The sequence below is a fragment of the Mesorhizobium loti CJ3sym genome, assembly GCF_000472785.1.
Classification (GTDB): Bacteria; Pseudomonadota; Alphaproteobacteria; order Rhizobiales; family Rhizobiaceae; genus Mesorhizobium; species Mesorhizobium loti_E.
Genome location: NZ_AXAL01000002.1, coordinates 336,883 through 391,742, shown reverse-complemented (window position 1 = coordinate 391,742; position 54,860 = coordinate 336,883). Strand labels below are relative to the sequence as shown.

The 54,860-nt window shown below is 62.0% G+C and carries 57 protein-coding genes, 2 tRNA genes, 1 other RNA gene and 1 pseudogene (2 of these 61 only partly in view); 21 read left to right on the top strand and 40 right to left on the bottom strand.

Going from position 1 to position 54,860, the window contains the following annotated elements; translation table 11 throughout:
• Window positions 1-174: the 5' portion of a potassium transporter Kup gene (locus A3A9_RS0106490; RefSeq protein ID WP_027058052.1), read on the bottom strand. The gene continues 1,740 nt to the left of window position 1, outside the view; only the first 174 of its 1,914 coding nucleotides appear in the window; the start codon lies at window positions 172-174; its stop codon lies beyond the left edge, outside the window.
• Window positions 175-273: 99 nt separating this feature from the next.
• Window positions 274-1,014 (bottom strand): pyridoxine 5'-phosphate synthase, encoded by a 741-nt coding sequence (locus A3A9_RS0106485; RefSeq protein WP_027058051.1) that lies wholly within the window; start codon window positions 1,012-1,014, stop codon window positions 274-276.
• A gap of 154 nt (window positions 1,015-1,168) precedes the next feature.
• Between A3A9_RS0106485 and A3A9_RS0106480 the strand changes: the two genes are divergently transcribed.
• Window positions 1,169-1,573, top strand: a complete 405-nt coding sequence (locus A3A9_RS0106480; protein ID WP_027058050.1) for an STAS/SEC14 domain-containing protein — start codon at window positions 1,169-1,171, stop codon at window positions 1,571-1,573.
• 23 nt (window positions 1,574-1,596) lie between these two features.
• Here A3A9_RS0106480 and A3A9_RS0106475 read toward each other — a convergent pair whose 3' ends face one another.
• From A3A9_RS0106475 to A3A9_RS0106425, 11 genes are all read right to left on the bottom strand, one after another.
• Window positions 1,597-2,724, bottom strand: a complete 1,128-nt coding sequence (locus A3A9_RS0106475; protein ID WP_027058049.1) for an ATP-dependent DNA helicase — start codon at window positions 2,722-2,724, stop codon at window positions 1,597-1,599.
• A 152-nt stretch (window positions 2,725-2,876) separates the two neighbouring features.
• Window positions 2,877-3,806 carry an EamA family transporter gene (locus tag A3A9_RS0106470; RefSeq protein ID WP_027058048.1) on the bottom strand — a complete coding sequence of 310 codons (930 nt, stop codon included), beginning with the start codon at window positions 3,804-3,806 and terminating at the stop codon, window positions 2,877-2,879.
• Window positions 3,807-3,893: 87 nt separating this feature from the next.
• Window positions 3,894-4,265 (bottom strand): nitrile hydratase accessory protein, encoded by a 372-nt coding sequence (locus A3A9_RS0106465; RefSeq protein WP_027058047.1) that lies wholly within the window; start codon window positions 4,263-4,265, stop codon window positions 3,894-3,896.
• Window positions 4,252-4,911: a nitrile hydratase subunit beta gene (nthB, locus tag A3A9_RS0106460; protein WP_027058046.1), complete on the bottom strand. Its 660-nt coding sequence runs from the start codon at window positions 4,909-4,911 to the stop codon at window positions 4,252-4,254. Before nthB ends, A3A9_RS0106465 begins: the two co-directional genes overlap by 14 nt.
• Window positions 4,908-5,531: a nitrile hydratase subunit alpha gene (nthA, locus tag A3A9_RS0106455; RefSeq protein ID WP_027058045.1), complete on the bottom strand. Its 624-nt coding sequence runs from the start codon at window positions 5,529-5,531 to the stop codon at window positions 4,908-4,910. The genes nthB and nthA overlap by 4 nt, the downstream gene beginning before the upstream one ends.
• 79 nt (window positions 5,532-5,610) lie before the next feature.
• A complete protein-coding gene (locus A3A9_RS0106450) occupies window positions 5,611-8,775 on the bottom strand; it encodes an efflux RND transporter permease subunit (protein ID WP_027058044.1) in 3,165 nt (1,054 codons plus the stop codon).
• Entirely contained in the window at window positions 8,772-10,034 is a 1,263-nt protein-coding gene (locus A3A9_RS0106445) for an efflux RND transporter periplasmic adaptor subunit (protein WP_027058043.1), read from the bottom strand. The genes A3A9_RS0106450 and A3A9_RS0106445 overlap by 4 nt, the downstream gene beginning before the upstream one ends.
• Window positions 10,035-10,255: 221 nt before the next feature.
• Window positions 10,256-10,726 (bottom strand): nucleoside deaminase, encoded by a 471-nt coding sequence (locus A3A9_RS0106440; protein WP_027058042.1) that lies wholly within the window; start codon window positions 10,724-10,726, stop codon window positions 10,256-10,258.
• Between the two features lie 116 nt (window positions 10,727-10,842).
• Window positions 10,843-11,439 (bottom strand): LysE family translocator, encoded by a 597-nt coding sequence (locus A3A9_RS0106435; RefSeq protein ID WP_027058041.1) that lies wholly within the window; start codon window positions 11,437-11,439, stop codon window positions 10,843-10,845.
• A 110-nt stretch (window positions 11,440-11,549) separates the two neighbouring features.
• Window positions 11,550-12,122: an acetolactate synthase small subunit gene (ilvN, locus tag A3A9_RS0106430; protein ID WP_027044849.1), complete on the bottom strand. Its 573-nt coding sequence runs from the start codon at window positions 12,120-12,122 to the stop codon at window positions 11,550-11,552.
• 82 nt (window positions 12,123-12,204) lie between these two features.
• Window positions 12,205-13,986 carry an acetolactate synthase 3 large subunit gene (locus tag A3A9_RS0106425; protein ID WP_027058040.1) on the bottom strand — a complete coding sequence of 594 codons (1,782 nt, stop codon included), beginning with the start codon at window positions 13,984-13,986 and terminating at the stop codon, window positions 12,205-12,207.
• 497 nt (window positions 13,987-14,483) lie between these two features.
• Here A3A9_RS0106425 and A3A9_RS0106420 point away from each other — a divergent pair, with 497 nt between their 5' ends.
• Complete coding sequence (locus tag A3A9_RS0106420) at window positions 14,484-16,286, top strand: NAD(P)/FAD-dependent oxidoreductase (protein ID WP_027058039.1); 1,803 nt, start codon at window positions 14,484-14,486, stop codon at window positions 16,284-16,286.
• Window positions 16,287-16,562: 276 nt separating this feature from the next.
• Here the strand turns inward: A3A9_RS0106420 and tmpB are convergent, their stop codons facing one another.
• Window positions 16,563-17,147, bottom strand: coding sequence for a (R)-1-hydroxy-2-trimethylaminoethylphosphonate oxygenase (gene tmpB, locus A3A9_RS0106415; protein ID WP_027058038.1), 585 nt, complete (start codon window positions 17,145-17,147; stop codon window positions 16,563-16,565).
• Window positions 17,144-18,295 (bottom strand): 2-trimethylaminoethylphosphonate dioxygenase, encoded by a 1,152-nt coding sequence (gene tmpA, locus A3A9_RS0106410; RefSeq protein WP_027058037.1) that lies wholly within the window; start codon window positions 18,293-18,295, stop codon window positions 17,144-17,146. Before tmpA ends, tmpB begins: the two co-directional genes overlap by 4 nt.
• Before the next feature lie 119 nt (window positions 18,296-18,414).
• On the opposite strand from tmpA, the gene A3A9_RS0106405 reads away from it, so the two are divergent.
• Window positions 18,415-19,296 carry a LysR family transcriptional regulator gene (locus A3A9_RS0106405; RefSeq protein ID WP_027058036.1) on the top strand — a complete coding sequence of 294 codons (882 nt, stop codon included), beginning with the start codon at window positions 18,415-18,417 and terminating at the stop codon, window positions 19,294-19,296.
• Between the two features lie 10 nt (window positions 19,297-19,306).
• Here A3A9_RS0106405 and A3A9_RS0106400 read toward each other — a convergent pair whose 3' ends face one another.
• The 3 genes and pseudogenes from A3A9_RS0106400 to A3A9_RS0106390 form a co-directional block, all read right to left on the bottom strand.
• Window positions 19,307-19,837, bottom strand: a complete 531-nt coding sequence (locus A3A9_RS0106400) for a GNAT family N-acetyltransferase (RefSeq protein WP_027058035.1) — start codon at window positions 19,835-19,837, stop codon at window positions 19,307-19,309.
• 52 nt (window positions 19,838-19,889) lie between these two features.
• Window positions 19,890-20,197, bottom strand: a pseudogene (locus A3A9_RS41090) (hypothetical protein).
• 4 nt (window positions 20,198-20,201) lie between these two features.
• Window positions 20,202-20,765, bottom strand: a complete 564-nt coding sequence (locus A3A9_RS0106390; protein WP_027058034.1) for a helix-turn-helix domain-containing protein — start codon at window positions 20,763-20,765, stop codon at window positions 20,202-20,204.
• Between the two features lie 154 nt (window positions 20,766-20,919).
• Between A3A9_RS0106390 and A3A9_RS0106385 the strand changes: the two genes are divergently transcribed.
• Both A3A9_RS0106385 and A3A9_RS0106380 read left to right on the top strand, forming a co-directional pair.
• A complete protein-coding gene (locus tag A3A9_RS0106385) occupies window positions 20,920-22,755 on the top strand; it encodes an ATP-binding protein (RefSeq protein ID WP_027058033.1) in 1,836 nt (611 codons plus the stop codon).
• Window positions 22,756-22,991: 236 nt separating this feature from the next.
• Complete coding sequence (locus A3A9_RS0106380; RefSeq protein WP_027058032.1) at window positions 22,992-23,420, top strand: hypothetical protein; 429 nt, start codon at window positions 22,992-22,994, stop codon at window positions 23,418-23,420.
• A 191-nt stretch (window positions 23,421-23,611) separates the two neighbouring features.
• On the opposite strand, the gene A3A9_RS0106375 is transcribed toward A3A9_RS0106380, so the two are convergent.
• The 4 genes from A3A9_RS0106375 to A3A9_RS0106360 form a co-directional block, all read right to left on the bottom strand.
• Window positions 23,612-23,687, bottom strand: a tRNA-Thr gene (locus tag A3A9_RS0106375).
• Window positions 23,688-23,733: 46 nt separating this feature from the next.
• On the bottom strand, window positions 23,734-24,117 hold the full coding sequence (locus tag A3A9_RS42380) for a hypothetical protein (RefSeq protein WP_027058031.1): 384 nt from the start codon (window positions 24,115-24,117) through the stop codon (window positions 23,734-23,736).
• Between the two features lie 47 nt (window positions 24,118-24,164).
• Window positions 24,165-24,253, bottom strand: a tRNA-Ser gene (locus A3A9_RS0106365).
• A 45-nt stretch (window positions 24,254-24,298) separates the two neighbouring features.
• Entirely contained in the window at window positions 24,299-25,261 is a 963-nt protein-coding gene (locus A3A9_RS0106360) for an IS1595 family transposase (protein WP_027058030.1), read from the bottom strand.
• 101 nt (window positions 25,262-25,362) lie between these two features.
• On the opposite strand from A3A9_RS0106360, the gene A3A9_RS0106355 reads away from it, so the two are divergent.
• From A3A9_RS0106355 to A3A9_RS0106345, 3 genes are all read left to right on the top strand, one after another.
• Window positions 25,363-25,602, top strand: coding sequence for a DUF6471 domain-containing protein (locus tag A3A9_RS0106355; protein ID WP_027058029.1), 240 nt, complete (start codon window positions 25,363-25,365; stop codon window positions 25,600-25,602).
• Between the two features lie 167 nt (window positions 25,603-25,769).
• A complete protein-coding gene (locus A3A9_RS0106350) occupies window positions 25,770-26,273 on the top strand; it encodes a hypothetical protein (protein WP_152536072.1) in 504 nt (167 codons plus the stop codon).
• A 30-nt stretch (window positions 26,274-26,303) separates the two neighbouring features.
• Window positions 26,304-26,978 (top strand): hypothetical protein, encoded by a 675-nt coding sequence (locus A3A9_RS0106345; protein WP_027058027.1) that lies wholly within the window; start codon window positions 26,304-26,306, stop codon window positions 26,976-26,978.
• 66 nt (window positions 26,979-27,044) lie between these two features.
• Here A3A9_RS0106345 and A3A9_RS43870 read toward each other — a convergent pair whose 3' ends face one another.
• From A3A9_RS43870 to miaA, 3 genes are all read right to left on the bottom strand, one after another.
• Complete coding sequence (locus tag A3A9_RS43870; protein WP_152536071.1) at window positions 27,045-27,947, bottom strand: hypothetical protein; 903 nt, start codon at window positions 27,945-27,947, stop codon at window positions 27,045-27,047.
• Between the two features lie 109 nt (window positions 27,948-28,056).
• Complete coding sequence (locus A3A9_RS0106335; protein ID WP_027058025.1) at window positions 28,057-28,848, bottom strand: GGDEF domain-containing protein; 792 nt, start codon at window positions 28,846-28,848, stop codon at window positions 28,057-28,059.
• A gap of 104 nt (window positions 28,849-28,952) precedes the next feature.
• Window positions 28,953-29,918 carry a tRNA (adenosine(37)-N6)-dimethylallyltransferase MiaA gene (gene miaA / locus A3A9_RS0106330; protein WP_027058024.1) on the bottom strand — a complete coding sequence of 322 codons (966 nt, stop codon included), beginning with the start codon at window positions 29,916-29,918 and terminating at the stop codon, window positions 28,953-28,955.
• Between miaA and serB the strand changes: the two genes are divergently transcribed.
• Together serB and A3A9_RS0106320 are read left to right on the top strand one after the other, a co-directional pair.
• On the top strand, window positions 29,908-30,795 hold the full coding sequence (gene serB / locus A3A9_RS0106325) for a phosphoserine phosphatase SerB (RefSeq protein ID WP_027058023.1): 888 nt from the start codon (window positions 29,908-29,910) through the stop codon (window positions 30,793-30,795). The genes miaA and serB overlap by 11 nt on opposite strands.
• On the top strand, window positions 30,792-31,364 hold the full coding sequence (locus A3A9_RS0106320; protein ID WP_027058022.1) for a GNAT family N-acetyltransferase: 573 nt from the start codon (window positions 30,792-30,794) through the stop codon (window positions 31,362-31,364). The genes serB and A3A9_RS0106320 overlap by 4 nt, the downstream gene beginning before the upstream one ends.
• A gap of 34 nt (window positions 31,365-31,398) precedes the next feature.
• On the opposite strand, the gene A3A9_RS0106315 is transcribed toward A3A9_RS0106320, so the two are convergent.
• The 6 genes from A3A9_RS0106315 to A3A9_RS0106290 all read right to left on the bottom strand — a co-directional run bounded on the left by A3A9_RS0106315 (window position 31,399) and on the right by A3A9_RS0106290 (window position 37,035).
• Complete coding sequence (locus A3A9_RS0106315; RefSeq protein WP_027058021.1) at window positions 31,399-32,913, bottom strand: DegQ family serine endoprotease; 1,515 nt, start codon at window positions 32,911-32,913, stop codon at window positions 31,399-31,401.
• A 145-nt stretch (window positions 32,914-33,058) separates the two neighbouring features.
• Window positions 33,059-33,247, bottom strand: coding sequence for a DUF2065 domain-containing protein (locus tag A3A9_RS0106310; protein ID WP_027058020.1), 189 nt, complete (start codon window positions 33,245-33,247; stop codon window positions 33,059-33,061).
• A 3-nt stretch (window positions 33,248-33,250) separates the two neighbouring features.
• Window positions 33,251-34,222 carry a protease modulator HflC gene (gene hflC, locus A3A9_RS0106305; protein WP_027058019.1) on the bottom strand — a complete coding sequence of 324 codons (972 nt, stop codon included), beginning with the start codon at window positions 34,220-34,222 and terminating at the stop codon, window positions 33,251-33,253.
• On the bottom strand, window positions 34,222-35,340 hold the full coding sequence (gene hflK / locus A3A9_RS0106300; RefSeq protein ID WP_027058018.1) for an FtsH protease activity modulator HflK: 1,119 nt from the start codon (window positions 35,338-35,340) through the stop codon (window positions 34,222-34,224). The genes hflC and hflK overlap by 1 nt, the downstream gene beginning before the upstream one ends.
• A 169-nt stretch (window positions 35,341-35,509) precedes the next feature.
• Window positions 35,510-36,028 (bottom strand): dihydrofolate reductase, encoded by a 519-nt coding sequence (locus A3A9_RS0106295; RefSeq protein ID WP_027058017.1) that lies wholly within the window; start codon window positions 36,026-36,028, stop codon window positions 35,510-35,512.
• Entirely contained in the window at window positions 36,028-37,035 is a 1,008-nt protein-coding gene (locus tag A3A9_RS0106290; RefSeq protein WP_027058016.1) for a DUF4424 domain-containing protein, read from the bottom strand. The genes A3A9_RS0106295 and A3A9_RS0106290 overlap by 1 nt, the downstream gene beginning before the upstream one ends.
• A 163-nt stretch (window positions 37,036-37,198) precedes the next feature.
• Between A3A9_RS0106290 and cobF the strand changes: the two genes are divergently transcribed.
• On the top strand, window positions 37,199-37,969 hold the full coding sequence (gene cobF, locus A3A9_RS0106285; RefSeq protein WP_027058015.1) for a precorrin-6A synthase (deacetylating): 771 nt from the start codon (window positions 37,199-37,201) through the stop codon (window positions 37,967-37,969).
• Between the two features lie 11 nt (window positions 37,970-37,980).
• On the opposite strand, the gene A3A9_RS0106280 is transcribed toward cobF, so the two are convergent.
• The 4 genes from A3A9_RS0106280 to modA all read right to left on the bottom strand — a co-directional run bounded on the left by A3A9_RS0106280 (window position 37,981) and on the right by modA (window position 41,037).
• Window positions 37,981-38,322 carry a winged helix-turn-helix domain-containing protein gene (locus A3A9_RS0106280; RefSeq protein ID WP_027058014.1) on the bottom strand — a complete coding sequence of 114 codons (342 nt, stop codon included), beginning with the start codon at window positions 38,320-38,322 and terminating at the stop codon, window positions 37,981-37,983.
• 81 nt (window positions 38,323-38,403) lie between these two features.
• Entirely contained in the window at window positions 38,404-39,516 is a 1,113-nt protein-coding gene (gene modC, locus A3A9_RS0106275) for a molybdenum ABC transporter ATP-binding protein (RefSeq protein WP_027058013.1), read from the bottom strand.
• Window positions 39,513-40,217: a molybdate ABC transporter permease subunit gene (gene modB / locus A3A9_RS0106270; RefSeq protein WP_027058012.1), complete on the bottom strand. Its 705-nt coding sequence runs from the start codon at window positions 40,215-40,217 to the stop codon at window positions 39,513-39,515. The genes modC and modB overlap by 4 nt, the downstream gene beginning before the upstream one ends.
• 25 nt (window positions 40,218-40,242) lie before the next feature.
• Entirely contained in the window at window positions 40,243-41,037 is a 795-nt protein-coding gene (gene modA / locus A3A9_RS0106265) for a molybdate ABC transporter substrate-binding protein (RefSeq protein ID WP_027058011.1), read from the bottom strand.
• Between the two features lie 170 nt (window positions 41,038-41,207).
• Here modA and A3A9_RS0106260 point away from each other — a divergent pair, with 170 nt between their 5' ends.
• On the top strand, window positions 41,208-41,417 hold the full coding sequence (locus A3A9_RS0106260) for a TOBE domain-containing protein (protein ID WP_027058010.1): 210 nt from the start codon (window positions 41,208-41,210) through the stop codon (window positions 41,415-41,417).
• Between the two features lie 11 nt (window positions 41,418-41,428).
• On the opposite strand, the gene A3A9_RS0106255 is transcribed toward A3A9_RS0106260, so the two are convergent.
• Complete coding sequence (locus A3A9_RS0106255; protein WP_027058009.1) at window positions 41,429-42,223, bottom strand: thymidylate synthase; 795 nt, start codon at window positions 42,221-42,223, stop codon at window positions 41,429-41,431.
• A 230-nt stretch (window positions 42,224-42,453) separates the two neighbouring features.
• Complete coding sequence (locus A3A9_RS0106250) at window positions 42,454-42,765, bottom strand: DUF2853 family protein (RefSeq protein ID WP_027029651.1); 312 nt, start codon at window positions 42,763-42,765, stop codon at window positions 42,454-42,456.
• 169 nt (window positions 42,766-42,934) lie between these two features.
• Between A3A9_RS0106250 and ssrA the strand changes: the two genes are divergently transcribed.
• Window positions 42,935-43,294: a transfer-messenger RNA gene (gene ssrA, locus A3A9_RS42150) on the top strand.
• Between the two features lie 200 nt (window positions 43,295-43,494).
• Here the strand turns inward: ssrA and A3A9_RS0106240 are convergent.
• A complete protein-coding gene (locus A3A9_RS0106240) occupies window positions 43,495-44,697 on the bottom strand; it encodes a multidrug effflux MFS transporter (protein WP_027058008.1) in 1,203 nt (400 codons plus the stop codon).
• Window positions 44,698-44,889: 192 nt separating this feature from the next.
• Here A3A9_RS0106240 and A3A9_RS0106235 point away from each other — a divergent pair, with 192 nt between their 5' ends.
• From A3A9_RS0106235 to A3A9_RS0106220, 4 genes are all read left to right on the top strand, one after another.
• A complete protein-coding gene (locus tag A3A9_RS0106235) occupies window positions 44,890-45,579 on the top strand; it encodes a TetR/AcrR family transcriptional regulator (protein WP_027058007.1) in 690 nt (229 codons plus the stop codon).
• A gap of 167 nt (window positions 45,580-45,746) precedes the next feature.
• Window positions 45,747-46,286: an SspB family protein gene (locus A3A9_RS0106230; protein ID WP_027058006.1), complete on the top strand. Its 540-nt coding sequence runs from the start codon at window positions 45,747-45,749 to the stop codon at window positions 46,284-46,286.
• A gap of 17 nt (window positions 46,287-46,303) precedes the next feature.
• Window positions 46,304-46,498 (top strand): DUF4169 family protein, encoded by a 195-nt coding sequence (locus A3A9_RS0106225; protein WP_027058005.1) that lies wholly within the window; start codon window positions 46,304-46,306, stop codon window positions 46,496-46,498.
• 10 nt (window positions 46,499-46,508) lie between these two features.
• On the top strand, window positions 46,509-46,733 hold the full coding sequence (locus tag A3A9_RS0106220; protein WP_027058004.1) for a ribbon-helix-helix domain-containing protein: 225 nt from the start codon (window positions 46,509-46,511) through the stop codon (window positions 46,731-46,733).
• Here A3A9_RS0106220 and A3A9_RS0106215 read toward each other — a convergent pair.
• A complete protein-coding gene (locus tag A3A9_RS0106215) occupies window positions 46,730-48,532 on the bottom strand; it encodes a chloride channel protein (RefSeq protein ID WP_051370786.1) in 1,803 nt (600 codons plus the stop codon). The genes A3A9_RS0106220 and A3A9_RS0106215 overlap by 4 nt on opposite strands.
• A gap of 150 nt (window positions 48,533-48,682) precedes the next feature.
• Between A3A9_RS0106215 and A3A9_RS0106210 the strand changes: the two genes are divergently transcribed.
• The 3 genes from A3A9_RS0106210 (at window position 48,683) to A3A9_RS0106200 (ending at window position 50,466) form a co-directional block, all read left to right on the top strand.
• Window positions 48,683-49,120 (top strand): MarR family winged helix-turn-helix transcriptional regulator, encoded by a 438-nt coding sequence (locus tag A3A9_RS0106210; RefSeq protein ID WP_027058002.1) that lies wholly within the window; start codon window positions 48,683-48,685, stop codon window positions 49,118-49,120.
• Window positions 49,121-49,245: 125 nt separating this feature from the next.
• On the top strand, window positions 49,246-49,551 hold the full coding sequence (locus A3A9_RS0106205) for a hypothetical protein (RefSeq protein WP_027058001.1): 306 nt from the start codon (window positions 49,246-49,248) through the stop codon (window positions 49,549-49,551).
• 27 nt (window positions 49,552-49,578) lie between these two features.
• Complete coding sequence (locus tag A3A9_RS0106200) at window positions 49,579-50,466, top strand: sigma-70 family RNA polymerase sigma factor (RefSeq protein ID WP_027058000.1); 888 nt, start codon at window positions 49,579-49,581, stop codon at window positions 50,464-50,466.
• 43 nt (window positions 50,467-50,509) lie between these two features.
• Here the strand turns inward: A3A9_RS0106200 and A3A9_RS0106195 are convergent, their stop codons facing one another.
• A complete protein-coding gene (locus A3A9_RS0106195) occupies window positions 50,510-54,496 on the bottom strand; it encodes an AsmA family protein (RefSeq protein WP_027057999.1) in 3,987 nt (1,328 codons plus the stop codon).
• A 131-nt stretch (window positions 54,497-54,627) separates the two neighbouring features.
• Between A3A9_RS0106195 and A3A9_RS0106190 the strand changes: the two genes are divergently transcribed.
• On the top strand, window positions 54,628-54,860 hold the 5' end (the start) of the coding sequence (locus A3A9_RS0106190) for a Dyp-type peroxidase (RefSeq protein WP_027057998.1). The gene runs 754 nt beyond the window's last position; only the first 233 of its 987 coding nucleotides appear in the window; the start codon lies at window positions 54,628-54,630; its stop codon lies off the right edge, out of view.

Below are 54,860 nucleotides of genomic sequence, written 5' to 3'. Positions count from 1 at the left end.
GCCGGGCGAAGCATGAAGCGCCTCGCGGAAGGCATAGATCGGGCTGGTGCCGATGTCGCCATAGACGACACCGAGCGCGCCCAGCATCAGAACCTTGGTGCTCTGTTGTTCGGCTCTGGAATGGCCTGATTGCTCGACGGTTTCTGCCTCGCTAACGCGACTGGCAAGGTCCATGGACCACTCCCCGGCAAGCGCGCGGTGCTTCATGCATGCTGCGATGCGGTATCAATTGCACGCTATGGCCGCCATACCTGCAAAGCGAAGCTATACCCCCTACCAGCCGCTGGCCTTGAGAAACCGACGCACTGTGCGGGCCATGCCATACTCCAACGCGTCGGCTGTCAACCCATGTCCGATCGACACTTCGGCCAATGCCGGAATTCGCTTCGCCAGATCGGGCAGATTGCCCACCGTCAGATCGTGCCCGGCATTGACCTGGAGGCCGACGGCAAATGCCGCATCGGCCGTTTTACCCAATCTTTCCAGTTCGTTGGCTGCTTTTGCGGAATCGGAATGGTAGCTCCCATAAGGGCCGGTATAGAGTTCGATCCGGTCGGCCCCTGTATCGCGCGCGGCCGCCATGCCGGCAGGATCGGCATCGGAAAACAGCGACACTCGAAAACCACCCTTCTTCAGACGCTTGACGATCGGTGTCAGGAACGCCGCGTCAGTGATGAAGTTCCAGCCATGGTCGGAGGTTGCCTGTGCCGGATCATCTGGCACCAGCGTCACCTGCTCGGGCTGATGCTTTTCCACAAGCGCCAGAAAATCCTCGCTTGGGTAGCCCTCGATGTTGAATTCCGCCTGCGGAAACTCATCGTCGATTAGCGCCCTGATCAAGGGCAGGTCGGAATGTCGGGTGTGACGTTCATCGGGACGCGGATGGACCGTCAGCCCGTGCGCTCCGGCGGCAAGGGCAAGCCGGCCGACGCCGATCACGCTAGGCCATGGCAGGTCACGGCGGTTGCGCAGCATGGCGATGGCGTTGAGGTTGACGGAAAGCTTTGCGGGCATTGGCTGAGATCCGTGAAATCAGGCGGCTAAGGCGCGCCACTGTCCAGCGTCGGCGCGTTTGAGACCGGGCATCTATAGCGTCTTTGACGGGAACAGATAGGGCTTTCGGGTGTTCCAGAAGACCAACGCTATTTCGCAAAAGGAGGCCCCCGCCGTGAATTTCCTGCAATCCGTGCCGGCGATCCGTCGCATCGACACCGGTCGCGACGACCTGTTCGCCATCGATGTCGTCGGGCATGTCTCGGCGGCCGATGCAGAAAACCTGTTTGGCCTGCTGGAGGCGGCTTATGCGCTCCACCAGCGAATCGACGTGGCCGTACACATGGTCGATCACGATGGCGTCGACTGGACCGACATCTCCGACGAAACCCTCAAACAGGGCGCCGTCCACGCACTGGAACATATTGGGCGGTGCGCGGCGATCGGCACGCCGGACTGGACGCCGGACGCGCGACACGCCCTGCCCGCATTGTCGCCGATCGAATTCAGGCATTTCAAGGCCGAGGATGAAGACGAGGCCTGGAAATGGCTCGGGGTCCAGCCGCTCAGTGCGCCATGACGACTATCGCCTGACGCCATGCCTTACCTGACGATGGTCAGCCGCTCGGCGGCGCGCGTGATCGCGGTATAAAGCCAGCGCTGGCGGGTTTCCTTGAAGGCCCAGCTTTCGTCGAACAGCACGATCTCGTTCCACTGCGAGCCCTGCGCCTTGTGCACGGTCAAAGCATAGCCGTAGTCGAAATCGTCAAAACGCTTCTTCTGCTGCCAGGGGATGTCGGCGTCCGGATCCTCGAACGCCGCCTTGAGCAGCTTGATCTTGGCGACGCCGCGGTCGGGATCGTCCTCTTCAGGCGAAACCAGAAGGTTGATGCCGGGCTTCACCGTCTCGCGCGATGAGGTCATCACCTTCCACAGCGAACCGTTGAGCAGCCCCTTGGCCGCATCGTTGCGCAGGCAAACCAGCTTGTCGCCGGCCTGCGGATAGTCGGCATTGAACCCTTTGAGCTCGCGCAGGCGCTGGTTGTAGCGTCGCCGCGTGCGATTGGTGCCGACCAGCACCTGGTCGGCCTTCAGTACCAGCTCCTGGGTAACGTCTTCCTTGCCGATCACCTGCGCCGTGCCATAGTCGCCGCGCATGAATTCGCGGCCCTCGCGCACATCCAGCGCCAGCCGCAGGATCGGATTGTCGCGCGCCTGCCGGTGGATTTCGGTCAGGAGATAGTCCGGCTCGTGGTCGGTGAAAAAGCCGCCGCCCGAAATCGGCGGCAACTGGCCGGGATCGCCCAGCACCAGGATCGGCGTGCCGAAACTCATCAGGTCGCGGCCAAGCTGCTCGTCGACCATCGAGCATTCGTCGATGACGACCAGCTTGGCCCGCGAGATCGGGCTTTGCCGGTTGAGCGAGAAGGTCGGCGACATCGAGGTCTTGCCTGTCACCTCGTTTTCGACTGATTCTTCGCCTTTGGCCCTGTAGATCAGCGAATGAATGGTGCGGGCATTGACCGCGCCCTTGGAGCGCAGCACCTGCGCGGCCTTGCCGGTGAAGGCGGCGAACTGCACCTGGCCATCGACATGTTCGGCGAAATAGCGCGCCAACGTGGTCTTGCCGGTGCCGGCATAGCCAAACAGCCGGAACAGCTGCGGCTGGCCGGCCTTCAGCCAGCGGGCAACCGCCTGCAGCGCCTCATCCTGTTGGGGGGAGAATTCCATCAGTGCGACAGACCGGATTCGCGAGGGAAAGACAAGACAGCCGCCATATCGACCGCCGTCGTGACGCATGGAGCGCCTCCGACGGTTCAGGCTATCAGGCCACAAAAAGAACGTAAAGAGAACGAAGACGGTGGCCGGTTGATCGCTGCCCGTCAGCCGGCCGCGATGAGAGATGTGCCGGCAAAGGCGAGTACCGCGCCGGCCCAGGCCGGTGCCGATGGTCTGTAGCCGGTGCGCAGCCACACCATGGGCAACACCAGCACCGGCGACAGCGACGACAATGTCGAGACGATGCCAACCTTTCCGCCCGCCAGAGCGGCCATGATCAGCGACATGCCCACGCCCGTGCCGATCAACGCGCCACAGATGCCAATGCCGAGCGTTCGTGCCGACGGGCGGGGGCGCTTGGCGGCGCTGCGGCGGGGAACCAGCAAGAGCAGAAGGAAGAGCACCGCCGACACACCGGTCCGGATCGCCATCGCCGTGAACGGATTGACGCCGGACGCCATGACAGGACGCGCCACCAACGCGCCGGCGGCCTGCCCGAGTGCGGCGATCAGCCCGAAGGCGAGACCGACAGGCAAGGTCATCTGCTTTGCCGGCAGCACCACCATCTCGATCGGCGGGGTCGGGAAAATGCCTTCCGGCTGAACCTTGACGGGACGCCCGAACAGGATTGCGAGAACAATGCCGGCGATGACCAGCGCAACGCCGGCCAGTTTGACCGGACCGACCGTCTCGCCCAGGAACACATACCCCATGATCAGGGCAAAGGGCGAGGTCAGCGAGAACACCAGCAGCGCCAGGCGCGGCCCGAGCGCGAATATCGACGAGATATAGGCCGAAGAGGCAATGAAGATCCCGAACACGCCAGAGGCCGAGAGATAGCCCACCTGCCAAGGCAGCAGCCCGGCCCAGCCGCCCATCAGCGTTGCTGCTATGGTTGTGGCAATTGTCACCGCGAGCGTTTGCAGCCGGGTCAGGGTCAACGCATCGATGCGGCCGACCAGTTCACCGGCAAGCATGCCACTGGTGGCGATGCACAATGCCGCGCAGATCGAGAGAATTTCCGACAGATACATCCATTCTCTCTTTGTGAAATGCGCAGCGGTTGGCTACCGGTGCCTGGCGAGCGATGCGGAAGATTGGACTTTCCTGAGGCCGTTGCCTCATCTGGCGGATGAGAATTCCGGATCGTTTTCCAGCAGGATCGGCTTGCCGTGCGGGGTCGCATGCGCGGCGCGTTCCCAGGCGTGCGCCATGGCGTCGACATCAGACTTTTCCGCCAGCCCCTTGGAGGCAAGCAGGCTTTCCAGTGCCGCCAGCCAGTGCTCGTAATAGTCGTGTCCGTCCGCCGCGGCGCCCGGCTTCTTCACTTGCGCCGACAGGGCTTGCGCCCACTCGGCCCATGAGAAAAGACCCCTATCGTGCAGCGCCACCGTCATGGCGAACGCTTCGGCCTGCCACGGTTCGGCAAACACCGGTGCATCCAGGCTGTCAGGCAAATCGACCGCGGGCCTGTTCGCCTCAAGCCGGCTCAAGATAGCTCTCCCAGGCGTCGATCGACACCGTCAGCGTTGGATCGGCGCCCTCGCCCCAGATCTCGCTGCCATCGAAGACCACCGTATAGACCCATTGCGGGTTTTCGCCTTCTCCATGTGCGTTGCTGTCGGGAAAGACGAAGCCGTCATGCACCGCCTCGATCGTGCCCCGCTTGCCGCGCGCATAGCGCGGCAGCCTGGTGTGGCCGGTCGGGTTGAAATTCTTCGTCTGTACGGCGTCGCCGGCCTTGAAGCGCGGTGCAGTTGCGACCGGCCGGTCGCAAGGACCGCCCTTGGCCAGCACTGCCGGAACGTTTTCCGCCTTCAGCACCCGCTTCGGCGTTGCCGCCGCATCGATCGCGTCACCAGCCTTGAGATCGCGCTCGCTGACGAACCCATGGCGCTTGAGCAAGGTCTCCAGCGCCTTGATCCAGATCTGGTAATAGCTGGAGCTGTAATAGTCCGCCGGATGCAGCGATTCCCGCGCATGCCGGCTCTCGTCGATGTTCCAGGCACCCATGGCGCCGGCGGTGAGCGTCACGCCGAGTGCCCGCCTCTCCCAGGCGGCGTGGAAATAGGGCTCGTCCTTTTCGGGCGCGACCGGGCCGAACCCCATCTGTCCGCCGAGATCATGGGGGCCGTTCATGCCGGCTCCCCCGCTTGCTGCGGTTGCCGGGCGAGCGCCGTGCCGATCATCGCGTCGCGGCTCACCAGTTCGGCCAGCCGCTCCTCGCTCCAGCCATCGGTGCCACTAGGCCGCATAGGCACGACGAGATAGCGCAGCTCGGCGGTCGAATCCCAGACGCGGATCTTTTTCTCGGCTGGCAGCGTCAGCCCGAATTCTTCCAGCACCCCGCGCGGATCGATGACAGCGCGCGATCTGTAGGGCGGCGCCTTGTACCAGACCGGCGGCAGGCCGAGCACTGACCATGGATAGCAGGAGCACAATGTACAGACGACGAGGTTATGGGTGTCCTCGGTGTTGAACACCGCCTGCATGTGCTCGCCCTGGCGGCCGGTATAGCTCAGCGATTCGATCGCCGACGTCGCATCGCGCTTGAGCCAGTCCGCATAGGCCGGATCGCTCCACGCCTTGGCCACCACCCTGGCGCCGTTTCGCGGGCCGATCTTGGTCTCGTAGGTGTCGACGATGACGTCGATCGCCGCCGGATCGATCAGCCCCTTGCGGGTCAGGATGGTTTCCAGCGCTCGTACGCGCGCGGCAAACGGATCGAGTTCGTTGTCGTGGTCATGATCATGGGACATGGCCGCAAATTACGGCTCTGTTCTGCCGGCCGCAAGCACGACGGCTTGGGCCAGCTTCTGTCCTTGCCGTGTCAGCCTGTCATTCGGCGGCCGTCTTTTGCGCGTCCGCCGGGATGTCGTCATTGGTGCCGAACAGCGAAGGCTGGTCGCCACTCTCTCTGACCACCTGCGGTTTGGCCTTGCCCCTCGACCACAGCCCGACCAACCAGCCCGAGAAATTCTCCATGTAGACGTAGATCACCGGTGTCACGAACAGGGTCAGCGCCTGCGAAGCCAAGAGGCCGCCGACAACGGCAACGCCCAGCGGCTGGCGCAGTTCGGCGCTGGCCCCGGTGCCGAGCGCGATCGGGAACGTGCCCATCAGGGCCGCCAGCGTCGTCATCATGATCGGCCTGAACCGCATCAGGCACGCCTTGTGGATGGACTCCTTTGCAGACATGCCTTCTCGTCGCAATTCGAGCGCGACGTCGACCATCATGATGCCGTTCTTCTTGACGATGCCGATCAGCATCAGGATGCCGATCACCGCGATGACGGACAGATCCATGCCGGCAAAGCGCAAGGCAACGACCGCGCCCAGCACCGCCGACGGCAGGCCGGTGAGGATGGTGAGCGGGTGGATGAAGCTCTCGTAGAGAATGCCGAGCACGATGTAGATGGTCAGGATCGCGCCGCCGACCAGAAGCCCCTGGTTGGCAAGGGAATCCTGGAAGGTCTTGGCCGTCCCGGCGAAAGTCGTCGAGATCACCGTCGGCATGCCGATCTGTTCTTTGAGTGCATTGATGCGCGTGACGCTGTCGCCCAGCGCGACACCTTGCGGCAGATTGTAGGAGATGGTCACGGCCGGAAGCTGGCCGAGCTGGTTGACCGTCAGGGCGCCAGCCGTGCGGTCGACCCGGGCGAAGGCGCCGAGCGGAACCAGCAAGCCGCTTGCCGTCCTCATCTGGATGGCGAGCATCCGCTCGGGCGACCATTCGATCTTGGGATCGAGCTCGGTGATGACCTCATAGCTGTCGGCCGAACCGAAGATCGTTGAAACCTGGTCGGTGCCGAAACCCCCATAAAGAGCGGAGCGCAGCGTGTCGGTATCGATGCCGAGTTGGGCGGCCTTGTCGCGATCAATGACCAGCGATGCCTGCAGGGCGTTGTTCTGCAGGTCGCTGGTGACGTCGGTGAAAGTCGTATGGTCGGCCGCCATCGCGTCATTCAGTTTCTGCGCCCACTGGTCGGTCAGGCCGGTATCGAGGCCCTGAACCACGAGTTGGTAGGCACTGGCCGATGAGCGCGAACCGAGCCGCAGGTTCTGCACCGGCTGCATGTAGGTCTCGATGCCCGCGACCCCGGCCAGTTGCTTTCGCAGATCCGCCTGCACCTTCTCGATGTCGGGTCGCAGGCTCTTGTCCTTCAACTGCACATAGAGCTGGCCCTGGTTCAATGCATTGTTACCGCTGCCTGCCGACCATGCCACATGCGAAACATAGGGCGAATGGGAAAACACACTTGCCACCTGCCCCTGCAGCTTCACCATGGCGTCAAAAGAAATGTCCTGGCGCGCGATGGTCGTCACCGAGATCTGGCTGATATCCTCCTGCGGGAAGAAGCCCTTCGGCGAGATCTCGATCAGCCACACCGATGCTGCCGCGGTGCCGACAAAGACGAGGAACACCAGGAAGGTGTGCCGCAGGCAAAATGTCAGGACTCGGTCGTACCCGCGTGTGACGATGTCCTGCTTGTGGCCGGGGCCATGCTTGTCGCGATCGGCCTTGGTGACCGAGAGCAGGCGCGAGCACAACATCGGCGTCAGCGTCAGCGACACGAACATCGACGCCAGGATGGCGACCGTCACCACGACGGCGAACTCGTTGAAGATGCGCCCGATGACGCCGCCCATCAGCAGCACGGGGATGAACACGGCTACCAGCGAGATCGAGATCGAGATGATGGTGAAGCCGATTTCGCGCGCACCCTTCAACGACGCGTCGAAGGCCGACAACCCGTCCTCTTCCATGTGGCGGAAGATGTTTTCGAGCATGACGATGGCATCGTCGACGACGAGGCCGACGGCGAGCGTGAGGCCCATCAGCGATATGTTGTCGATGGAAAACCCGAACAGGAACATCGCGCCGAGCGTGGCGATCAGCGAGATCGGCACCGCCACGGCCGGGATGATGGTCGCCGTCACACGTCGCAGGAACACGAAGATCACCAGGATCACGAGGGCAATGGTGAGCAGCAGCGTGAACTGTACGTCGCTGACGGCCTGGCGGATCGAGCTGGAGCGGTCGTTGAGCAGCTTGATGTCGGCGGCGGCCGGCATTTGGTCCTTGAACGACGGCAGCATCGCCTTGACCTTGTCGACGACGTCGACAGTGTTGGCGTCGGGCTGCCGCTGCACGGCCATGATGATCGCGCGCGTACCGTCGTACCAGCTTGCGGTCGTGGTCGTCTGTACAGAATCGACGACGCGGGTCACCTCGCCCAGCCGTACCGGGTGGCCGTTCTTGGTGGCGATGATGATGTTGGAGAAACCGGCGGCGTCGGTCAGCTGGGTGTTGGCGGTGATGGTCAGCTGCTGCTTGTTGTTCTGGAGCACGCCGAGCGGCGTGTTGCTGTTGGCCGATGCGACCGCCGCCTGCAACTGATCGATCGAGATGCCGCGTGCGGCAAGCGCTGTCGGATCGATCTGTATGCGCACGGCATATTTCTGCTGGCCGAAGATCGAGACCTGCGCCACCCCGTCGATCGTCGACAGCGACGGCGAGATGACGTTTTCCGCGAAGGCATCGAGGTCGGTCAGCGGAACCGTATCGCTGACCAGCGACATCAAGAGGATCGGCGCGTCGGCCGGATTGACCTTGCGGTAGCTCGGCGGCGCCGTCATCTGCGGCGGCAGAGATTTCTGCGTGCGCGCGATCGCCGCCTGCACGTCGGCCGCTGCGGCGTCGATGTCGCGGTTGAGCACGAACTGGATGGCGATCGAGGTCTGGCCAAGCGAGTTGGTGGTCGAAATGGAATCGATGCCGGCGATGGTGGCGAACTGCTTGATCAGCGGCGTCGCCACCGATGTCGCCATGGTTTCCGGCGAGGCGCCCGGCAGCGAGGCCGAGACGTTGACCACCGGGAATTCGGCGCTGGGCAGCGCCGCCACCGGCAGGAACTTGTAGGCAAACAGTCCGCCCAGCACGAGGGCGAACGACATCAGAAGGGTGGCGACAGGCCTGCGAATACAGAATTCGGAGATCATTGGGCCGCCTCGCCCGTGTTTGTCGCCTGAGCTACCTTGGGCGCAGCCGCGGCGCCCTCATGCACGGCGGCGCCGTTCTTCAGCCTCGTCTGCCCTTCCGTGACCACTTTCTCACCCGCCTTCACACCCTGGCTGATGGCGCTGTTTTGGCCTTCGGTCAGGGCTACCTGGACGGGCCGCAGCTCGACCGTGCTGTCTGACTTGACCACATAGACGAAAGGCCCTTTCTGGCTGGGCTGCACCGCCACGGTGGGGACGGAAGTCATCTGCGGCATGACGCCGGCGTCGAGCACGACATTCACATACTGGCCGGGCCACAACGAAAGATCGGCATTCGGAATGCTTGCTCGCGTGGCGATGGTACCCGACGCGGTGTCGACACTGGAATCGACGAAATCGAGCGTGCCCTTGCCGATCGGCGTTGGGTCGCCATCCTTGGTCAACGTCACCGCGCCTTGCTGCGGATTGGCAAGCGCCTTGTGCAGCAGCGCAAGGTTGCTTTCCGGCAGGTTGAAGTTGACCTGTAGCGGGTCCATCTGGGTGATGGTCACCAACGAGGTCGACGTGCTGCTGTTGCCATTGCTGACGGTGACGAGATCGCCGACGGCGACGCTGACGGCGCCCAGCCTGCCGGCGATCGGCGCCGTGATCGTGGCAAAGCCAAGCTGGACATTGTCGGCGTCGATCGTCGCCTTGTCGGCGTCGACGGTCGCTGCCGCCGCCTTCTGCGCGGCAACGGCCTGGTCGTAGGTCTGCTGCGTGCCGGCCTGCTTGGCGACCAGATCCTTGGCCCGCTGAAGATCGGAGCTTGAGCTGGCAAGCATCGCCTGGTCCTTGGCGAGCGTCGCCTGATCCTTGGCGAGCTGCGCCTTCAAGGCCCGGTCATCGAGCGAGAACAGGGTATCGCCGGCCTTCACCATCTGCCCGTCCTTGACGTCGATCGAGACGATCTGGCTGGAGACCCGCGCATTGATGTTGACCACTGCCGGAGAGGAGACGAAGCCGATGGCATAGCGCCGGATCGGAAAATCAGCCGTCGTCGCCGTCGCCGACACAATCGAGGCCGAGCGAGCGCCATTGCCGCCGGCTGCCTGCTTGTCCCCTGCCGCCTTGTCACCAGCCGGTTTTTTGTCCCCCGCCGCGACCTGCTTCATGCCGACCAGCTGCTGAGCCTTGCTCAGCGCGTCAGGCGAAAGGTAGAGCCAGGCCGCGCCCGCACAGGCAACTGCCAGCAATGAAAGAATGAGTTTTCCACGTATCGTCAAAGTACCCTCTCCGTCCGACACGCCGTTGCCTTGGTGGTCGTATTCTAGCGCAATTCACGGCTGATTGCCGCGATTTAGCCGAATAGATAGGACAGGCGTTTGTTGGAAAAGGGCCAAAACACGGCATTACGAAGATTTAATGTGCACTGCACAATGGATAGGCAGCCGGCTATGGCCGCTGGCGAACGCCCATCACAGGCCTCAAAAGCTGGGCTCTAAGCCTTGCCCAGATGCTTCGGCCAGAACTCCTGGTGGACTTCGGCGGCTTCGTCTTCAAGGGTCGGGCCAACCACGGTGACGATGCGCGCGCCGGTTTGCAGCACCGTCCGGCTCGGCACGTTCAAACCGATGCCGGCGATCTCGCCAAGCCGCGCTTCGGAGCACGCAAACACCATACGCCCGATGCCCGACCAGTAAATCGCCCCCGAGCACATCGCGCACGGTTCCGTGCTGGTGTAGAGGGTGCAGTCAGCGAGAAACGCCGTGTCGTAGTGTTGCGCGGCCAGTTTGACCAGGTTCATCTCGGCGTGGTTCGTCATATCGTGGCCGGTGAAGACGCTGTTTTCGGCGCGCAGGATGACTTCGTCGTCCTTCACCAGCACCGAGCCGAACGGTTCGTCGCCGCGTTCCACAGCGGATTTCGAGAGCGCAATCGCCTCGCGCAAAAACGGCTCGTGGCTTTCCATCAGAGTTTCCCCAAGAGGCTAGAGTCGGATGATCTTGTCTTGAAGCGGACGGATTTCCAAGGGCTACAAATCAGATTCAAGTCGGCGATCTGCGTCGCTGCAACTCATTCCTGGTCCTAGCGCAGCATCGGCCACAGCGTCGCCGCCAGCAGCACGCCCATGGCGATGTTGAACCATTTCAGCCGCACCGGATCCGACAGGAATCCACGCAGCGCCGTGCCAAATCCCGCCCACACCGAGACGCTCGGCAGGTTGACGACGGTGAAAGCGACGGCGATCAGCGCCACCGACAGGAAAGGGTGTTCGGGGTTGGCGTAGACGGCCATGGCGGTAATCGCCATCACCCAGGCCTTGGGATTGACCCATTGGAAAGCCGCCGCGTCGATGAAACGCATCGGCCGTGCTTCGGCGTCCCCTTTGCCACTCAGCGAGCGCGACATGGCGATTTTCCAGGCAAGGTAGAGCAGATACACGGCGCCAGCGATTTTTAGCGCGGTGTGCAGCGATGGCACCGCCGTCAGCAGGGCACCCAGGCCAAGTCCCACGGCCAACAACAGCACCAGGAATCCCATGCTGATGCCGAACATGTGGGGAATCGTCCTGACGATGCCGAAATTAACGCCGGAGGCCAGCAGCATAAGATTGTTCGGCCCGGGCGTGATCGAGGTCACGAAGGCATAGACGAGCAGTGCGAGGAATGCGTCGAGTGACATGATATCCTCCCAGATACGTCAGTATCGTTGTCTCTTTCTATGGACCGCACAAAGGCCAGCGCCGGCAGGTCGCCGAGCCAGACTTCATGGCTGATGAGTATCTGGCAGGCCTACATCGCTTGTGGGCCGCGGTTCAAAGCCGCCACGCCGGTGCGGCAGATTTCGACCAGGCCGAGCGGCTTCATGATGGCGATGAACTGGTCGATCTTGGTGCCCTTGCCGGTGATCTCGAAGATGAAATGCTCGGTGTTGGCATCGATGACACTGGCGCGGAACGCGTCGGCCAGCCGCAGCGCTTCGACGCGGGCTTCGCCGGTGCCGGCAACCTTGACCAGCGCCAATTCCCGCTCAAGCGGCCGCTCCTGGCCGGACTCGTGCGAACGCACGGTCAAGTCGACCACGCGGTGCACCGGCACGATGCGCTCGAGCTGGTGCTTGATCTGCTCCAGCACATGCGGTGTGCCGCGCGTGACGATGGTGATGCGCGACAGATGCTTTTCATGCTCGGTCTCGGAGACGGTCAGGCTCTCGATGTTGTAGCCGCGCCCGGAAAACAGGCCGATGACCCGGGCAAGCACGCCCGGCTCATTGTCGACCAGCACGGAAAGCGTGTGGTTCTCCGGCTTCTCGGTTTCCTTGGCGATGAAATAGGCCGAACCGGTCGGTTGTAGCTGTGCGTTCATGACATGAATCTCGATTTCAAACTCTTGATCTAACTCTTTGTTTGCGCACGGCTTCTCGCGAAAACCCTGCCTCGGCTCGGTGCTAGACCAGTTCCCTGCCCTTGGCGTCGATGGCGTTGGCCACGGCCTCGTCGGTGGCTTCGTCCGGCAGCAGCATCTCGTTGTGTGCCTTGCCCGACGGGATCATCGGGAAGCAGTTGGCGAGGTTCGCCACGCGGCAATCAAACAGCACCGGCTTCCTGACCGAGATCATCTCCTTGATCGCATCGTCCAGTTCGTCCGGCTTCTCGCAGCGAATGCCGTGACCGCCATAGGCCTCAGCCAGCTTGACGAAATCCGGCATCGCCTCGGTGTAGGAATGCGACAGCCGGTTGCCGTGCAGCAGCTGCTGCCACTGGCGCACCATGCCCATATACTGGTTGTTGAGGATGAAGATCTTGATCGGGGCATTGTGCTGCACCGCCGCGCTCATCTCCTGCATCGTCATCTGCACCGAGGCGTCGCCGGCGATGTCGATGACCAGCGCATCGGGATGCGCGATCTGCACGCCGAGTGCGGCCGGCAGACCGTAGCCCATCGTGCCCAGCCCGCCTGATGTCATCCAGCGGTTCGGCTTCTCGAAATGATAATGCTGCGCCGCCCACATCTGGTGCTGGCCCACCTCGGTGGTGATGTAGGTGTCCATGCCCTTGGTCAGTTCGTAGAGCCGCTGGATGGCGTATTGCGGCATGATGATGTCGTGGTTCATTTTATAGGCGAGTGAATCGCGACCGCGCCACTTGGCGATCTGCTCCCACCAGGGGTAGAGCGCCTTCTTGTCGGCCTTGGCGCTCGCCCGCCACAACCGCACCATATCCTCCAGAACGCGACCGACATCGCCAATGATCGGCACTTCGGTGTGCACGTTCTTGTTGATCGACGACGGATCGATGTCGATGTGGATCTTGCGCGAGTTTGGTGAGAACGCCGTGAGGCGCCCGGTGATGCGATCGTCGAAGCGCGCGCCGATGCAGATCATCACGTCGCAATCATGCATGGCCATGTTGGCTTCGTAGGTGCCGTGCATGCCCAGCATGCCCAGCCAGTTCTTGCCCGATGCCGGATAGGCGCCGAGACCCATCAGGGTCGAGGTGATCGGGAAACCGGTGAGGTCGACCAGTTCGCGCAGCAGATGGCTCGCTTCCGGACCGGAATTGATGACGCCGCCACCCGAATAGATGATCGGCTTCCTGGCGCCAACCATCAGTTCGACCGCCGCCTTGATCTTCTCCAGATCACCCTGGACCTTGGGCTGGTAGCTGGTACGCGGCGCAATCTGCGGCGGGACATAAAACCCCTTGGCGAACTGCACGTCCTTGGGGATGTCGACCACCACCGGGCCGGGACGACCGGTCGTCGCGACATGGAAGGCCTCGTGGATGGTCGCGGCGAGTTCGTTGACGTCCTTCACCAGCCAGTTGTGCTTGGTGCAGGGGCGCGTAATGCCGACCGTGTCGCATTCCTGGAACGCGTCCGAACCGATGAGCGAGGTCGGCACCTGGCCGGTGAGACACACCAGCGGGATCGAATCCATGAGCGCATCCTGCAGCGGCGTCACCGCATTGGTGGCGCCGGGGCCTGATGTCACCAGCATGACGCCGGCTTTGCCGGTCGAACGCGCATAGCCTTCGGCGGCGTGGCCCGCACCTTGCTCGTGGCGCACAAGAATGTGCTCGACATCGTCCTGCTGGAAAATCTCGTCGTAGATCGGGAGAACCGCGCCGCCGGGATAACCGAAGACATGCTTGACGCCATTGTCCTTCAGCGCCTGCACCACCATTTCGGCGCCCGTCATTTCGCGCCGCTCACTCTGTCCGTTGCTCATCGGTCTGGTCCCGTACTGTCGCCATTTGGGCGTTTGCTGGTCGTTTAGTCGTGTTTCAGGCAATAAAAAAGGCCCCCGAGGGAGCCTGTGTCTTGCGCATGGGGGGATCTCGCCCGGCGGTTACACCGCCTTGCCCACGCGCTTTCCTACGAGAATGAGTGCCTTTTTCATGGTCGCGGACACTACGGGCGGGCAAGGCAGCCTGTCAACGGCAAAAATCGCACCGGCGCTGAACGTGTTTCCTAATTCGACAAATGGCCGTCACGATTTCGCGACCGATGCCATATCGTGCCACCGTCACGCAAACCGCAACGTCCCTTCTACCGCCCTCCGCAAGGCGGTCCCAAACCGGCTCGGTGACAGCGTTTTCCGGATAAGTCCTTGAAGCCACGCGAAACTATGGTGGGGCGTGACGAGGACCGTGCTCTCTGCCGATACTTGATCGTCCGGCTCGGGAGGAGCCACCATGACGGCCAGGATTTCACGGAGGAAGACTTATGCTCGACAAGGCCCCAAGCAAGAAACTGTCCGACCTGCTCGACAAATTCGGTGGCGCGCTCGCCGCCAATGACATCGAGAAGGCCGTCGGTTGTTTCCAGGACGACTGCTACTGGCGCGACCTCGTCACCTTCACCTGGAACATCAAGACCATGGAAGGCAAGGATCAGGTGCGCGACATGCTGAAGAGCCAGTTGTCGAGGACAAAGCCGTCGCACTGGACGCTCGCCAAGGGCGAGGACGCGACCGAGAGCGGCGGCCTGATCGAAGGCTGGATCAGTTTCGAGACCGAACTGGCGCGGGGTTTTGGCCATGTCAGGCTGAAGGACGGCAAGATCTGGACGCTGCTGACCACCATGGCCGAATTGAAAGGCCATGAGGAGAAGGCCGGCTTCGCGCGGCCCATGGGCGCCAGGCATGGCTCTGGCAAGAACCGCCCGACATGGAAGGAAGAGCGCGAGAAGGAAGCCGCCGAACTCGGCTTCAAGACGCAACCCGATACGGTGATCATCGGCGGCGGCCAGGGCGGCATCGCGCTCGGCGCAAGGCTGCGGCAGCTCGGTGTGCCGACCATCATCATCGAGAAGAACGAGCGGGCCGGCGATAGCTGGCGCAAACGCTACAAGTCGCTCTGCCTGCACGATCCCGTCTGGTACGACCATCTGCCCTATATCGATTTCCCGAAGAACTGGCCGGTCTTCGCGCCCAAGGACAAGATCGGCGACTGGCTGGAAATGTACACCAAGGTGATGGAGCTGAACTACTGGTCGTCGACCGAGGCCAAAAGCGCCTCCTATGACGACAAGAAGAAGGAGTGGACTGTCGTTGTCCACCGCAACGGCGAGGACATCACCCTGAAACCCAAGCAATTGGTGCTGGCGACCGGACAGTCCGGCAAGGCCAATCTGCCGAAGTTCAAGGGCATGGAGAACTTCACGGGTGACCAGCACCACTCCTCCAAGCACCCCGGCCCTGACGCCTATGCCGGCAAGAAGGCCGTTGTCATCGGCTCCAACAATTCCGCCCACGACATCGCAGCCGCGCTTTGGGAAGCCGGCGCCGACGTCACCATGGTGCAGCGATCGAGCACCCATATCTCCAGATCCGACACGCTGATGGAAATCGGGCTGGGATCTCTCTACTCGGAACAGGCTGTGCAGAACGGTATCACTACGGCCAAGGCCGATCTCATCTTTGCGTCCCTGCCCTACAAGATCCTGCACGAGTTCCAGATCCCGGCCTATGCCGAGATGAAGAAGCGCGACGCGGCGTTCTACAAGGGACTGGAAAAAGCCGGTTTCATGCTGGACTGGGGCGACGACGAGTCCGGCCTGTTCATGAAGTACCTCAGGCGCGGTTCCGGCTATTATATCGACGTTGGCGCCTCCCAACTGGTCATCGATGGCTCGATCAAGCTGAAGAGCGGCGTCGACGTCGAGGAAATCAAGCAGCATTCGGTTGTGCTCAGTGACGGGTCGGAACTGCCTGCGGACCTCATTGTCTACGCCACCGGCTATGGCTCGATGAACGGCTGGGCCGCCGATCTGATCTCGCGCGAAACCGCCGACAAGGTCGGCAAATGCTGGGGCCTCGGCTCGAACACCACCAAGGATCCCGGCCCCTGGGAAGGCGAGTTGCGCAACATGTGGAAGCCGACACAACAGGAAGCATTGTGGTTCCATGGCGGCAATCTGCACCAGTCACGCCATTATTCGCAGTTCCTGGCGCTGCAATTGAAAGCGAGACAGGCAGGCTTGCCGACGCCGGTCTACGGACTTCAGCAAGTCCATCACAAGGGATAGCCAGCCCGCACAAGGAACCACCATGGTGCGGCGAATGCCGCACCAGAGCTACACCGTCGCCAATTGCTCAAGTGCGAGGCTCGACCGGTTCGGACTTGCCGGCCGCGTTGAGACGACCCGTCTCACCAAGAGGATCGTCTCGCCAGGTGGAGCGCGGCGGTCCCTCAGGAGCGCCTGCGGCACGTTCCCCACAGTGGTTTGGCCTGTCCAACCTCACGGCACCTTCACCGTCGAAGCAGAAACACATTGGCTGTCCCTCCCGGTGATAAACCGCTGTCAGATGCGATTGGCGAAGTCGCGCACGACCCGTTGCAGCAACGGCACGTAGTCGCGAAACGCCCGCGTCTTCATGTTGGCGATCTTGCCGGCCTCGTCCCATCTGCGGACCCGCACCGCTTCCTCATGGAACGGGTTCTTGCGGAACTCGGCCACTTCATCGGCACTCATCGGCCCGCCCTGCAGCGACAGCGTATGCACCGAGGCCTGCGAAAGCTTGCCGAAATAGGTCGGGTCGGTGGCGCAGAGGTAGCGTTTTGCCGAAACATGCAGCCGGACGCATTCGACGATGACCGGCGGAAAGAACGGCGCCAGCACCTCACCACCGGCTTCGTCGTGATGCTTGTCCTCGACATCGTCGGGCGAATAGGTGCCGAACTCGCTGGTGTAATGGCCGATGTCATGCAGCAGGGCCGCCGCCACCAGCACCTCCGGCGCGCCATCCTGCTCGGCGAACCAGGCGCCCTGCAGCATGTGCTCCGACATGGTGACGGGTTCGCCGAGATAGGATTCGGCCCCCCGACGCTCAAAGATGTCGGCGATGAACTCGACGATGTTGTCCGCGTTCAGATCCTGGCCGTTCATTCCGCGGCCTCCTTGAACTGGTGTTCGATCGCCGAAAGCGTCGACAGCAGGCCGTCCTTGTCGGCATAGCAACCCTGCAGCCAGCGCTTGCCGGTGCCGGAAAATTGCTTGCGCGCATGCATGACGCGGGTGTTGTCGACGATGAAGGCCTGCCCTGCTTCGAGCTTGAAGGTCACCTCGAAGGAGGGATCCTCGATCAGTTCGGCGAACCGGCGATAGGCCGCATAATATTTGCCCATCTCGGCGAACGGCACGTCCACCGTCGGCGCCAGCGAGCGGTTGTTGAAGCGGATTGAGATCAACTCGCCGTCGGGGCCAAGCTCGATCATCGGCCGCTTGGCCTGCAGCCGCACCCCCGAGGAGCCGGCATATTCGAAGCGAGCCGGGTACGAACTCAACAGCCGGAAACCTTCGGGGTTTTCGGCCTGCAGCGCGGCGGCGACGGCAAAACCGTCGACGACGCTGGATTCGCCGCCCTCGACCGTATTCTCGATGCAGGACAGGATCTGCAACGTCGGCACCGGGTCGCGATAGGGATTGTCCGTATGCGCCTGGAGGCCGAGATTGGTGTAGGCGAGATTGGTCGGATTGACCTCGGCGCGGACTTCGAACCAGCGGCCATAATTGGTCTCCCTGATATAGCCGAACAGGTCGGACACCTTGCATAGCGCCCCGGATTCGGTTGGCAGGTCGTCCATCACCGCAAAACCGTAGGTTTTCACCGCAGCGAGCCACTGCCGCAAGACCGTGCGGTCGCGGCTGGCAGCCATATAGCCAGCGCGCGGCACCGAATCCTGCATCGAGGCCTTGGTCCATCGAACGGTGTCCTTGCCGGTCCACCCAGCTTGGCGATCTGTGTCGCGGTCATAGGCGTTCGCGCTCAGCCATATCGAGGGAAAGCTGACCGTCTTTCCTTCCGGCACGAAGGTGAGTTCGAGGGCATCGCCCTCGATCGAGGCTGCATCGATCTTCGTATCGGCAGGAATGTCGAGAATGGTGATCAGCCGTTGGCCATTGCCGGCACTGCGCGTCTTGGCGTCGAGCGCATTGTCGCGCAGCCATATGGCGTGAAAGCGGGTGCGCGCCCCGTCCTTCCAGCCAAGTTCTATTGTCTTGCCTTCGTCGCCGATCAGCGCGTGGGTGAGCATGTAATCCGTTCCTGTCCGCTTGGTGCCCACGGCTCTGTCCGTGGGTTTCGATTGCATGTTGATCTCAAGCAAGGCATAATTCAAATTATCATTTTTTGGTCAATGGCAGTAAATTAATAATGGCTCAGAGAACCATCCCGACATTGCCTCCACTCGACTGGCTGCGCAGTTTCGAGGCTGCGGCGCGGCTGTCGAATTTCACGGCCGCGGCAGCTGAACTCGGTTTGACCCAGGCCGCCGTCAGCCAGCACATCCGACTGCTCGAGGAGCGGCTGAAGACGCGTCTGTTCACGCGGCTGGCGCGCGGGGTCGCACTGTCGCCGGAAGGCGCTGCCTATCTGCCCCATATCCAGTCGGCCTTCGCCACCATTGGCAGCAGCACGGCGCAACTGTTCGAGCCGCGCGCCGTCCGGACGGTGACCATCCGCGTACCGATCTCATTTGCCTTGCTGATGCTCGTTCCAGCACTGCCCGATCTTGCCAGGGCGCTGCCTCGCATCCAACTCGACCTGGTGACGATCCATCGCCCGGCCGACTACGATTTGCCGGGCTCGGCGCTCGACATCCGCTTCGGCAACGGATCCTTTCCCGGCCGCGAAGCAGACAGGCTGACCACCGAGCGGCTGGTGCCGGTGGCGGCTCCCATCCTGGCCGTCGATACCGACTGGGCATCGCTGCCCCTGCTTCTGGTCGCCGGCGCACGTGAGATGTGGGCGGAATGGTTTGTCGCCGCCGGATTGGCGGGCCATCCCGGAAGGTCGCACCGTTTCGACAGCTTCGTTGCGGCTATGGAGGCGGCTCGTGCGGGAGCTGGTGTGCTTCTGGGCTCGCGGCCACTGGTCGACACCGCACTCGAAGGCGGGACCCTGGTCAGGCTTTCCGACTTTGAGCTCTCCAGCAACTCAGGGCATTTTCTGACCAGAGCCTCGACCGCGCGCCTGACCAGCGCCGAGCAGGAGTTCCGCCAGTGGCTGCTGTCGCGCCTCTCCGGTGTGGCCTGACCGGCTCGATTTATCGGGACGTGGCACCGATGCGCTTCCAATAGATCAGCGTGCCGGTCAGCCCGCCATGCGGCTTCAGCGCATAGTCCGGTATTTCGCCGGCTAACGTAAAACCGAGTTTTTCGTAGAGGCCTGAAGCACCCTCTTCCGTCGCCGTATCCAGAACCAGCAAGGTGCGACCCTTCTCGACAGCGAGACGCTCGGCCGCCCGAATCAGGCGCGTTCCGACACCCCTGCCCCGGTATCCGACCGATGTCATCAGCTTGGCGATCTCGGCCCGGTGCGGCTGGTTGGGCGGGAAGTCGAGCAGCAGCGTGACGGTGCCGACAAGGGCCTTGCCGTCCCAAGCGCCGAGCACCACCCGTTCGCCTTTTGCGGCCGTGGCCAGAGACTTCTCCCAGAACGCGCTTGCCGCCTCCGGCGCCAGCGGATGCATGAAACTGACCGATCCGCCTGCGGCAACCGTCTCGACCAGCAGATCAGCCAGGGCTGCCAGTGTTTCCGCACTGGCGCTCAGGGCTTCGATTTCAATGGAATTCATTGCTAGTCCTCTGGGCCAGTCCTCTGGAAACGGGGGCGACAGCGTGCCGGCATCAGTCGAGACGGCTCGCGCGGCGTCGCCTGCGTGCGGCCTTGATGGCGCTGATGCGCTCGGTGTCTTCTTCCCTGAGATGGCGCCCACGCTCGAGGATCTCGAGCGTGTACTCCTCATAGGTCAGGCCCAGCCGCTCGGCCTTGTCCATGCGCATCAACATGATTTCGCGGCTCGGCGCCTTCCATGCCTTGGCGTGCGCGGCCTGCCAGGCGAGGAAGATGTAGGGATCGCCCCGCCCCATGGCGGTCCCTTGTATTCATCAAGAGGCGGCCCCCCATTGTGGGAGCGTTTGGGACGTCTCGCCATGATGTCAGCCCCTGACCAGCGCGACGAGATAGTCGGCTCCCGCCTCCGGGGCGTGGAAGGTACAGTCCGACGGCGCGCCCAGCGCCAGGCAGTCGCCAGGCTCCAGCCTGTGCACCACATCACCCTCGGTGAAGTCGAGCCGTCCGGAAATCAGCCAGATCTGCTGCTTGATGAAGGCGTAGGAGGCCGCCGGCAAGCTGACCCTGGCGCCCGCCGGCAGATGCACCTTGATCAGTTCGAGCGGCATGTCGGTGGCCGGTGACAAATGCCGCCTGACATAGCCCGTATCGGGATCGCGCCACACCGGCTGGTCGGCCTTGCGCAGCAATCCGCCCCCCTGCAGTTCCGCCCGCGCGATGAGGGTCGACAGCGTCATGCCGAAGGCCGCCGCGATGCGCACCAGAAGAGCTGCGGTCGGGCTGGTCATGCCGCGCTCTATCGTGCTCAGCATCGCCTTGGAAACGCCGGAGCGTTCGGCGAGATCGGCCAGCGACCAGTCCCGCATGCCTCTTTCAGTGTGGATCCGCTTGCCGATGGTTGAGGAAATATCGTTCGCTATATCATCCATTCGTCCATTATAGCGAAAGACGAGCCTTGGAGAAGAGCCATTTTGCGACAATTTTCGCCAGCAGCTTAATCCTCTCTACACCATCCGACCTCATCCGACCTTAACCCCATTCCTGTAGGGTCTGACTTCCAGGGAAATGGGGATTGGCCTGTCAATGTATGTCGAACGCGAAGCTTCCGTCGCAGAACCGACATCGCAGGAGCGCCGCGACGCGGAGCAGAACGACCGGCGCATCCTGGGCAATGTCGTGCAATGCGACGGCGCGCGCGCCACCATCGCCGCCTATGCCGACGACATCGACGGGTCTGTCACCGGCCTGTGGACGGTCGGCAAGATGATCTCGATCAATCTGGGCACGACGCGAACCGTGGGTCTCGTTTACGCGATCGGCAAATCGAACCGCGCCTGGAGCAACGAGGGCCAGAACCCCATCGAGGTCAGCATCGAGCTGGTCGGTGAAGTTCGCGACGGCGCCGAGCCCGGTGCCAGGCCGATCTTCGACCGCGGCATCACCACCTATCCGCATATCGGTGCGGTCGCGCACCGCATCCGCACCCGAGACCTGCAGGCGGTCTATGATCTCGCGGGCCGCCATTCTATCACCATCGGCTCTCTGGCGCAGGACGAGACGATAGCCGCCAACATCGCCATCGACGACACGCTGGCGCGCCATTTCGCCGTTGTCGGCACCACCGGCGTCGGCAAGTCCACCGCCGTGTCGCTGCTGCTGCGCAAAGCGATTCAGGCACGCCCTGATCTGCGCATCCTTATCCTTGATCCGCACAATGAATTTGCCTCATCGCTGCCCGAGTATTGCGTCAGGGTCGATTCCAAGACGCTCGACCTGCCGTTCTGGATGTTCAAGCTCGAGGAATTCGCCGAGGTGCTGTTTCGCGGCCGTGAAACGGTCCCCGAAGAGATCGACGCCCTGCGCGACCTCATCCCGCTCGCCAAGAACCTCTACCGCAACCCGAATTCAGGTGCCTATCTCCGGCGCGGCAATGATGCGCTGACCGCCGATACACCTGTGCCCTACCGCGTCGCGGATCTGCTCAAGCAGATCGACGAGCGCATGGGTATGCTCGAAAGCAAGAACGAGCGCCCGACGCTCAAATCGCTGAAGACACGCATCGAATTGGCCGCCGCCGATCCGCGTTACCGCTTCATGTTCAATTCCCGCCTGATCGAGGACACCATCCACGAGACGATCGGCAACATTTTTCGCGTGCCGCATCACGGCCGCCCGGTGACCTGCTTCGAGATGGCAGGCATGCCCTCCGAAGTGGTCAATTCCGTCTGCTCGGTGCTGGCGCGCCTGGCCTTCGATCTTGCTTTATGGAGCGAGGGCAAGCTGCAGCTCCTGTTGCTGTGCGAGGAAGCGCATCGCTATATGCCGGCCGATCCGCGTCTCGGCTTCGCGCCGACAAGGCACGCGCTGTCGCGCATCGCCAAGGAAGGTCGCAAATATGGCTGCTATCTCGGCGTCGTCACCCAGCGTCCTGGCGAGCTCGACCCGACCATCCTGTCGCAATGCTCGACCTTCTTTGCCATGCGACTAGCCAACGAGCAGGACCAGGCAATCATCCGGTCGGCCATCGCCGACTCGTCCGCCTCGAGCCTTGCCTTCCTGTCGTCCATGGGCCAACGCGAAGCCATTGCCTTCGGCGAAGGCGTGGCGACCACCATGCGGCTGAAGTTCGAACGACTGCCCAGCCACCTGCTTCCCGGCACGGCCAAGCGCGAAGAGACCGAGGGGCCAAAGGTCAACGACGATGTCGATCTGGTGGCGATCGTCGAACGGCTGCGCAATGTACCGAAACCATCGCAGCAGGGCGGCATGGCCTTCGCCGAAGTGGTCGATTCCGGCCGTCAGGCCGGCGATCCAGACTACCGCAAGCCGCCAGCCACCCGAGCGCCATCGGATGACGATTTCGACATGCGCTACGGTCTGAAGCCCGCCACCTTCGGCATGCGCCCCCAGAACGATTAAGCCTGGGCGCCACGCCCCCATCTGCCAACAGTTCCGAGAATTCCGCAAAAGCACGCTCTGTCCCTGCCTTCGCTGGCCGGCCTGGGTAAATCCCGTCAGGGAATTCGTCAGGCCGAGTCGGCTGGTGTTGTTTTCGACAACCGGAGCGGAGCGGACATTCAGTCCGTGCGGTCTTATGTAGCAAACGCACCAACTTCGCGCACGACCTAAAGGGTGGGTTCCCATAAAATCCGGGGATGCCCAGAGTAGCACCCATCGTCCGCTCGACCCGATACGAGCATGCAATCAACACCCTTGTCGCCAAGCGTTCCGAGATATCCGGCCTAATCCGGTTCAAGGGCGCGGACCTGGTTGACCAGCTACAGCACATAGACGCCGTATTGCTTATCCTTGGCTACAAGGGCGACCCGTCGCTAATCGTGCCGCTACGGCGCACACCCAGCCGATTCCGCAAGGGCGAGCTTTACAGGCTCATCCTGAAGCACGAGGCGGAAGGCAGCGCGTCAAACCGCGAAACGGCTACGCGCATTGTACTAGCGAGGGGTTGGGACGCCGCCTTGGTGAAGCCGCTCGTGAACAATATCAAGACGGCCAAGGGCTGGCGGCATAGGCGCGAAAAGCGCGAAAATTTGCTAAGCCGAAAAACCGCGCTTCAAATCGGATAGGGTTTGAAAATGCGCTAATTTTTTTAGGCTCGCTAAACTTGATAGTGGGCTGATGGAGTCTAAACGATACGAGTCAATTAAACGGACGCTAACTGACTGGACAAGATTGACGTGCATTAAGCGGGCCAATGGCCCATATTATTTATGGAAGCGATGGAAACGCCCCGGAGAGGCTTCGATCATTTCCGCTATGGCGCGCCCGACAGGATTCGAACCTGCAACCGTGTCTTTACGAGAGGACTGCTCTGTCCATTGAGCTACGGGCGCCCACAGTCAAACGCCGGGAAGTTAGCGCTTCCCGGCGTTTTCGTGTCTAGTTCACTGCTCGGATTCGGTCAAAAGGGTTTTGCTCGTCTTTCGGGGCAAACTGCTTCTCGTAGTACCGCTCACCCCAATAGACCAACGCCCCTTCGCTCTTGAGTCGGGACAAGATCGACCCGACTGTGTCCTTGGCTACGGTTGGAACCTTTTGCCGAACGATGTCATCAACCTCTGCGGTGGTGGCTCCGTCAAAGCCTGCCTCGCGCATGATATCAAGGACAACCGGCTTGACACTAGGGGAGCGTGTCCGGCTCTGCGGAGCCAGCGCGGGAGCGCCAGACATCTTACCCAGCATCTTGAGCAGTAGCGCCTCCTCGACCCGAAGTTTATCGATTTCGGTGCGAACGCGCACCAATTCGGCCTCTAACATTTTCATTTGCTCTCTCGCGCTTGCCATTTCCTTTTGTTCCTTTGGTTGCGACGTGGTGCCCACAGCCAGACTTGAACTGGCACGCCCCGGAGAGGACTTCGGTTTTCTAAGCCGCTGCGTCTACCAATTCCGCCATGCGGGCACGGGATTGATATGCGCTTATCAAGCCGTTTTGTCAAGACGCCTATCAAGAGCCGCGCTGCCAATACCCTGCCCAAATACGGCTCACAGGATGGTTGAGCGCGCCGCCAAGAATGGCGAAGGCGTTGCCGCCATTTGAGCGGCGACGGTGATCTTCAAGCCACGCGGCATGATTGGCGTACTGGTAGAGGTACTTGTGCGAAACGTGGTGGTGCTGGCCGACGACCATGCGGCGCAGGCGGCTGAAATAGCTTTCCACCATGTTCGTATGCTTGCCGTGGCCGTCGCTGTAGCTTTCCGAGTGGTTGATGCGGGTCGAAGCGTAATCGGCTTCCAGCGCGTCCCAATGGTTGGCTTCGTCCGCGAACAGCTTCGAGCCGGCCAGCATGCGAGCGCGGGCGATTTCGACGCCTTCGGCTTCACGATGACGAATGAACGTAAGGGTGCGTCCAGCGCGCTCGCGCAGGGCGATGACAACGCGGCGGCGGTCTGACTGGTGTTCCTTCGTGCGACGGTCCTTGCGGTCCTCTACGCGGTTCGTAGGGCGCACGGTGCCTCCAAAAAATGCGCCGTCAATTTCTACCTCGCCTTCAAGGATTTCGTCCTTGGTTTCAGCCGACAGGGCTTCGCGCAGCTTGTGCGACAGCACAAAGGCGGTCTTGTACTGCACGTCCAGATCGCGAGAGAACTGGACCGACGACATGCCCTTGGAGCCGTTGACGAACAGGCAGATCGCCGCCAGCAAGTCGGTGAACGACAGCTTGCGCGAAGCGAAGATGGAACCGGACGTAACGGAGAACTGCGCACCGCATGCGGCGCACTTGAACTTCCGACGGGTCGGGATCTCGTAATGATCCAGGCATCCGCATTTCGGGCAAACAGGCTCGCCTTGCGTCGAAGCCCAGCGAAGGCGCTTGAACGTGTCGTAAGCCTTTTCCTCGCCGCCCTTGTAAATCTCTTTCAGAGAGAGGGTGCGGCTTTCGGCGGAAAGGAGGAAGTGTTGGGCCATTGTCATCATATCCGGTGATATTGTTCACCGTATATGCGGACTTGTATCGCCAAATGCAAGGGCCTATATCATCAAATATGATGATATTTTGAGGCGAGTCGATGGCACGCAAGGACGACCCGGCTACAGTCGAGTACGAGACGCGAGCGAAGAACCTTTTGAAGGCTGAATTGAAGCGGAAGGGCGTGACCTATGCGCAGCTCGCCGAAAAACTTTCCGCCATTGGCGTTCATGAGACCGAGCGGAATCTGAACAATAAAATCAGTCGCGGAGGGTTTTCTGCCGCATTTCTACTCCAATGCTTAATCGCTGCAAATGTGGAACGGCTCGACGTAACATAAAAAGCCATTCTATTTCAAACGGTTAACTATCAAAACGGATAGTTAATTTTTTTTCTGTATGTCATTGACATGATAGTCCCATCGACTAGTTTCAGGCCTTAGCGCTTGGACAGGGAGCGACCGGGGGCGAGGCCAGTCAATGGATCAAACCGGTCGAGCGCATGGACATGGAAGACTACATCGCCAGAGTAGCCAGAGCCGCCGCTGAGCGGAAGGGTGAGCCTGTTTTCAACGGGTCGGTGGACCACGCCCGCGTCATTGTCGGCGCGATGTTCAAGCACGCTCGCAAGACGGTTGATATCTATAGCGGCACGCTGAATCCGCGTGTCTATTCCCCCGACGACGTGCTTGACGAAGCGCAGGCGTTCGTCGCTACGAATGATCATAAGGTCAGGATCTTGCTGGATTACGCTGAGCCCGGCCTGAAAGAGAACCACCCGTTTTTCCAACGGCTTAGCACCTACGACAATATTGACTTGAAAGTATTGCCGACTAATATTAGCCAGAAGATCAAATTTCATCTTTTGGTGGCCGATGATGACTGCTACCGATTCGAGGACGATAAATCTCAGGTAGCCGCCATTGCAGCGTGGGGGGACGCTAAAGGGGGCAAGCATCTAAAGTCGATGTTTGAATCCCTCTGGTCTGTGGGAAATTTCCTTACTGCATAGCGGCGTCACCAAAACTGGTGTGACGCGAAAATGGATGTCTCAGCCGCTGAGCAGGTGGCGAGTGCAGCAAAAATTGCCACGAGTCTTGAGCCTCTGGCAAGCACTGCACTCGCAATCAATCTAGCATATCTCGGGCTTGCTCGTTTCCGATACCGAGAGAAAATCCGCGCTGCTGCCGATGCTCAGCGCCGGGTTTTTGAGCCGGCCGAAAAGCCCGCGCCAGAGAATATAAAAAGCATGCGGTATTACAAACAACTGCGCGGGCTATGCAGTCTTTCAAACCACGACGTTGACGATATCGCACATGCTGATCGCGAGGCGCGCATAAGCAGTGGCGTCTGGTCACATATCTACCATCATCTCTACAGGAAGCATCTGGACAGGTACATTGCCTATGCAGGCGCAGGCCTAAGCGGCTTTACGGTCGCGTCGGCAGTGGCTCTTAATCTTGGCACTTGGTCATTGACGGTGAATTTATATGGCCCGAGCGCCGGAGTTTTATGGCTTTATACCCTCATCGCCGCATCGTTGGCCCCTATCATCCTCGTCTATGTTGGCCGCAAGATAGTGCACTATGCTGCCGAGCACGCCGTCGAGTGTCGCGAGGAAATCGAGAAGGCAATGCAAACGGGTAGCTTAAGCGCCACATTGCCTGAAGGGGTGGCTAACGTCGTCCCGATCTCGCCAACTGCAACTGGCGCGTGATGGCGGAAAATCGTTGTTTCTACTTCAATGTCTCAGCGCGATAGGGCCGCAGACACTGCACTTGGCCTAGTTGCGGGTCTTGGCATTGCCCTTTTGATTCTCGTTTGGGCTGTTCCCGGGTTTAGTGATCCAGCCGACAGCAAGAACGGACAGCAGCACAACGAGCAAACAACCGGCGGGGATGAAAAGCCAGTCCAGCCTCCCGGCTTCTGGAAAACCTACACTACGCCGTCTGATACGTACGCACAGTGGATCGCAGCTTTCTCCGCTCTGTTTAGCGTAGGCGTCAGCGTCTGGGCTGTCTGGCTGGTTAGAAGCACTCTTGAATTGAACCGAGATGCTACGAAAGCCGCCGTCGAAGCTAATCAACTTTCCAGAGAAGTTTTCATCGCTGATCAGCGCGCTTGGATTGAAATTGAGGCTGTCGAAATCATCTCCCCGCTTACTTGGGATCGAGAAAAGCAAGAAGGTAGACTGACTGTCAGATTCACTGTGAAGAACACTGGCCGAACTTTGGCCAAAGGCGCTTGGATCCGGTCCGAATTCATTTCTTTTGAAAAATCGCCGGGCTTGTCCACTCTTTCCGAGCATCTTCCCGATATGCCTACAATCATGGGGTTTAGCGTTTTCCCGGGCAAAATTGCAATTCAAGAACACGACCTGCCAATCAGCAAAGAGACGATAGAATCGATTGGCGAGTTGTTCGGTCTTGACCCGTGGCAGGGAGACGTGCCGGTTCCTGTTCGCTTGTTGGTTTCCGTGCACTATTGGCTGGTTATATCGAATGAGCGCCACCACACTGGCGGCCTGCTTGATCTTGTGCGAGCAGACATCCCCGGCAACGTGGGCTATGGACCGGGATTCGGAGATATGCCCGCTACCCAACTTCGTTTCCAGCGCGGCGTTGTCGGCGATTTCGTAGCCGATTGACGCCAGCGACAGCACTGCCCACACAAGCGCGCTAATCATGGCGCGTTTGCCGTGTTGGTGCGTTTGCTACATAAGACCGAGTCCGTGAGCACCGGAAGCGCAGAAAACGGCGGCAGACGGCCGGCCTCACGAATTCAATGATGGGATTTTAGGCGCAGACGCGGTTGCGGCCTTGCCTCTTCGCCTCATAGAGCTGGCGGTCGGCGCGACGATAGAACTCCTCCGCCGTTTCCTTGCGGTCCCAGACGGCAAGGCCGACGCTGGTGGTGATCTTGAGCCGGACATTGCCTGAAAGGACCGACATGTTGGCGATCGCCTTGCGGATGCGCTCGGCGAATTTGGCCAGCAGCTCCGCCTCCATGTTGGGTGTGACCACCGCAAACTCCTCGCCGCCCAGCCGCGCCACCACATCGTGGAAACGTGTCATGTCCTTGAGGCAGTTGGCGACAGCCTTGAGCACCTCGTCGCCGACATCATGGCCGTGCGTGTCATTGACCTGCTTGAAATGATCGAGATCGAGGATCATCAGTCCGACCGGCTTCTCGATGCGCCGGAACTCCTCGAGATATTCCTTCAGCGCATCGTCGAAATAGCGCCGGTTCTGCATCCCGGTCAGGCCGTCGGTCAGGGCAGCGTGCTCAAGCGTTTCGGAACGGGCGCTGAGCGAAACCGTCATGGCGCGCAGCTTGCCCTCGTCCGTCGCCTGTTTGCGGATCAGCGGGTAGATGAAGAAGATGCCGAAAAACAGCGCGGTCGCCAGCAGCACGCCGGTCGCGAACAACAGCTTGTTGAGATAGATGACCTTGTCCAGGCCGGACTGCGTAGTGAGTTCCGTGGCGAAGGATTGCAAGAGCCCATAGGCATGCAGTGTCACCAGGCCAGCAGCGAGGATCACGAAAATAAAGACGAAAAAAGCGGATTCCGCCTTATGGAAACGCATCTGCTCCCCGATCGAAAGTGCCCACCGATCTTATGGCACGGACCGCCTTACGGAGCGTTAATTACAACAACTTCGGCGCGAACCCTTCCCTCAAGGTCAACTTTTTAAGTTGCATTAGCAACAAGTGTTTGGATCGTGGTTTCGAGATCGTCACCGGGGCGTAATCTTTGCCATTCCGGCCCCAGTTGATGGCGAAACCAGGTCGCCTGCCGCTTGGCATATTGCCGGGTTGCGATCTTGGCGCGCTCGATCGCTTCAGGAAAACTGGTTAGTCCGGCCATCGCCGCCTGCAGGTCGCGAACACCGATCGCCTTCATCGCCGGCAGGTCCGGATCGAGGCGAAGGGCAGCAATTTGCCTGACTTCCTCCAGCGCGCCCTTGTCCAGCATCTGGTTGAAGCGCTTTTCGATCCGATCGACAAGCGCCGCCCGGTCCGGCTCGATGACCAGGAAATGCGCGGTCTGCCTGTCGATGAGCGGCCGGCCGCGCTCGGCCTGCCATTCCAGGATCGATCGGCCGGAGGCGTCGAGCACTTCGAGAGCCCGCACGACGCGCTGGCTGTCGGTCGGCTTCAGCTGCATGGCGGCTCTCGAATCCTCGCGCAGCAGCAGCGCATGCAGCTTGACGGCGCCTTGCTCCTTCAGCTCATAGCGCCAACGGTCGCGGATGCGCGGCGGAATGTCGGGCATTTCCGAAATGCCCTCGGCGAGCGCGCGAAAATAGAGGCCGGTGCCGCCGACGAAGACCGGCCGCCGCGACAGCATTCCGTCATCGATAAGTTTCATCACATCGCGCAGCCACGCACCCGTCGAATAGGCGGTACCGGGATGGACGTGGCCGTACAGAAAATGCGGCACACGTGTGAGGTCGGCTGCTTCCGGCCTGGCCGTCAGCACATCGAGCACCGAATAGCCTTGCATGGAATCGGTGTTGACGATGACCCCACCCGTGCGTTCGGCCAAATCGAGCGCCAGTGCCGACTTGCCGCTGGCGGTCGGCCCGGCTATCAGGATCGCGTTCTTCACGCGGCCTTCGCCCGCATCCGTGCCGGAATTCTCGATGCCGCTCATTGCCACGCTTGTTTCCCGTCCCGCCGACCGCGCTTTGTCGCCGTCGCTTGCGAATATGGCCTCACGGTCGGTGGGCGCAAGCACTGTCGTCTGGCTGGCCGAAGGCATTGCCTGCGATCTCGCCTTGCTGCAAGAGGCTGACCCCGCCGATATCACGGCTGCCCTGCGCACTGCACTTGCCGCGGAACCGGTCGACGTGATCGTCCAGCAGGCCGAAACGCGCCGCAAGAAGCTCCTCATCGCCGACATGGATTCGACCATGATCGACCAGGAATGCATCGACGAACTGGCCGACGAGATCGGCGTCAAGGATCGCGTTGCGGCCATCACCGCGCGGTCGATGAATGGCGAGATCGCCTTCGAACCGGCGCTGCGCGAGCGCGTTGCGTTGCTGAAGGGGCTCGATGCCGCCGTCGTCGACCGCATCGTCGCCAATCGGCTGACATTGGCCTCGGGCGGCCGCGCGCTGGTCCAGACCATGCGCGCCAATGGCGCCTGGACGGCACTTGTCTCGGGCGGCTTTGAAGTGTTCACGAAGCGCATCGCGGCCATGCTCGGCTTTCAGGAGAACCGCGCCAACCGCCTGCTCGAACAGGACGGACACTTCACCGGCCTGGTCGGCGAGCCGATCCTCGGCCGCGCCGCCAAGGCCGAGGCGCTGATCGAAATCTCGGCGCGCCTTGGATTGATGCCGGCGGACGCCATTGCCGTCGGCGATGGCGCCAACGATCTCGACATGATCCGCCTGTCCGGAACCGGTGTGGCGCTGCATGCCAAGCCGACAGTGGCGGCGCAGGCGAAGGTTCGCATCGACCACGGCGACCTGACCGCACTGCTCTATCTGCAGGGTTATCGCCAGGAAGAATTCGCTACATGAAACCCATTCGCACTGAACGCCTGATCCTGCGCAACTGGGAGGACCGCGACCGCGAATTGTTCCATCGCATCAACTCCGACGAGCGCGTCATGGAGTTCTTCCCGTTCCGCCGTGACCGTGCGCAGGCCGACGCCAAGATGGACGAACTCCGCGGCTGGATCGATAAGGATGGCTACGGCTTCGCCGCGGCTGAGATCATCGCATCAGGCCAATGCATCGGTTTCGTCGGCCTCCTCGCTACCGATCATGTGCCATCCCTGCCGGCCGACACAATCGAGATCGGCTGGCGGCTGGCACCGGAATTCTGGGGCAAGGGCTATGTCACCGAGGCCTCCGAGGCATGGCTCGCCTACGGTTTCGAAACATTGGCCGTCGACGAGATCGTTTCCTTCGCCGTAGCCGAAAACCACCGCTCGACCGCCGTCATGAAACGCCTCGGCATGACAGCTGATCCCGTAGCCGACTTCGATCATCCCAGCATTCCCGACAGCCATCCCGCGCTCAAGCGGCATGTGCTCTACCGGCTGTCTCGCGAGGACTGGCAGGCAGGAAAAAAGGCGGCTGGTTAGCCGCCTTTTTTTGAAAAATCGATGGATTGAAAACTCAATCCATCCGGATCGTCACGAAGCGCAACTCACCGGTCTTGGACGCCAGCATCAAGAGCGCATTCTTGCGCCCCTGCTCCTTCAGCGCGCCGATCCGGTCCATGACGTCCTTGGGCGTGGCGACTGACTCCTGCGCGATCTCGGTGATCACTTCGCCAGGCTGGATGCCGCGCTCGGCCGCGGCCGAGTCCTTGGCCACATCGGTGATGACGACGCCGGAAACATCGGCCGCGATGCCGAACTTCTTGCGCGTATCGTCATTGATCTCGCCGACGGTCATGCCGAGCACCGAGGCGGTCGAAACGGCCGGAGCCTTGTCGCCCTTGTCCTGGTCGGTGTTGCCATTCTCGCCACTGGCGAGCTTCTCGCCATCCTCGAGCCGGCCAAGCGTCACCTTCACCGTCTGCTCGACGCCCTTGCGCACGATCAGCACGTCGACCGCCTTGCCGACCGGGCTTTCGGCGACGACGCGCGGCAGGTCGCGCATTTCATGGATGTCCTTGCCGTCGAACTTGATGATGACGTCGCCAGCCTGGATGGTACCGTTGTCGACAGGTCCGCCCTTGATCACGCCGGCCACCAGCGCACCCTTGGCTGTCGCCATGCCGAGGCTTTCGGCGATGTCGTCCGTCACCGGCTGGATACGCACGCCGAGCCAGCCGCGCCGTGTCTCGCCATACTGACGCAGCTGATCGACGACGCCCGAGGCAAGCTGCGAGGGAATCGAGAAACCGATGCCGATCGAACCGCCGGACGGCGAAATGATCGCGGTGTTCATCCCGATGACCTCGCCGGCGCTGTTGAACAGCGGGCCGCCCGAATTACCGCGATTGATCGCGGCATCGGTCTGGATGAAGTCGTCATAGGGGCCGGAATTGATGTCGCGGTTGCGGGCCGAGACGATGCCGACCGTGACGGTGCCGCCGAGGCCGAACGGATTGCCGACCGCCATCACCCAATCGCCGACGCGCATCTTGGTGGAATCGCCGAACTTCACCGCGGTCAGCTTGTGGCCCTTGGGATCGACCTTGAGCACCGCGACATCGGTCTTGGTGTCGGTGCCGACCAGCGTCGCCTTCAAGGTGATGCCATCGGAGAAATTGACCTCGATGTCGTCGGCATCGGCGATCACGTGGTTGTTGGTGACGACGATGCCTTGCTCGGCGTCGATGACGAAGCCGGAGCCCAGCGACTGGACCTTCTGCGAGCCGGCGTCCTTGTCGCCGCCTTTGTTCTTGAAGAAATCATCGAAGAAATCCTGGAACGGCGAACCTTCGGGCAGCTGCGGCATCGGCACCGCGCCCGGACCTTCCGTGCCCTTCACTGTCTGCGAGGTCGAGATGTTGACCACCGCGCCGAGAACACGGTCCGCCAGATCGGCCACCGAAGCAGGTCCGTCTGCGGCGAAGGCCGGCGGCGTAAAGGACGGGACGGCGGTTGCGCCGACAATAAGTGCTGCTGTTCCGGCGATCAGCGTCCGCCGTGCCGCACGCAAAAGGGATGTGGATGTCATCGAGAAGCCTCCCGGAATTCTAAAAAGAGAAAAGCGCTTCGACGAAAACGCCGTGTCGCGCCATGATGGCAAGAAATACGGCACGTTTGCGGCTGTGGCTATCGGCAGAGTGCAAATCGCGCGTTATTCCGCGGCCACCCTGCCCTCATCCGCCCCGCACCAGCCAGACGATGCCGACACCAATGGCGATCGCCACCAGCCCGGCGATCCGCAAGGCATTTTCCGGCAGCGACAGCACTTCAGTGGCAAGTTTCCTGGCGAGGCCGGGAAAGCCGCCATAGACCAGCCCTTCAATCACGAGGACGAGGCCCATGGCGGCGAGAAAGTCCTGCACCGGCTATTGCTGGCCGGTGCTGGGTTGTGTCGCCGGCGTTGCAGGTGCCGTCGTCGGTGCTGCTGGAGCCGCCGGTGTCGGTTTCGCCGACCCTTCCTTGCCGTCGGGGTCACGGAAGAAGCGGAAGAACTCCGAACTCGGCGACAGAACCATCGTCGTTCCGGTGTTGTCCAGCGCCGTGCCATAGGCGTTCATCGACCGGTAGAAGTCGAAGAAGGCGGGATCGCGCTGATAGGCTCCGGCGAAGGTGGCACTGCGCTGGGCTTCGCCCTCACCGCGCAGGATCTCGGACTCCTTTTGCGCTTCGGCAACAATCTCGACCACTTCACGATCGGCGCGCGCCGTGATGCGCTGTGCCGCTTCGTTGCCGCGCGCCCGCAGCCGCGCCGCTTCCGCCAGGCGTTCCGCCTTCATGCGGTCGTAGGTCTGCTGTGAAACCTCGGCCGTGAGGTCGGTACGGCGGATGCGGACATCCTCGATCTGCAGGCCAAGCGAGGTGGCGTCGGGCCGGAGCTGATCGCGCACTTCGCGCATCATCACCGCACGCTCTTCCGAAAGCGCCGCCTCAAAGTCGCGCAGACCGTAGACGCGGCGCAAGGCAGCGTCGAGACGGGTCCGCAGGCGCGCTTCAGCCAGTTCGATCTGACCGGACACGGCGGCACGGAAAACGCGCGGATCCGAGATGCGATAGGCGATGAAGGCGTCGACCTCATAGAACTTGCCGCCCGACACCTGGACGCGGATGTTGTCGAGGTCGAAGCGCAGCACCCGGTTCTCGATCAGTTGCACCGTATCGGCGTCGAAGAACGAGAACGGCGCCTTGAAATAGATGCCGGGCTCGCTCTTGACGTCGACGATCTCGCCGAAGCGGAGCACCAGCGCCTGCTGGCGGGCATTGACCACGAAGACCGAGGAATAGAGCAGAAACAGGATGACCGCCGCTACGACGACGAAGATGGGGAGACGGTTGGTCATCACTGGGTACCTCCCGTGTTCGCGGCAGGCGCGGCTGGAGCCGGCGGTTTCGGCTGCAATGCCGGCAGCGGCAGATAAGGCACGACGCCTTGTCCGTTGCCCTGCTCGACGATGACCTTGCTCGAATCCTTCAGAACCTTCTCCATGGTTTCCAGATAGAGGCGCTTGCGCGTGACATCGGGTGCTTTGACGTATTCGTCATAGACCGAGATGAAGCGCTGGGCCTCACCTTCGGCTTCCTGCACCACGCGGTTCTTGTAGGCTGCCGCGTCTTCACGGACCTGTGCCGCCTCGCCGCGCGCCTGGCCGAGTTTCTGGTTGGAATACTGATTGGCCTGCTCGACGAACTTGTCCTCGTCCTGCTCGGCGCGCTGCACTTCGTCGAACGCATCGGCCACTTCGCGTGGCGGTGCTGCATCCTCGATGGAGACGGCGTTGACGTTGAGACCAGCCTTGTAGCCGTCCAGAGTCGACTGGATGATTTCGCGCACCGACGCCGCTATGCCCTGGCGGTCATCGCGAAAGATGTCCTGTGCCGGCCGGCGGCCGACCGCTTCGCGCATGGCGCTTTCGGCGACCTGCCGCAGCATGCCGTCAGGATCGGAGACGTCGAACAGGTAGGCGCGGGGATCGGACACCTGATAAGCGACCGAAAACTGCACGTTGACGATGTTCTGGTCACCCGACAGCATCAGCCCGTTGCCGCTGGTGTTGCCGCCGCCAATATCGACGAGCTGCTCGGAAATCTTGGCCGTCTCGACGGTCTCAAGCGGCCACCAATGGAAATGCAGGCCGGGTTGGGAAAGTTCAGGCTTCGGCTTGCCGAAGCGCAGTTCGACCGCGACCTCATCAGGCTGCACGGTATAGACCGCCTGGAAGGCCCACAGAACGACCAGCACCGCGGCGATCAGGCCGAACACGGCCGGACTGGCACCACCGCCACCGGGCAGCGCGCGTCGTAACCGGTCCTGGCCGCGGCGGATGATGTCCTCAAGGTCGGGAGGCGACCCTTGCGGGCCGCTTGGCCCCTTCGGCCCCTGTCCCCAGGGCCCTTGATTGTTACCGCCGCCGCCGCCCCATGGGCCGCCGCCACCGCCGCTCTTGTCGTTCCAGGGCATGAATGTCCTTTCGCTTGGAATTCCCTCAAGCGCCGGAGTTACGGCGCAAAATCCAGTGTTGTTCTTCTATAGGGATGTGGCAGCACGCTTTCAACGCGATGCCACGCCGACATCATCCGTTTTGGGCCGGTCGCGACCCTTTGTCGTCTTTCAATACCTTTTTTGTCTTTCAATGTATCTCGCGGCGGCGCTCATAAACTGAATAGCGCGTCGCATGGCTGTCCTTTTCCCCCGCCGGGATCTCCTGCGAACTGAGCAGGCGCCATGTCTGAGAGTCGATCGGCGGGAAATGCGCGTCGCCATCGACGGCTGCCAGCACATGCGTGACGTGCAGCCGGTCGGCCAGCGGCAGCGCCTGGGCATAGATCTCGCCGCCGCCGATGACGCAGACCTCGTCCACGCCAGCCATGCAGCGTCCGCGCACTGTCGCCAACTGGATCGCGGCTTCGAGCGTATGTGCCACCTCGACGCCCTCGGCGCGCCAGGCCTTGTCGCGGGTGACGACGATGTTCAGCCTGCCTGGCAGCGGCCGGCCGATGCCTTCATAGGTCTTGCGGCCCATGATGATGGGCTTGCCCATCGTGTCGGCCTTGAAACGCTTGAGATCGGTGGAGAGCCGCCAGGGCAGCCCGCCGTCGCGCCCGATCACGCCGTTTTCGGCGATGGCGACGTAGATCGCGACATGCATCAATTCGCATCCCCGCCATTGCTGTCCGACGGTTCGAGCAAGAGGATGTCGATGTCATGCTCCGGATAGAAATCATTCGCAGTCATCTCAAAGGTCGTCGGTCCGACCTTTTTGACATTGTCGCCGCAGAACGAGACCATGGCTTTGGGATTGCCCTTGTCTATGGTCAGCTTGAACTTGCCGATGGTGCCGGCTGCCCAATTGCCGCCGGTGGTCAGGATATAGGCGATGCGGTTTTCGTAGAATTTCGGATAGCCGTCGGCCTTCGCAGCCTGGCGCACCGCATTTTCGAACGTATCGTCCAGGCAGTAGCGTGTCTTGTACGATGCATATTGTCCCTGGAACTTGCCGTCGTAGAAGAAGCTGACCGAGGACGTGCCGCCGACGCTCGGCTTGTAGCGGTGCGAAACATGGACGTCCTTGTTGGCCGGAAAGATCGAGCGCCACCAATAGGTCGAGCGCAGCTGCCACCATGGCGCATAGGACGGTGTGGCGCTTTGGTCGCCTTCCGGATCCTCGATGATGATGCCGCGGTTGACCCAGTCATCGGCCACCGCCTTTGGCAATTTCGCCAATGCCGCCTTGGCGGCATCGCCGAACGGGTTGAACGGCACATTCTGGGCTTTCAGGTCGGCGCTGATGTCGATGCCGAGCGCGAACACCTTCTGCTCGAGCTGCGGCTTTGCCGCGACGCCGTCGATCGTCACCTCGAAGCCAAGGAAATTGTCGCTCTGATTCTCCGGGATCGCCGGCATCTCCTCGGGGTCGCCCGAAATGTCGGGCATCGGAAAGGCCACGATCGCGCTGACATCCTTGTCGGTGTTGTTGTGGAAGACGTAGTCGACCGTCACTTTCTCAGGCGAAATGAAGAGGTCCTCACTCTGCATCGCGACCGCATCGTTACGCGACAGAATGAGGCCGCCGGTGCCGAGTTCGGCAGTCGAGTCATTGGCCAGTGCCGGTGCGGCGGAAAGCGCCAGCACCATGGTCAGAACATATCGCAACATCGAAGCCCCCTCGGCTGGAATGCCTGGATGACCCTAGCGGTTTCAATGTGGCGTTTCAAAGCCCTTCCGTCTCACGGGACAGTTCGGACAGTCTGGACACGCAAGCGGTCTGGACACGCAAGCGGTCTGGACTAACAAGTTCCGATCGGGCAGGAGTTCGCCCATGCGCAAGCTTCTCGTCATCGGCATCGGCGCCGGCAATCCCGACCATATGACCGTTCAGGCCATATCAGGCCTGAACCGTGCCGACGTGCTGTTCATCCCCGACAAGGGTGCTGGGAAAAACGACCTTGCCGAATTGCGGCGCGAGATCTGCGACCGCTTCGTCACCAACCCGAAGTCGCGCCGCGTCGAATTCGACGTGCCGGTGCGCGCCGAACCGGCGCCCTCCTATCGCTCTACCGTCGACGACTGGCACGAAGCCATCGCCGCCATTTACGAAGGCCTGATCCGCGACGAGATTGCGGAAGACGGTTGCGGCGCTTTCCTGATCTGGGGCGACCCCTCGCTCTACGACAGCGCGCTGCGCATCCTCGAGCGGGTGCGGCTGAGGGGCAATGTTGGCTTCGAGCTTGAGGTCATCCCCGGCATATCAGCCATCCAGGCACTGGCCGCCGGCCATAAAATGGCGCTGAACCGCATCGGCGATTCCATCCTGGTCACCACCGGCCGCAAGCTCACCGAGGAAGGCCTGGCCGAAAATGCCGGCAGCACAATCGTCATGCTGGACGGCAAATGCGCCTTCAACACGCTGGCCGACCAGGATGTCACCATCCATTGGGGTGCCTATCTCGGCACACCGGACGAGATTCTTGTCTCGGGTCGCCTCGGCGATGTCGTTACAGAGATCGAAAAGGTCCGCGAAGAAGCCCGCCGGAAGAAGGGTTGGATCATGGACACCTACCTGCTGCGCAAGCCAGGCGAAGAGGATTAGACCCTACTGCCCTACCCCGCGTCGATCTCCGCCTGCAACGCATCCATATGTGTGGTCGCTGCAGCGCTCGCCGCCCGCTCGATTGCGCGAAAACGGCTGACCACAGCCAGGCCAACCGTCGTCAGCTGTGCGCCGCCGCCTTTGCGGCCTCCGGTCTGCGCCGCCACCAGCGGCTTGCCGAACACGCGGTTCATGTCTTCAACCAGGTCCCAGGCGTGCTTGTAGGACATCTCCATGCCGCGCGCTGCGGCAGAGATCGAGCCGAAGGTGGCGATGTGCTCGAGAAGCTCGATCTTGCCCGGACCTATGCGCCCGTCGGGATCGAGATTTATCCGCAAGCTCAGCGACGGCATTTTTGCTCCTCCGCAGTCACGCTCGATCTCACACTAGAAGCTCTTCGGCAAAACCGCTATTCCAAAAAGACATAGCGATCGTCATCCATCCGCCTCGACGGGCAGGCCGGCGCCGGTGTTCGCCCGGTCAAAGCTCACAGTCTTGATGACCGCGAAAACCTTGCCGCCAAGCTGAAGCTTCAGCACGTGTCGCGATTGTTCGGTGATACGGGCCAGCACGGTTGCGCCATTGCAACTGATGCCAATTTCGACCGCCGGCCCCTCGCCCGGGCTGATCGCGACGACCGTGCCTGGCAAGATGTTGAGCGCGCTGAGCCCCGTGGGCTTCACGGTGGCGATCATCACATCGCGGGCACGGATGCGGATACGCACGAGAGCGCCGGTCGCGATTGCAAGGCGCGGCACGCGGATTTCGCCGGCGGCCGAGCCGAGCACGGTCATGCCATACACCTCGTCGTGGCCCAGCACCTTGGTGTCCAGCACGGCGCCACCCTCGCCACGCTCTTCCGTGGGCAACAAGTCGAGCCTTTGCATAACCGCCTCGGTCGGGCCGCTGGCAACGACTTTGCCTTGCGCCAGCGTCACCACGTCGCTCGCCATCCGCGCCACCTCGGCGACCGAATGGCTGACATAGACGATCGGAATCTTCGTCTCGTCGCGCAGCCGCTCGATATAGGGCAGAATTTCGGCTTTGCGCACTTCGTCGAGCGAGGCCAATGGCTCGTCCATGAGCAGCAATCTGGGGCTGGCCAGCAGCGCCCGGCCGATCGCCACGCGCTGCTTTTCGCCGCCGGACAGCTTTGCCGGGCGCCTGTTCAGCAGCGGCCCGATGCCGAGCAGGTCGACAACAGCATCCATGTCGGAATAGCGCTCGGCGGCCGGCGTGAAGAAGCGGCCGTAGCGCAGATTGCTGGCGACACTCATATGCGGAAACAGCCGCGCGTCCTGGAACACCATGCCGATGCGGCGCTTGTGCTTCGGTACGAAAACCCCGGCGTCGGTATCGACCAGCACGCGGCCATCGACCTCGATGCGGCCCTTGTCGGGCCGAATCAGTCCCGCGATCATGTTGATAAGCGTCGTCTTGCCGGAGCCAGACGGCCCGAACAGCGCCGTCAGCCGTCCAGCACTCTCGAAGCGGACGTCGATGGCGAAATCACCGAGCCGATGGCTGATGTCGACGAGGACGCTCATTCGATGTCCATCCGCCGGCCGACCCGCCGCGCCAGCACTTCCGACGCGACCAGTGCCGCCATCGAGATGACGATCGAAATCAGCGTCAGCCGCAGCGCGCCCTCATCGCCGCCCGGCACCTGCGTAAAGGTGTAGATAGCCGAGGGCAGCGTCTGCGTCTCGCCGGGAATGTTGGAGACGAAAGTGATTGTCGCACCGAATTCCCCCATTGCCTTGGCGAAGGCCAGGATGGCGCCGGCGATCAGCCCGGGCAGGATCAACGGCAGCGTGATGGTGCCAAACACCCACAAAGGATTGGCGCCAAGGGTTCCCGCCGCCGCCTCCATCTTGCGGTCCACCGCCTCGATCGACAGCCGGATCGCCCGCACCATCAGGGGAAAGCCCATGATGCCGCAGGCAAGTGCCGCACCTGTCCAGCGAAACGAGAAGACGATGCCGAAATGTTCGGCCAGGAAGGCGCCGGCCAGGCCGCGCTTGCCGAAGGTCAAAAGCAAGAGATATCCGGTCACGACAGGCGGCAGGATCAACGGCAGATGAACCAAGCCGTTGAGCAGAGTCTTGCCCCAGAACTGGCCTCGGGCCAGCAGCAGCGCGATCAGGATGCCCGGAGGCAGGCTGAAAAGCATCGCCACCGTCGCCACCTTGATGGACAGCCGGACCGCATTCCATTCGTCGGGACTGAGGTCCAGCAGCCAGTTCATAGTGCGAGGTAAAGCCCCTTGGACCTCAGTTGCTCGGCGTCAGCACCGTGAAGCCCTGATCCTTGAACAGTGCCCCGGCCTTTGCCGACTGCAGGCATTTCAGGAAAGCCGGCGTATCCTTGTCCTTCGAATCGGCGGTTTGGGCAACCGGGTAGATGATCGGCGGATGCGAATCCTCCGGGAAGGTGCCGACCACCTTGACGCCCTTTTCGGCATGCGCGTCGGTGGCATAAACGATGCCGAGCGCTGCCTCGCCTGTCGAAACCAGTTTCAGTGCCGCGCGAACATTCTCGGCCTGCGCCACCTTGCCTTCGACAGACGACCAGACGCCGAGCGATTCAAGCGCCGCCTTTCCGTATTTGCCGGCCGGCACTGCCTTGAAATCGCCCATGGCGAGCTTGCCGTCGCCGATCAGCTTGGCGAGATCAAAACCCTTCTCGATCTTGGTCTCGACTTTCGAATCTTTCGGCGCCACCAGCACGATCTCGTTGCCGAGCAGCTTCACTTCAGTGTCCGGCTTGGTCAGCTTCTTGTCGGAGAGATATTTCATCCAGTCGAGGTCGGCCGAGATGAAGACATCAGCCGGCGCCCCGCCCTCGATCTGTTTGGCCAGCGCGGAGCTGGCGGCATAGGAGACGGTCGCGGCCTCACCGACATCGGCCTCGCATACCTTGTTCACGGCATCGAGCGCGTCCTTCAGGCTGGCCGCGGCAAAAACGACGACCTTGTCCTCAGCGTGAGCGACCGGCGCCGCGGCCATCAAGGCTGCCGCAAAACCGCCAAGAGCGATCACCCTCAATCCGAACCCTTTGCGCGTCATGAAAATTCTCCCTGGGTTTAAAATCCAACCGGCTCGAGCCTACCGATCGATATATCCATATGAACATAACAAGGGAAGACTTTTTGCCCGACGCCGGCATTGTATCTGGATGTCATCGCGGCCTACGATGAACCAGGCTGGCTACAGCGAAAGATAAAAGGAGACGTACGATGAAGATCAGCGCTCGCAACATCCTCAAGGGAACGATCACCGAGATAGTCAAGGGAGCCACCACCTCGCATGTCAGGATCGACATCGGTGGCGGCGTCATCGTCACCGCCTCGATCACCAACGAGGCCGTCGCCGACCTCAAGCTTGAAAAAGGCAAGCAGGCCTATGCCGTGGTCAAGGCCTCGGACGTGATGGTCGGCATCGACTGAAGCTTGCCGCCCTAGACGGCAATAGGCGCCTTGATGCTCGCATCGGCGACGTAGTTTTCCAACCGGAGATCCTCGAAGCGGAACGCAAAGAGGTCTTTGACCTCCGGATTGATCCACATTGTCGGCAGCGCCCTTGGCGTGCGCTTCAGCTGCTCGCGGGCCTGATCGAAATGATTTGAGTAGAGATGCGCGTCGCCCAGCGTGTGGACGAAATCGCCCGGCCTCAGCCCGGTCACCTGCGCCACCATCAGCGTCAGCAGCGCGTAGGACGCGATGTTGAACGGCACGCCGAGGAAGATATCGGCCGAACGCTGGTAGAGCTGGCAGGAAAGCTTGCCTTCCGACACGTAGAACTGGAACAGGCAGTGGCAGGGCGGCAGCGCCATCGCTTCCACCTCGGCAGGATTCCACGCCGAGACGATCAGCCGCCGCGATTGAGGATTGCGGCGTATCTCCTTGAGAAGGCCAGCGATCTGGTCAATCGAGCCGCCGTGGCCATCGGGCCAGGAGCGCCACTGCTTGCCATAGACCGGGCCGAGGTCGCCATTCTCGTCGGCCCATTCGTCCCAGATCGTAACGCCGTGGTCGGTCAGGTACTTGATGTTGGTGTCGCCTGCCAGGAACCAGAGCAATTCATGGATGATCGACTTCAGGTGCAGCTTCTTGGTGGTGGTGACCGGAAAGCCGCGCGCCAGGTCGAAACGCATCTGGTAACCGAAGACAGAGCGCGTACCGGTGCCTGTGCGGTCACCGCGGTCGGCGCCGTTTTCCAGCACATGCTGCAAGAGGTCGAGATATTGGCGCATCGGATTAGGCTCGATTCGAGATTTCACCAATCATAGCGCATGTGCGCGCTGATGCCACGCCTGTCTCAGGTCTTCCCCCCGAATAGAGAGTGGAGAACTCTTCAGAATTCGCTCTGGCGAGTCCAATAGGGTGGTTTTTGAGAACCGGAGCGGAGCGTACTTAAGTACGTGAGCACCGGAAGCGCAGAAAACCGCCCCAGTCGGCCGTCAGAGTAGAATTCTCAGAGGTCTCAGAGCGAGCCGAGCTTGCCCAGATCCTTGGCCACCAGATAATAGAAGGTCACGCGGCCCTTGCTGTGATCGGCGTGCATCGCCTTGCAGGTCTTCTCGATCGCCGCATCGGCCTTCGCCCCGTCGCTGACGCCGAGCTTCTTGGCCACCCAGCTCTCCTTGACCCGCTCCAGTTCCTTCGGGTCAGTGCAGGACACCAGCGAGGAGTCGCGGTTCCTGAGCGCGATGCCCAGATGCTTGACGATCTTTTCGACCACGTCGGCACTTGCCGCGGCATCGTACTTCTTCACGTCTGCAAGATAGTCGGCCATCAAAATTCCCCTCGTCGGCGCTACGGATCCGATCGATGAGGGCTGTGGCGCGCTTCGCAACTTGTGCGCTAGGTCGGCAACTCCTCACCGGTCGCAAAGCTTCGGTTGAGACCGCGCCCAAGTCAACCCTTTGGCGTCGCGATTTGACACGGGGACAAAGCCCGATTGCGGCCTTTCAATTTCCATGATCGCCCCCTATATTCGTTTTGTCGGCTTGACCGACTATGGCGATAAATGGGCGATGAAATAAGCCGTTCGGACCCGGGGGCGGTACCCGGCGCCTCCACCAAAAGCCGCTGTTGACGACAGAGCGGTTTTTGATGGGGGCGAAATAGGATCGACGAAGGTGTAAAGATCGTACTTTTGCCCGGCATGGTACCACCGTCATCGGGCTAAACCTGTAGTTGCAAATGACAACTATGCGGAAGCACGTCTCGCCGCGTAAGCGGTGCGATAGCTTCAAATCAAGCCCTAGAGGTTCGCACTTCTAGGCGGGGTTCGGAGGTACCTGGCAACAGAAACCTCCACTTCTCCCCCTCAATATGTGCCACGCACAGCGGCAGGCTCTTGCCGTCCAGACTTCGCACGGCCTGTAGGCCGCGGAGCCGCCACGTCGCGTGGGTCTTTTCCATGGAAAAAAATGCAAAACGATTCTGGTGGCCGGCGATTGGCCTGAAGACATCAAAAAGGCCGGATGACCCGGCCTTTTTTGTTGCAGGTGGCGACTGCCTACTCGGCCGGCGCTTCTACAGCTTCGCGCGAGCGGAGCGTGAACTTGGCCAGCGTGAACGAGATCACCGCGCAAAGCGTGATGCCGGCGACCATCGGCAGCGGCGTGCCGTCGAAGAACACGCCGGCGACGCCCATGGCGAGCGCGCCGATGGCGAAGTGCAGCGTGCCCATCAGCGCCGACGCTGTACCGGCTATCTCGCCATGCTCTTCCATGGCCAGCACCGAAGTGGTGGGAATGACCAGGCCGAGGAAGCCGTAGCCGACGAACAGCAGTGCCGCCATCACGTCGAGCCGGTCGACGCCCGTCGCCATGATCGCAAACAGCACAACCATCGTCGTGGCATAGCCGGTCACCGCCACCCAGACGACTCGCTTCAACCCGAAGCGCCCTGCCAGCAGCCCGGTCAGCTGCGACATGCCGATGAAGGCCACCGCGTTGATCGAGAAGAACACGCTGTAGACCGAAGGCGACAGCCCGTAATGATCGATCAGGATGAAGGACGAACTCGACAGATAGACGAAGAAGCTGGCAATTCCGAAGCCGGCGATCGCCACCAGACCGAGGAAGTTGCGGTCACCCATCAGCAAGCGATAGGCCGACAGTGCGGTGCCGAACGAGGAACCAACGCGTTCTTCCGCAGGCCGCGTCTCCTTGAGCGAGGTCGCGAGCAGGATGGTGGCAAGGGCTGCCGCACCGGTCACCGTCCAGAATACGGCGCGCCAGCCGAAAGCCTCGATGATCTGGCTGCCGGTCAACGGCGCCAGGATCGGTGACACCGAAAACACCAGCATCAGCAAGGACATCAGTTTGGCGGCTTCATTGCCGGTGTGCAGGTCGCGCACGATGGCGCGTGGAACGGCCATGCCGGCGCTGGCGCCAAGGCCCTGCAGGAAGCGGAAGGCGATCAGCCACTCGATGGTCGGCGCCATTGCCGAACCGATTCCGCCGACCATGAACAGCGCAAGGCCGCCATAGAGCGGCAGCTTGCGGCCGACCATGTCGGAGATCGGCCCGACGACGATCTGGCCGAAACCCATCGACAGGAAAAAGATCAGCAGGCTCATCTGCACGGCGGCGGTGCCGGCGTGCAGATCCGCGCCGATCGACGGCAGAGCGGGAAGATACATGTCGATGGCGAACGGGCCGATGGCGGACAACAGGCCGAGCACGACCGCGATGCGGAGGAATTTGGGACTCATGATAGTGGCTTCTTTCGAATTCTGGTTGCCGCCGCCAGGCGACGTCTAACCCTAGGACGTTCCATCCCGTGAGATTCCGACTCCCCAAGAGCGAATTCTATTCGCCTCTCCAGCGCGAAACCTCTTTATATATCGTGTCCACAAATTTAGACACTCTTGTCTAAATCGTCAATCACCTCTATATGGATTTTCATGAGACCGGGCTTTTCTCCTGACATTTTTCCGCCGCGCGGCCATGAGGCCAAACGTCTGTCGATCGTTGACGCCGCTGCCGGCGTTTTCTGCCGGGAAGGTTTTGCCGGCGCCAATATTGATCTGATCTCCGCGGAAGCCGGTGTTTCGCGCCAGACCGTCTACAATCATCATGGCGACAAGGAAAAGCTCTTTATGGCCGTCGTGCGCGACCTTACCGAGCGCTGCAATGTCGGCATCTTCGCCACCATCGCCACCTTTCCGGACCAGCCAGGCGATCTCGAAGCCGATCTGATCGGCTTTGCTGTGCGCCTCAACCAGAACTGCATCTGCAACCGCGACGGAAAATTCCTGCGCAAGCTGATCCAGACCGAGGGCGAACGCTATCCCGAATTGTTTGCCGAATGGCGCGAACAGGGTCCGGGCAGGACGTGGCCGGCAATCGCCGCCCGTTTCGCCCGCCTCGCCTATGGCGGCCACCTCACCATCGACGACCCCGACGTCGCGGCCCGTCAGTTCCTTGGCCTGGCCAATGCCGAACTGCAGACTATTTTCATGCTCGGTGGCACACCTTCCGAAGACGAAGTCCTGCAATCGGCAACCAATGGCGTTCGCACCTTCCTGCGCGCCTTCGGCAAGCGCCCTTCCCCGAGCAGCGTCAAAAAGCACACTGCGCTGGCTAACGCATAACATTTGCGGTTGCCGCCAAGCCGCCTTCCCGATCAAACAAGCCGGCTTGGCGATCAAATCATTCGCAATAGTCCTCGTCTCGGTGCGGCGGCGGTCTATATCAGGTTTACGCCGCCCTCAAGCTTGATTACAGCTATGCGGACGATTCAACGGAACCCGACCAGCACATGGCCGACGACCACATCCGCTACGACATTCTGGCCCAGGAGGCGTTGCGCGGCGTCATGCGCAAGGTCCTGGCCGAGGTCGCACGCACCGGCCTCCCCGGCAACCATCACTTCTTCATCACCTTCCTGACCGGCGCGCCCGGCGTGCGGGTGTCGTCACGGCTGCGCGAACGCTACCCCGAGCAGATGACCATCGTCATCCAGTTCCAGTATTGGGACCTGAAGGTGACAGACACCGGCTTCGAAGTCGGCCTGTCCTTCTCCGACGTGCCGGAGAAACTGGAAATCCCGTTCTCGGCCGTGCGTGGTTTCTATGACCCCTCGGTCAATTTCGAGCTCGAGTTCGACGTCAAGACCGACGCGCCGGCCGAAGAGGAACCGGCCCAGCCGGCGCCCGAGCCTCTGACCATCGTCTCCGAGAAGAAGCCGAAGGCCGAAAAGAAAGCCGCGACCGCCGAAGCCGAGAAAAAGCCCGCTGCGGCCGAGGCCGGCGCCAAGGGCGCCGAAGTGGTCTCGCTCGACGCCTTCCGCAAGAAATAGGCCGGGCGGTCCGCGCCATGGCCGACATCGTCAATCTCCGCCAGGCTCGCAAGCAGAAGGCGCGGGACGAGAAGGTGCGCGCCGCCGACCAGAACCGGGCCCTGCACGGCCGTTCCAAGGCTGAGAAGCAACGCGACCGGCTGATCGCCGACAAGGCCGAAAGGTTTGTCGCCGGCCATCGTCTCGAGCCATCCGCCAAGGACGAACCGTGAGCGCTCGGCCGTGAGTGTCGTCGAAAAGCGCTCGGTGACCATCCGCGGCCATCGCACCAGCTATTCCCTCGAAAAGCCCTTCTATGACGATCTGGTCGCGATAGCGGCGACGAGAGAGCTGACGCTCGCCGCACTCGTGGCCGAAGTCGACGAGACGCGTCCCCGCGACACCAACCTGTCCTCGGCGCTGCGGCTCTATGTCCTGGAGTGGGCGAAGCGCGGGGCGAGCGCCTAGACGCCCTCGGCCGCGCCCTTTTCTTTCCCTCGCCTGGTGCCGAAGCCCAGCAAGGTCGTGCGGTCGCGTTCCTCCGCCTGTTTCCTCGACCGCACGCGCATCAGATCCTTCCAGCCGACATAGCCGATCAGTTGCAGGCCTTCGCGCGCCACGACCGGCAGATGCGAGACGTTGGCCATCAACAGCTTGTCCGAGAGGCCTTCCAGATATTCGTCGGGAAAGGCGAGCGTCACCTTGCTGCCGGCAAGCAACTCGCCCAGCGTTGTCGTGCGGTGCCTGCCGGCACGGCGCCAGCGCAAGATCGCCGGCGGATCGATGAGGCCGAGCACCTGTCTGTTCTCATCCACCACCGGAAAGCTCGGGTGCCGGGTTTCCGGTGCGGTCAGGAACGCCGCCGCGCCATGCAGCGTCATCGTCGCCGGCACGCTCTCGACCTGCGACGTCATCACCTCGCGCACCCTCGTTAGCGCGAACGGATCGACGCGATATTCGCGCACCAGATGATGCCCTCGCCTGGCGACCTTTTCGGTCAGGATCGAGCGCTTCATCAAAAGCACGGTCACGGCATGCGCGGTCGCGCAGGCTGCGATCAAGGGAACAAGGACGTGCGTATTGCCGGTTAGTTCGATGGCGAAGAAAGTCGCCGTCAGCGGCGCCCGCATCGTACCGCCCATGGTCGCCGACATAGCCAGCAGCGCCCAGAACCCCGGATCCGCCGTCGGCAGGAATCCACCGAACACGGCGCCCATCGCGCCACCCATGATCAGCAGCGGCGCCAGCACGCCGCCGGAGGTTCCCGAACCGAGCGCCACCGACCAGATGATGGCCTTGACCACCAACAGCATCAGCGCGGCGGCCGCGACCGTGCGGCCAGCCAGCATGTCGGCGATGTTGTCGTAGCCGACGCCCAGCGCCTGCGGTTCGATCAAACCACCTATGCCGACCACCAGGCCGCCGATCATCGGCCACCACATCCAGTGGATGGGCAGTTTCTGGAAGGCGTCCTCGCAGGCATAGACCATCTGGGTAAGCAGTCCCGACAGCAGGCCGGCGCAGATACCGACCAGAACCCAGCCGCCAAGCCCGACGAACGAGACCGTCATGCCGCCCTGGAACGGAAAGATCGGCCCAGGCAAATGCAGTACGGTGCGCTCGACTTCGGCGATGACGGCCGCAACCGCCACGGGGATGAAGCTTCGCGGCGTCCATTCGAAAAGCAGCAGTTCCACCGCCAGCATGATGGCTGCAATCGGCGTGCCGAACACGGTGGTCATGCCGGCCGCGGCTCCTGCCACCAGCAGCGTCTTGCGTTCGTTGTCGCTGACCGGCAGCATCTGCGCGATCAGCGAACCAATCGCGCCGCCGGTCATGATGATCGGCCCTTCGGCGCCGAACGGCCCGCCGGAGCCGATCGAGATCGCTGACGACAGCGGCTTCAGGATCGCCACCTTGGCGCCTAGCCGGGAGCGCCCGAGCAGGATCGCCTCGATCGCTTCGGGAATGCCATGGCCACGGATCTTCTCGCTGCCATATCGAGCCATCAGGCCGATGATCAGTGCGCCTATCACCGGCACCATCACCGCGGCGTAGCCGAGCGGCGTATCCTGCATTTTCAGATCGGCGAGCGAGAACTGGCCGAAATAGGCGATGTTGGTGGCGAGCCGGATCAGCTTCAACAGCGCAATGCCGGCAAACAGCGCCGCCGTGGCCACCACCACGGCTATGGTGGCGATGTTCAGCACGCGCGCGTCGGTGGTGAAATCCCTGAGATGACCGTGTTCGGAATGGTGAGGCTTCATGGCTGGCTTTCTGGCGGCGGCCGGATCTCGGATATTCCGGCACGGCGAAGACGCCGGCCAGGTTTGTCGGCTCGCTATCTATCGTAACACGATATAAATTCAAGCCGGTTTGTATCAAAACCGTTTGAGCCTTTTGCCGGAATGGAACAAATGTCCGGAATGACGCAGCCAAAAAAATCACGCCCCGCCATCAAACAGGCCGATTACCAGCGACTGTCCGAGTTTCGCTACCTGATCCGCCGCTTCCTCGAATTCAGCCAGTTGCAGGCGGAAGATGCCGGCCTGACGCCGCGCCAGCATCAGGCGTTGCTGGCGATCAAGGGCTATCCGGATGGCGGACCGGTGACCGTCGGCGATCTGGCGGAGCGCCTGCGCATCCGCCACCACAGCGCCGTAGAACTGGTCAATCGCCTGAGCGAGGCGGGACTGGTCGCGCGGGACCAGGACAGGGACGACCATCGCCGCGTGCTGCTGCGGTTGACCGAGCACGCCGAAGATTGCCTGGCAGAGTTGTCGGCGGCCCATCTCGACGAGCTCTCGCGCATAGAGCCCATGCTGAGGCGCCTGCTCGATCAGGGCCGCGAGTGACGCCTCGGCATTTCTTTGCGCGGTGGCACCTAATATTTTCACGGTAGCCGAATCCTTTGGCCTCTCCGCGACGTCTAGGCGATGAAAAGCTCAGCAAGGCGGGGCGATCAGGAGGAAGACCAGAGATGAAACGTCATCTGATACGCTACAAGATGAAACCGGAACGGGCCGATGAGAACGAGCGGCTGATCGAGGCCGTTTTCCAGGAATTGCGCGACAAGTCGCCGAACGGCGTTCGCTATATGACCTTGCGCGCCAGCGATGGGACATTCGTGCATCTGGTCGAGACGCAAACCGATGCGCATTCCGATATCATCACCGGGCTGGCGGCATTCCGGGCCTTTCAGGACGGCTTCAAGGATCGCTGCAGCGAGCCTCCGCAACGCGACGAGATGACCGTGGTGGGCAGCTACCGGATGCTCGACGAGTAACCAAGCGAGGACGCAGAATGGAGGCTTATGAACATTCTCGATCCCGGCGAGCCTCGCGCGCTATTTGAGCGCCTGTTTGGGGACTTGCGCCCCAAACTCCACCGCTACTGCGCCCGGATGACTGGTTCGGTCATCGATGGCGAGGACGTGCTGCAGGAGGCGCTGGCCAAGGCATTCGAGGCCCTGCCCGGTGCCGAGCCGATCGCCAATCCGGAAGGCTGGCTGTTTCGCATCGCGCACAATACGGCGCTCGACTTTCTACGCCGACGCTCTCGCGAAAGAACCTTTGCCGATCAGGATCCGGACATGATCGTCGACCCGGCAAATCCCACCATCGATCGTCAAGCCGCCGCTGCCGGACTGCATACCTTCATGCGTCTTCCCGTTGCGCAGCGAAGCAGCGTCATCATGATGGATGTCCTGGGCTACTCCCTGCGCGAGATCAGCACCACGCTCGACACCAGCATCCCCGCGATCAAGGCCGCGCTGCACCGTGGCCGCGACCGGCTGCGCCAGATTGCGGACGAACCCGACGACCGCCCTCTCCCGAGACTGAGCGCCGCTGAGCGCCTGCTGCTTGATGCCTACATCGATCGCTTCAATGCCCGTGATTTCGACGCGGTGCGCGAAATGCTGGCCGAGGAAGTTCGGCTGGAGCTCGTGGCCAGGACATGGCTCAATGGCCGCCGGGAAGTCGGCACCTACTTCGGCAACTATTCCCGGGTGCAGGATTGGCATCTCGTGCCCGGCTTCGCTGAAAACAGGGCGGCAATCCTCGTCCGCGATCCCAACGACCCGACGGGGCGACCCACCTATTTCATCCTGCTGACCTGGCAGGACGGCAAGCTTGCCGCCATCCGCGATTTTCGCCACGCCCGTTACATCACCGAAAGCGCCAGACTGTACAGTCTTTGAGACGATTGCCTCTCGAGCAAGCGACGGAAAGCCTGCCTACTGCCTACTGGACTTGCAACGACTTCAAGAGATTGTCATCCGTGAACGGATTGGCCTTTGGCTTGGCTGGCGGATTATCGCTGGCTTCCGGCAGCGGGGCTCGCTCCACCTTCGGCTCGGCGGCCTTGCGTTCAGCCTCTAGTCGCGCCTTTTCCTGCGAAGCGATACGCTTCGCCTCCTCGGCCTTCTGCCGCTGTTCTTCTTCGGCCTGCGCCTTGGCTGCGTCGTCGGCGGCCTGCTGCTCGGCGGCAGCCTTTGCATCTGCATCAGCCTTGGCTTTCGCGTCGGCATAGGCCTTGGCTTTGGCCTCGGCATCCGCCTTGGCTTTGGCATCCGCGTCGGCCTGAGCCTTGGCGTCGGCTTCGGCCTTTGCCTGCGCGTCTGCCTCGGCTTTCGCCTTGGCGTCGGCTTCAGCTTTCAGCCTTGCCGCTTCCTCCTGCTGGCGCAATTCTTCCGCCGCCTTGTCACGCGCATCCTGCAGCGCTGCGTAGTAGCGCACCTCGCGCCGCAGCCGCTGCTTTTCGAGCAACGCCGCCTGCATCGCTTCGACGCGCTGCTGCTCTTTTTCCAGCGCGCGCTGGGTCAGGAACTGCGCCAGCGGTTCGCTGTTGAACTGCCGTTTGACGGCGCCGAACGGCCCTTCGGCGGTGAAATTGACGACCGGCTCGGACCCGACCAGCGCCTCGTCGCCGGGCTTGTAGGTAATGGCGCCCTTGGCGGAAACCGTGCTGGTGTTGAGGTCCGCCGTGATATCCGCGGACAGGGTCGCCGCCGGATTTTCGAGGCTGACCGGCGGCGCCCTCAGCGTGCCGCCGGCAACCGTGAAAGCGATGTCGGCGTCCTTGGCTGCAAAATTGCCAGCGGCGGCGATGGCGGGCGCGAAACCAGCGGTCTTGGCCGCGTCGATATCGCGCCCGATCGCGTCCGCCTTGGCTAGCAAGGCGCTGAGCGCATCGGGATTGACGCCTGCGACCTGCAAACCCTTGAGCGCCGCTGTGCCGGAACCCGACAGTGCGGCGACCATTGCGTCGACCGACTTGCCGCTGGTCGAAAGCGTCGTCGAAAAATCGCTGATGCCGGTGATACCTGCATCCGGCAACACATTGGCGAGATCCGCACCAATCAGTTTCATCTCGCCGGTGAAGAGCCCTGTGCCCTCATTGTTCTTCAACTCGAACAGGCCGGTCAGCGCCCCGCCGAGGAGTTTCGCCTTGAGGTCGGAAACGCGGATGCCCTCCTTGTCGAGCTTGAGCGAAAAGGCAGCATCATAGGCGGTGGCGAACGGACCGGCGGCAAGGGCTGCCGTCGTCAAGTCGAGATCGGCGGTGAACGGCAGGCTGGATTTCTGGCTGAAGGGTGCTGCCGGCCAGGCGCCGCCCTTGTCAGCCCCACTTTTGCCCGCCCCATTCTTGTCAGCAAGGAACGCGGAATCGCCGAAAAGCGCCACGGCCATCGGATCGAGGTCGAGCTCGTCGAGCGCCAGCGCGCCGGCCAGATGCGGCACGCCGTCCTTGGCGTCGACATTGATGTCGCCGGACACGGCCGCCTCGTTGATGGCGCCGCTGACATTGTCCACCACCAGCAGGCCGTTGCCATAGTCGCCTTGTGCCGAGAGCGATGTCGACATGCCCGCGCCCATGCCCGGCAGGCCGATGCCTGACGTCATCAGCCATGGTTCGATGTCGGTGGCATCGAGATTGATCTTGCCCTTGGCGGCAGGTCCTTGCGGCGTGTCCGCAACGGTTCCCTCGAAGCTGGCCTTGAAGTCGGCGCCTGTGAGATTGAAACTTGTCGCCAGGCCACCGCCAAATGTGCCTTTGGCCGAAATATCCGTCGTTGCCTCGCCCAGCATGCCGAGCGGCAGCGCCGGCAGGCCGTAAAGTGCCAAAAGGGCGGTGGCGTCCGGATTTTTGGCATTGAAGGTCAGCGTCACCGGCGCGTCGAGCAGCCTATCCGGCGCCCCCTTCCCAGACAGCGACGCCGAAAAGGCCGAGCCGCCGGCCTTGCCCTGGCCGCTCACGGCCAGCCCGGTCGTGCCATCCCCATTGTCGGCGGCACTTGCCACAAGGTCGACGCGCGCGTCCTGGAACAGGTCGGGATAGGCGGCGGCACGGCTCGCCAGCCCTTTCAGCACCGCACTGTCTGGATAATGCTGCGCGGCAACGTCGATCAGCGGCTTCAGGTCGACAGCAACAACCGAGGCGTCGAGCTTGCCGGTCGGGCTCGCCGGGAAATCCTTGATCCGGCCCGTAGCGCTGATCGAGGCGCCGGCCAGCCCACCCACCGAGAGCCGGTCGACTTCGAGCAACCCATCACGCAGCCTGAGCGCGGTGTCGACCGTGTCGGCGGTCAGGCCGCCTGCGCTCACCGGACCGGCCTTGATCTGGAAATCGAGGTCGCTGTTGGCAAAGCGGTTGGCGCCCTTGTCGCTGACGAAAATCGAGGCAAAAGCCGCCAGCCCGTCGACATCGAGCTCGCCGCCTTCAAGCCGCATCAGCACCGATGGTCTGGCGTCGTCGGGTTGACTGGAATCGATGCGCCCGGAGAACTTGGCCTTGCCCAGGATCAATTCGAGATCGCTGAAGGCTTGATGGTTTTCCGACAGATCAACCTTGGCCTTGAAGCCGGCAGCCGGCAGACGGCGGATCGCCTCGTCGACATCCTTCGACAGCCAGGCGGCAAAGCCCGAGGGTTGCGCCACAGCCAGCAGCAACGAGCCGGTGAAGCCGAAATGGCCCTGTACATTGAGCGCAAGCATGCCATCGGCTTCCAGCGTCGTGCGGCCCGGCAAAGTCGCGGCAAGCGACTTTACCTTCCATCCGCTTTCGACCGGTTCGGCCGAAAGTTTCACGTCGCGCACTGTCGTGTCACCGGCCACGACCGCCGGCAGGTTGACCTCGACGGTGCCGGGGATGGCCGGCTTCGGCAGGTCGAGCAATGCCTGCTCCAGCCCGGCAATGCGCTGGTCCAGCGTCAGGCCGGTGCCGGCCTGAGCGCCCACCGCCTCGTCGAGCTTCACCTGCGCGCCATTGGCCTCGATGGCGAAGCTCGGCTTCAGGCCGAGATCGACCGAAGCCTTGCCGTCGGCGGTGTAGGGATTGTCCAGCGGTCCGGTCTCGAAACGGAATTCGTCGACGCCAAGCTTCTGGTGGTCGAGCGCGAACTTGCCGTTCAGCCGGAAGCCCGGATCGGGCTTGCCGGCGCTGACTTTCACCGTCTCGCCATCGGTGCCGCGCAGCTCGGCGCTGTTCTTGTCGGCACCTGAGATCTTGAAGTCGCCGGAATAAACGGCGGCGCCATTGACGATGCCGGCATTGCCGTCGGTCTCGATGACCAGCGGATAGGCATCGGGATCGGCTTTCACCCGCAACCGCATCTGCCCGGAGCCTTCGGCCTTGCCGGTCGACGCCGCAACCGTGGTGCGAAGCCCGTCCAACCGCAGCGTGCCGTCCATGCGCCAGGGGCCGGCCAGCGACTTGGCCGAAATGGTCGAATTGATCTCTGAAAAGATATGGCTGCGTCCGCCGGCGGCATGGCGCAGCTCGACCTGCCCCTCCGTCACCGTCAGCTTCTCGATCGAAATCTGGTTGAGGTCGAAGGGCGAGGATGGCCGCATCGCCCAGTCGACCGTGCCGTCATTGGCAATGTCGATGGTCGCCTTCGGCCGCACCAGCCGCATGTCGAAGATCAGCACCTCGCCGCGCAGGAAGGGCGCCAGTTCCGCATCCATCGAAAACGTCTCGACGGTCATGGCCGGCTGGCCATTCGGGCCACCGGCGACGGCAACGTTGGAGAAGGTCACCGAGGGAAACGGCAGCAGCCTTGCCGTTGCGTCGCCCTGCACGGTCACCTTGCGGCCGAGGATGGCGCTCGCCTCGCGCTCGAATTCAGCGCGGTAGCCGGTCCAGTCGACAAAATACGGCACCACCAGCGCCGCACACAGCACCAGCACAAACAAACCACCGAAGATCACGAACAGGCGTGCGAGCATCAGCTCCGAACAGGTTGATTGAAATCTGCCGCACTCTACCCGCATCCGCGTGTCGATAAAGAGGCAATTCATCCAGTATTGCGTCATCCCAAGCGATCTGAAACAAATCCGGGAAAAGCGGAGATTTTCGGATGTCGGGCAAGAACTGGGACCGCGTGCCAATCGACGCACAGAGCATCGATGCGCCGCTTTCGCAGTCGGCGATTTTCCTCGTCGTCACCGTCGCCGGCGACCAACCGGCGCTGGCCAAGGTCTGCTCGGTGCTCGGCGAACTTGACGACCTGGTCAAGAATGTCGGGTTCCGCGACCTTGGCGGCCGCCTGTCGTGTATTGCCGGCATCGGCCGCGATCTCTGGGACCGGCT

Bases quoted from the DNA above. Each gene is read 5' to 3' on its own strand.
- A3A9_RS0106225 (WP_027058005.1), top strand. From the start codon at position 46,304: ATGGCCGACATCGTCAATCTCCGCCAGGCTCGCAAGCAGAAGGCGCGG.
- A3A9_RS0106235 (WP_027058007.1), top strand. From the start codon at position 44,890: ATGAGACCGGGCTTTTCTCCTGACATTTTTCCGCCGCGCGGCCATGAG.
- A3A9_RS0106390 (WP_027058034.1), bottom strand. From the start codon at position 20,765: ATGGATGATATAGCGAACGATATTTCCTCAACCATCGGCAAGCGGATC.
- A3A9_RS42380 (WP_027058031.1), bottom strand. From the start codon at position 24,117: ATGAAAATGTTAGAGGCCGAATTGGTGCGCGTTCGCACCGAAATCGAT.
- A3A9_RS0106195 (WP_027057999.1), bottom strand. From the start codon at position 54,496: ATGCTCGCACGCCTGTTCGTGATCTTCGGTGGTTTGTTTGTGCTGGTG.
- modB (WP_027058012.1), bottom strand. From the start codon at position 40,217: ATGAACTGGCTGCTGGACCTCAGTCCCGACGAATGGAATGCGGTCCGG.
- hflC (WP_027058019.1), bottom strand. From the start codon at position 34,222: ATGACCAACCGTCTCCCCATCTTCGTCGTCGTAGCGGCGGTCATCCTG.
- A3A9_RS0106290 (WP_027058016.1), bottom strand. From the start codon at position 37,035: ATGTTGCGATATGTTCTGACCATGGTGCTGGCGCTTTCCGCCGCACCG.
- miaA (WP_027058024.1), bottom strand. From the start codon at position 29,918: ATGAGCGGCATCGAGAATTCCGGCACGGATGCGGGCGAAGGCCGCGTG.
- modC (WP_027058013.1), bottom strand. From the start codon at position 39,516: ATGAGCGTCCTCGTCGACATCAGCCATCGGCTCGGTGATTTCGCCATC.
- A3A9_RS0106215 (WP_051370786.1), bottom strand. From the start codon at position 48,532: ATGAAGCCTCACCATTCCGAACACGGTCATCTCAGGGATTTCACCACC.
- tmpA (WP_027058037.1), bottom strand. From the start codon at position 18,295: ATGCTCACCCACGCGCTGATCGGCGACGAAGGCAAGACAATAGAACTT.
- A3A9_RS0106440 (WP_027058042.1), bottom strand. From the start codon at position 10,726: ATGGAAAGCCACGAGCCGTTTTTGCGCGAGGCGATTGCGCTCTCGAAA.
- A3A9_RS0106470 (WP_027058048.1), bottom strand. From the start codon at position 3,806: ATGTATCTGTCGGAAATTCTCTCGATCTGCGCGGCATTGTGCATCGCC.
- A3A9_RS0106450 (WP_027058044.1), bottom strand. From the start codon at position 8,775: ATGATCTCCGAATTCTGTATTCGCAGGCCTGTCGCCACCCTTCTGATG.
- tmpB (WP_027058038.1), bottom strand. From the start codon at position 17,147: ATGAACGGCCAGGATCTGAACGCGGACAACATCGTCGAGTTCATCGCC.
- A3A9_RS0106255 (WP_027058009.1), bottom strand. From the start codon at position 42,223: ATGCGCCAATATCTCGACCTCTTGCAGCATGTGCTGGAAAACGGCGCC.
- A3A9_RS0106345 (WP_027058027.1), top strand. From the start codon at position 26,304: ATGGATGTCTCAGCCGCTGAGCAGGTGGCGAGTGCAGCAAAAATTGCC.
- A3A9_RS0106280 (WP_027058014.1), bottom strand. From the start codon at position 38,322: ATGCCGTCGCTGAGCTTGCGGATAAATCTCGATCCCGACGGGCGCATA.
- serB (WP_027058023.1), top strand. From the start codon at position 29,908: ATGCCGCTCATTGCCACGCTTGTTTCCCGTCCCGCCGACCGCGCTTTG.
- A3A9_RS0106355 (WP_027058029.1), top strand. From the start codon at position 25,363: ATGGCACGCAAGGACGACCCGGCTACAGTCGAGTACGAGACGCGAGCG.
- A3A9_RS0106320 (WP_027058022.1), top strand. From the start codon at position 30,792: ATGAAACCCATTCGCACTGAACGCCTGATCCTGCGCAACTGGGAGGAC.
- modA (WP_027058011.1), bottom strand. From the start codon at position 41,037: ATGACGCGCAAAGGGTTCGGATTGAGGGTGATCGCTCTTGGCGGTTTT.
- A3A9_RS0106205 (WP_027058001.1), top strand. From the start codon at position 49,246: ATGAAACGTCATCTGATACGCTACAAGATGAAACCGGAACGGGCCGAT.
- A3A9_RS0106385 (WP_027058033.1), top strand. From the start codon at position 20,920: ATGTATGTCGAACGCGAAGCTTCCGTCGCAGAACCGACATCGCAGGAG.
- A3A9_RS0106210 (WP_027058002.1), top strand. From the start codon at position 48,683: ATGTCCGGAATGACGCAGCCAAAAAAATCACGCCCCGCCATCAAACAG.
- A3A9_RS0106230 (WP_027058006.1), top strand. From the start codon at position 45,747: ATGGCCGACGACCACATCCGCTACGACATTCTGGCCCAGGAGGCGTTG.
- A3A9_RS0106400 (WP_027058035.1), bottom strand. From the start codon at position 19,837: ATGAATTCCATTGAAATCGAAGCCCTGAGCGCCAGTGCGGAAACACTG.
- cobF (WP_027058015.1), top strand. From the start codon at position 37,199: ATGCGCAAGCTTCTCGTCATCGGCATCGGCGCCGGCAATCCCGACCAT.
- A3A9_RS0106405 (WP_027058036.1), top strand. From the start codon at position 18,415: ATGGCTCAGAGAACCATCCCGACATTGCCTCCACTCGACTGGCTGCGC.
- hflK (WP_027058018.1), bottom strand. From the start codon at position 35,340: ATGCCCTGGAACGACAAGAGCGGCGGTGGCGGCGGCCCATGGGGCGGC.
- A3A9_RS0106380 (WP_027058032.1), top strand. From the start codon at position 22,992: ATGCCCAGAGTAGCACCCATCGTCCGCTCGACCCGATACGAGCATGCA.
- A3A9_RS0106315 (WP_027058021.1), bottom strand. From the start codon at position 32,913: ATGACATCCACATCCCTTTTGCGTGCGGCACGGCGGACGCTGATCGCC.
- A3A9_RS0106295 (WP_027058017.1), bottom strand. From the start codon at position 36,028: ATGCATGTCGCGATCTACGTCGCCATCGCCGAAAACGGCGTGATCGGG.
- A3A9_RS0106250 (WP_027029651.1), bottom strand. From the start codon at position 42,765: ATGGCCGACTATCTTGCAGACGTGAAGAAGTACGATGCCGCGGCAAGT.
- A3A9_RS0106200 (WP_027058000.1), top strand. From the start codon at position 49,579: ATGAACATTCTCGATCCCGGCGAGCCTCGCGCGCTATTTGAGCGCCTG.
- A3A9_RS0106425 (WP_027058040.1), bottom strand. From the start codon at position 13,986: ATGAGCAACGGACAGAGTGAGCGGCGCGAAATGACGGGCGCCGAAATG.
- A3A9_RS0106350 (WP_152536072.1), top strand. From the start codon at position 25,770: ATGGAAGACTACATCGCCAGAGTAGCCAGAGCCGCCGCTGAGCGGAAG.
- A3A9_RS0106360 (WP_027058030.1), bottom strand. From the start codon at position 25,261: ATGGCCCAACACTTCCTCCTTTCCGCCGAAAGCCGCACCCTCTCTCTG.
- A3A9_RS0106420 (WP_027058039.1), top strand. From the start codon at position 14,484: ATGCTCGACAAGGCCCCAAGCAAGAAACTGTCCGACCTGCTCGACAAA.
- A3A9_RS0106335 (WP_027058025.1), bottom strand. From the start codon at position 28,848: ATGCGTTTCCATAAGGCGGAATCCGCTTTTTTCGTCTTTATTTTCGTG.
- ilvN (WP_027044849.1), bottom strand. From the start codon at position 12,122: ATGAACGCACAGCTACAACCGACCGGTTCGGCCTATTTCATCGCCAAG.
- A3A9_RS0106240 (WP_027058008.1), bottom strand. From the start codon at position 44,697: ATGAGTCCCAAATTCCTCCGCATCGCGGTCGTGCTCGGCCTGTTGTCC.
- nthA (WP_027058045.1), bottom strand. From the start codon at position 5,531: ATGTCCCATGATCATGACCACGACAACGAACTCGATCCGTTTGCCGCG.
- A3A9_RS0106260 (WP_027058010.1), top strand. From the start codon at position 41,208: ATGAAGATCAGCGCTCGCAACATCCTCAAGGGAACGATCACCGAGATA.
- A3A9_RS0106435 (WP_027058041.1), bottom strand. From the start codon at position 11,439: ATGTCACTCGACGCATTCCTCGCACTGCTCGTCTATGCCTTCGTGACC.
- nthB (WP_027058046.1), bottom strand. From the start codon at position 4,911: ATGAACGGCCCCCATGATCTCGGCGGACAGATGGGGTTCGGCCCGGTC.
- A3A9_RS0106485 (WP_027058051.1), bottom strand. From the start codon at position 1,014: ATGCCCGCAAAGCTTTCCGTCAACCTCAACGCCATCGCCATGCTGCGC.
- A3A9_RS0106475 (WP_027058049.1), bottom strand. From the start codon at position 2,724: ATGGAATTCTCCCCCCAACAGGATGAGGCGCTGCAGGCGGTTGCCCGC.
- A3A9_RS43870 (WP_152536071.1), bottom strand. From the start codon at position 27,947: ATGATTAGCGCGCTTGTGTGGGCAGTGCTGTCGCTGGCGTCAATCGGC.